The 55829-nt window shown below is 60.7% G+C and carries 57 protein-coding genes and 1 tRNA gene (1 of these 58 only partly in view); 25 read left to right on the top strand and 33 right to left on the bottom strand.

Annotation, left to right across the window (positions count from 1 at the left end; translation table 11 throughout):
• Positions 1 to 726, bottom strand: the 5' portion of a protein-coding gene (gpmA, locus tag BUA36_RS23700) for a 2,3-diphosphoglycerate-dependent phosphoglycerate mutase (protein WP_072788118.1). 21 nt of this gene lie to the left of the window's left edge; only the first 726 of its 747 coding nucleotides appear in the window; its start codon is at positions 724 to 726; its stop codon lies off the left edge, out of view.
• A gap of 100 nt (positions 727 to 826) precedes the next feature.
• Here gpmA and BUA36_RS23695 point away from each other — a divergent pair, with 100 nt between their 5' ends.
• The 5 genes from BUA36_RS23695 to BUA36_RS23675 all read left to right on the top strand — a co-directional run bounded on the left by BUA36_RS23695 (position 827) and on the right by BUA36_RS23675 (position 3724).
• Positions 827 to 1228, top strand: a complete 402-nt coding sequence (locus tag BUA36_RS23695; RefSeq protein ID WP_072788248.1) for a rhodanese-like domain-containing protein — start codon at positions 827 to 829, stop codon at positions 1226 to 1228.
• A 15-nt stretch (positions 1229 to 1243) separates the two neighbouring features.
• Positions 1244 to 1504 carry a glutaredoxin 3 gene (gene grxC, locus BUA36_RS23690; protein WP_072788117.1) on the top strand — a complete coding sequence of 87 codons (261 nt, stop codon included), beginning with the start codon at positions 1244 to 1246 and terminating at the stop codon, positions 1502 to 1504.
• Between the two features lie 172 nt (positions 1505 to 1676).
• Positions 1677 to 2150: a protein-export chaperone SecB gene (secB, locus tag BUA36_RS23685; protein WP_072788116.1), complete on the top strand. Its 474-nt coding sequence runs from the start codon at positions 1677 to 1679 to the stop codon at positions 2148 to 2150.
• A 64-nt stretch (positions 2151 to 2214) separates the two neighbouring features.
• Complete coding sequence (locus tag BUA36_RS23680) at positions 2215 to 2658, top strand: SH3 domain-containing protein (protein WP_072788115.1); 444 nt, start codon at positions 2215 to 2217, stop codon at positions 2656 to 2658.
• Between the two features lie 40 nt (positions 2659 to 2698).
• Complete coding sequence (locus BUA36_RS23675) at positions 2699 to 3724, top strand: NAD(P)H-dependent glycerol-3-phosphate dehydrogenase (protein WP_072788114.1); 1026 nt, start codon at positions 2699 to 2701, stop codon at positions 3722 to 3724.
• A 73-nt stretch (positions 3725 to 3797) separates the two neighbouring features.
• Here BUA36_RS23675 and BUA36_RS23670 read toward each other — a convergent pair whose 3' ends face one another.
• From BUA36_RS23670 to mscL, 3 genes are read right to left on the bottom strand one after another with little or no spacing between them, the layout of a single operon-like run.
• Positions 3798 to 4487 (bottom strand): DUF2461 domain-containing protein, encoded by a 690-nt coding sequence (locus tag BUA36_RS23670; protein ID WP_072788113.1) that lies wholly within the window; start codon positions 4485 to 4487, stop codon positions 3798 to 3800.
• 7 nt (positions 4488 to 4494) lie between these two features.
• Positions 4495 to 5655, bottom strand: coding sequence for a Do family serine endopeptidase (locus BUA36_RS23665; protein WP_072788111.1), 1161 nt, complete (start codon positions 5653 to 5655; stop codon positions 4495 to 4497).
• Positions 5656 to 5694: 39 nt separating this feature from the next.
• On the bottom strand, positions 5695 to 6135 hold the full coding sequence (gene mscL / locus BUA36_RS23660; protein ID WP_072788109.1) for a large conductance mechanosensitive channel protein MscL: 441 nt from the start codon (positions 6133 to 6135) through the stop codon (positions 5695 to 5697).
• Positions 6136 to 6482: 347 nt separating this feature from the next.
• Here mscL and petA point away from each other — a divergent pair, with 347 nt between their 5' ends.
• The 7 genes from petA to BUA36_RS23625 all read left to right on the top strand — a co-directional run bounded on the left by petA (position 6483) and on the right by BUA36_RS23625 (position 11869).
• Positions 6483 to 7091 carry a ubiquinol-cytochrome c reductase iron-sulfur subunit gene (petA, locus tag BUA36_RS23655; RefSeq protein ID WP_072788107.1) on the top strand — a complete coding sequence of 203 codons (609 nt, stop codon included), beginning with the start codon at positions 6483 to 6485 and terminating at the stop codon, positions 7089 to 7091.
• A 1-nt stretch (position 7092) separates the two neighbouring features.
• Positions 7093 to 8505 (top strand): cytochrome b, encoded by a 1413-nt coding sequence (locus BUA36_RS23650; RefSeq protein WP_072788105.1) that lies wholly within the window; start codon positions 7093 to 7095, stop codon positions 8503 to 8505.
• 23 nt (positions 8506 to 8528) lie between these two features.
• Positions 8529 to 9293: a cytochrome c1 gene (locus tag BUA36_RS23645; RefSeq protein WP_072788103.1), complete on the top strand. Its 765-nt coding sequence runs from the start codon at positions 8529 to 8531 to the stop codon at positions 9291 to 9293.
• Between the two features lie 114 nt (positions 9294 to 9407).
• Positions 9408 to 10019 (top strand): glutathione S-transferase N-terminal domain-containing protein, encoded by a 612-nt coding sequence (locus BUA36_RS23640; protein WP_072788101.1) that lies wholly within the window; start codon positions 9408 to 9410, stop codon positions 10017 to 10019.
• An 88-nt stretch (positions 10020 to 10107) separates the two neighbouring features.
• Positions 10108 to 10596 (top strand): ClpXP protease specificity-enhancing factor, encoded by a 489-nt coding sequence (locus BUA36_RS23635; RefSeq protein WP_072788098.1) that lies wholly within the window; start codon positions 10108 to 10110, stop codon positions 10594 to 10596.
• Between the two features lie 26 nt (positions 10597 to 10622).
• Positions 10623 to 10698 (top strand) — tRNA-Thr (locus BUA36_RS23630).
• Between the two features lie 286 nt (positions 10699 to 10984).
• Positions 10985 to 11869: a dienelactone hydrolase family protein gene (locus BUA36_RS23625; protein ID WP_072788096.1), complete on the top strand. Its 885-nt coding sequence runs from the start codon at positions 10985 to 10987 to the stop codon at positions 11867 to 11869.
• A gap of 3 nt (positions 11870 to 11872) precedes the next feature.
• On the opposite strand, the gene BUA36_RS23620 is transcribed toward BUA36_RS23625, so the two are convergent.
• Together BUA36_RS23620 and BUA36_RS23615 are read right to left on the bottom strand one after the other, a co-directional pair.
• Entirely contained in the window at positions 11873 to 12619 is a 747-nt protein-coding gene (locus tag BUA36_RS23620; RefSeq protein WP_084560314.1) for a substrate-binding periplasmic protein, read from the bottom strand.
• Between the two features lie 124 nt (positions 12620 to 12743).
• Positions 12744 to 13580 (bottom strand): alpha/beta fold hydrolase, encoded by an 837-nt coding sequence (locus BUA36_RS23615; protein ID WP_072788093.1) that lies wholly within the window; start codon positions 13578 to 13580, stop codon positions 12744 to 12746.
• Between the two features lie 152 nt (positions 13581 to 13732).
• Between BUA36_RS23615 and BUA36_RS23610 the strand changes: the two genes are divergently transcribed.
• The 3 genes from BUA36_RS23610 (at position 13733) to BUA36_RS23600 (ending at position 15725) form a co-directional block, all read left to right on the top strand.
• On the top strand, positions 13733 to 14635 hold the full coding sequence (locus BUA36_RS23610; RefSeq protein WP_072788091.1) for a LysR family transcriptional regulator: 903 nt from the start codon (positions 13733 to 13735) through the stop codon (positions 14633 to 14635).
• A 113-nt stretch (positions 14636 to 14748) separates the two neighbouring features.
• Positions 14749 to 14931 carry a hypothetical protein gene (locus tag BUA36_RS23605; RefSeq protein WP_072788088.1) on the top strand — a complete coding sequence of 61 codons (183 nt, stop codon included), beginning with the start codon at positions 14749 to 14751 and terminating at the stop codon, positions 14929 to 14931.
• Between the two features lie 23 nt (positions 14932 to 14954).
• The gene (locus tag BUA36_RS23600) at positions 14955 to 15725 is read left to right on the top strand and encodes a head GIN domain-containing protein (RefSeq protein WP_229255793.1); all 771 of its coding nucleotides are present in this window, start codon (positions 14955 to 14957) and stop codon (positions 15723 to 15725) included.
• Positions 15726 to 15816: 91 nt separating this feature from the next.
• Here the strand turns inward: BUA36_RS23600 and BUA36_RS23595 are convergent, their stop codons facing one another.
• The 12 genes from BUA36_RS23595 to BUA36_RS23545 form a co-directional block, all read right to left on the bottom strand.
• Entirely contained in the window at positions 15817 to 16221 is a 405-nt protein-coding gene (locus tag BUA36_RS23595; protein WP_072788083.1) for a LytR C-terminal domain-containing protein, read from the bottom strand.
• A 48-nt stretch (positions 16222 to 16269) separates the two neighbouring features.
• Positions 16270 to 16404, bottom strand: a complete 135-nt coding sequence (locus BUA36_RS31475) for a hypothetical protein (RefSeq protein WP_267875119.1) — start codon at positions 16402 to 16404, stop codon at positions 16270 to 16272.
• A gap of 5 nt (positions 16405 to 16409) precedes the next feature.
• Entirely contained in the window at positions 16410 to 17327 is a 918-nt protein-coding gene (locus BUA36_RS23590) for a type II secretion system F family protein (RefSeq protein WP_072788080.1), read from the bottom strand.
• A gap of 11 nt (positions 17328 to 17338) precedes the next feature.
• Positions 17339 to 18316, bottom strand: coding sequence for a type II secretion system F family protein (locus BUA36_RS23585; protein WP_072788244.1), 978 nt, complete (start codon positions 18314 to 18316; stop codon positions 17339 to 17341).
• A 5-nt stretch (positions 18317 to 18321) separates the two neighbouring features.
• Positions 18322 to 19662 (bottom strand): TadA family conjugal transfer-associated ATPase, encoded by a 1341-nt coding sequence (locus BUA36_RS23580; protein ID WP_072788078.1) that lies wholly within the window; start codon positions 19660 to 19662, stop codon positions 18322 to 18324.
• Between the two features lies 1 nt (position 19663).
• Positions 19664 to 20836 (bottom strand): CpaE/TadZ family protein, encoded by a 1173-nt coding sequence (locus tag BUA36_RS23575; protein WP_072788076.1) that lies wholly within the window; start codon positions 20834 to 20836, stop codon positions 19664 to 19666.
• On the bottom strand, positions 20833 to 21102 hold the full coding sequence (locus BUA36_RS23570) for a hypothetical protein (protein ID WP_072788074.1): 270 nt from the start codon (positions 21100 to 21102) through the stop codon (positions 20833 to 20835). Before BUA36_RS23570 ends, BUA36_RS23575 begins: the two co-directional genes overlap by 4 nt.
• Before the next feature lie 13 nt (positions 21103 to 21115).
• Positions 21116 to 22510, bottom strand: a complete 1395-nt coding sequence (locus BUA36_RS23565) for a type II and III secretion system protein family protein (RefSeq protein WP_072788072.1) — start codon at positions 22508 to 22510, stop codon at positions 21116 to 21118.
• Between the two features lie 6 nt (positions 22511 to 22516).
• Positions 22517 to 23347 carry a Flp pilus assembly protein CpaB gene (gene cpaB, locus BUA36_RS23560; protein ID WP_072788069.1) on the bottom strand — a complete coding sequence of 277 codons (831 nt, stop codon included), beginning with the start codon at positions 23345 to 23347 and terminating at the stop codon, positions 22517 to 22519.
• Positions 23344 to 24666: a DUF8689 domain-containing protein gene (locus BUA36_RS23555; protein WP_072788242.1), complete on the bottom strand. Its 1323-nt coding sequence runs from the start codon at positions 24664 to 24666 to the stop codon at positions 23344 to 23346. The genes cpaB and BUA36_RS23555 overlap by 4 nt, the downstream gene beginning before the upstream one ends.
• Positions 24667 to 24751: 85 nt before the next feature.
• Positions 24752 to 25282, bottom strand: coding sequence for an A24 family peptidase (locus tag BUA36_RS23550; RefSeq protein ID WP_072788067.1), 531 nt, complete (start codon positions 25280 to 25282; stop codon positions 24752 to 24754).
• 57 nt (positions 25283 to 25339) lie between these two features.
• A complete protein-coding gene (locus BUA36_RS23545; RefSeq protein ID WP_072788064.1) occupies positions 25340 to 25519 on the bottom strand; it encodes a Flp family type IVb pilin in 180 nt (59 codons plus the stop codon).
• Positions 25520 to 25783: 264 nt separating this feature from the next.
• Here BUA36_RS23545 and BUA36_RS23540 point away from each other — a divergent pair, with 264 nt between their 5' ends.
• Complete coding sequence (locus tag BUA36_RS23540; protein ID WP_072788061.1) at positions 25784 to 26827, top strand: GGDEF domain-containing protein; 1044 nt, start codon at positions 25784 to 25786, stop codon at positions 26825 to 26827.
• Here BUA36_RS23540 and BUA36_RS23535 read toward each other — a convergent pair.
• Entirely contained in the window at positions 26824 to 28047 is a 1224-nt protein-coding gene (locus BUA36_RS23535) for an HD-GYP domain-containing protein (RefSeq protein ID WP_072788059.1), read from the bottom strand. The genes BUA36_RS23540 and BUA36_RS23535 overlap by 4 nt on opposite strands.
• A gap of 132 nt (positions 28048 to 28179) precedes the next feature.
• On the opposite strand from BUA36_RS23535, the gene BUA36_RS23530 reads away from it, so the two are divergent.
• The 3 genes from BUA36_RS23530 (at position 28180) to icmF (ending at position 36141) form a co-directional block, all read left to right on the top strand.
• Positions 28180 to 29109, top strand: coding sequence for a LysR substrate-binding domain-containing protein (locus BUA36_RS23530; protein WP_072788056.1), 930 nt, complete (start codon positions 28180 to 28182; stop codon positions 29107 to 29109).
• A 164-nt stretch (positions 29110 to 29273) separates the two neighbouring features.
• Complete coding sequence (locus BUA36_RS23525; protein WP_072788053.1) at positions 29274 to 32792, top strand: indolepyruvate ferredoxin oxidoreductase family protein; 3519 nt, start codon at positions 29274 to 29276, stop codon at positions 32790 to 32792.
• 61 nt (positions 32793 to 32853) lie between these two features.
• A complete protein-coding gene (gene icmF / locus BUA36_RS23520; RefSeq protein WP_072788051.1) occupies positions 32854 to 36141 on the top strand; it encodes a fused isobutyryl-CoA mutase/GTPase IcmF in 3288 nt (1095 codons plus the stop codon).
• Positions 36142 to 36175: 34 nt separating this feature from the next.
• On the opposite strand, the gene BUA36_RS23515 is transcribed toward icmF, so the two are convergent.
• Together BUA36_RS23515 and soxR are read right to left on the bottom strand one after the other, a co-directional pair.
• Positions 36176 to 37621: a pectate lyase family protein gene (locus BUA36_RS23515; RefSeq protein WP_229255792.1), complete on the bottom strand. Its 1446-nt coding sequence runs from the start codon at positions 37619 to 37621 to the stop codon at positions 36176 to 36178.
• A gap of 268 nt (positions 37622 to 37889) precedes the next feature.
• Positions 37890 to 38327, bottom strand: coding sequence for a redox-sensitive transcriptional activator SoxR (gene soxR / locus BUA36_RS23510; RefSeq protein ID WP_072788046.1), 438 nt, complete (start codon positions 38325 to 38327; stop codon positions 37890 to 37892).
• Between the two features lie 68 nt (positions 38328 to 38395).
• On the opposite strand from soxR, the gene BUA36_RS23505 reads away from it, so the two are divergent.
• Positions 38396 to 38809, top strand: a complete 414-nt coding sequence (locus tag BUA36_RS23505) for a RidA family protein (RefSeq protein WP_072788043.1) — start codon at positions 38396 to 38398, stop codon at positions 38807 to 38809.
• Here the strand turns inward: BUA36_RS23505 and BUA36_RS23500 are convergent.
• The 6 genes from BUA36_RS23500 to BUA36_RS23475 form a co-directional block, all read right to left on the bottom strand.
• Positions 38803 to 39207 carry a hypothetical protein gene (locus tag BUA36_RS23500; RefSeq protein ID WP_072788041.1) on the bottom strand — a complete coding sequence of 135 codons (405 nt, stop codon included), beginning with the start codon at positions 39205 to 39207 and terminating at the stop codon, positions 38803 to 38805. The genes BUA36_RS23505 and BUA36_RS23500 overlap by 7 nt on opposite strands.
• A gap of 54 nt (positions 39208 to 39261) precedes the next feature.
• Positions 39262 to 40269, bottom strand: a complete 1008-nt coding sequence (locus BUA36_RS23495) for a substrate-binding domain-containing protein (RefSeq protein WP_072788039.1) — start codon at positions 40267 to 40269, stop codon at positions 39262 to 39264.
• Between the two features lie 10 nt (positions 40270 to 40279).
• Positions 40280 to 41548, bottom strand: a complete 1269-nt coding sequence (locus tag BUA36_RS23490) for an MFS transporter (protein WP_072788036.1) — start codon at positions 41546 to 41548, stop codon at positions 40280 to 40282.
• A 44-nt stretch (positions 41549 to 41592) separates the two neighbouring features.
• Positions 41593 to 42234, bottom strand: a complete 642-nt coding sequence (gene pgmB / locus BUA36_RS23485; protein WP_072788034.1) for a beta-phosphoglucomutase — start codon at positions 42232 to 42234, stop codon at positions 41593 to 41595.
• Positions 42231 to 44552: a glycoside hydrolase family 65 protein gene (locus BUA36_RS23480; RefSeq protein WP_072788032.1), complete on the bottom strand. Its 2322-nt coding sequence runs from the start codon at positions 44550 to 44552 to the stop codon at positions 42231 to 42233. Before BUA36_RS23480 ends, pgmB begins: the two co-directional genes overlap by 4 nt.
• An 87-nt stretch (positions 44553 to 44639) precedes the next feature.
• A complete protein-coding gene (locus BUA36_RS23475; RefSeq protein WP_072788029.1) occupies positions 44640 to 45635 on the bottom strand; it encodes a LacI family DNA-binding transcriptional regulator in 996 nt (331 codons plus the stop codon).
• A gap of 209 nt (positions 45636 to 45844) precedes the next feature.
• Between BUA36_RS23475 and BUA36_RS23470 the strand changes: the two genes are divergently transcribed.
• Together BUA36_RS23470 and BUA36_RS23465 are read left to right on the top strand one after the other, a co-directional pair.
• Positions 45845 to 48313, top strand: a complete 2469-nt coding sequence (locus BUA36_RS23470; RefSeq protein WP_072788027.1) for a TonB-dependent receptor — start codon at positions 45845 to 45847, stop codon at positions 48311 to 48313.
• A 128-nt stretch (positions 48314 to 48441) separates the two neighbouring features.
• Positions 48442 to 48780 (top strand): hypothetical protein, encoded by a 339-nt coding sequence (locus tag BUA36_RS23465; RefSeq protein WP_072788025.1) that lies wholly within the window; start codon positions 48442 to 48444, stop codon positions 48778 to 48780.
• Here the strand turns inward: BUA36_RS23465 and BUA36_RS23460 are convergent, their stop codons facing one another.
• Entirely contained in the window at positions 48781 to 49842 is a 1062-nt protein-coding gene (locus tag BUA36_RS23460; protein ID WP_072788023.1) for an MBL fold metallo-hydrolase, read from the bottom strand. It lies immediately after the preceding gene.
• 85 nt (positions 49843 to 49927) lie between these two features.
• Here BUA36_RS23460 and BUA36_RS23455 point away from each other — a divergent pair, with 85 nt between their 5' ends.
• On the top strand, positions 49928 to 50542 hold the full coding sequence (locus tag BUA36_RS23455; RefSeq protein ID WP_072788020.1) for a TetR/AcrR family transcriptional regulator: 615 nt from the start codon (positions 49928 to 49930) through the stop codon (positions 50540 to 50542).
• Here the strand turns inward: BUA36_RS23455 and BUA36_RS23450 are convergent.
• Both BUA36_RS23450 and BUA36_RS23445 read right to left on the bottom strand, forming a co-directional pair.
• Positions 50521 to 51612, bottom strand: coding sequence for a WD40/YVTN/BNR-like repeat-containing protein (locus tag BUA36_RS23450; protein ID WP_072788018.1), 1092 nt, complete (start codon positions 51610 to 51612; stop codon positions 50521 to 50523). The genes BUA36_RS23455 and BUA36_RS23450 overlap by 22 nt on opposite strands.
• 1 nt (position 51613) lies before the next feature.
• Positions 51614 to 51883, bottom strand: coding sequence for a MoaD/ThiS family protein (locus BUA36_RS23445; RefSeq protein WP_072788016.1), 270 nt, complete (start codon positions 51881 to 51883; stop codon positions 51614 to 51616).
• 60 nt (positions 51884 to 51943) lie between these two features.
• On the opposite strand from BUA36_RS23445, the gene BUA36_RS23440 reads away from it, so the two are divergent.
• The gene (locus BUA36_RS23440) at positions 51944 to 52249 is read left to right on the top strand and encodes a hypothetical protein (protein ID WP_072788240.1); all 306 of its coding nucleotides are present in this window, start codon (positions 51944 to 51946) and stop codon (positions 52247 to 52249) included.
• Here the strand turns inward: BUA36_RS23440 and BUA36_RS23435 are convergent, their stop codons facing one another.
• Positions 52250 to 52786, bottom strand: coding sequence for a carboxymuconolactone decarboxylase family protein (locus BUA36_RS23435; protein WP_072788013.1), 537 nt, complete (start codon positions 52784 to 52786; stop codon positions 52250 to 52252).
• Positions 52787 to 52898: 112 nt separating this feature from the next.
• Here BUA36_RS23435 and BUA36_RS23430 point away from each other — a divergent pair, with 112 nt between their 5' ends.
• The gene (locus BUA36_RS23430) at positions 52899 to 53807 is read left to right on the top strand and encodes an AraC family transcriptional regulator (RefSeq protein WP_072788010.1); all 909 of its coding nucleotides are present in this window, start codon (positions 52899 to 52901) and stop codon (positions 53805 to 53807) included.
• Here the strand turns inward: BUA36_RS23430 and BUA36_RS23425 are convergent.
• Both BUA36_RS23425 and BUA36_RS23420 read right to left on the bottom strand, forming a co-directional pair.
• Positions 53752 to 54060 (bottom strand): 2Fe-2S iron-sulfur cluster-binding protein, encoded by a 309-nt coding sequence (locus tag BUA36_RS23425; protein WP_072788007.1) that lies wholly within the window; start codon positions 54058 to 54060, stop codon positions 53752 to 53754. The genes BUA36_RS23430 and BUA36_RS23425 overlap by 56 nt on opposite strands.
• 32 nt (positions 54061 to 54092) lie before the next feature.
• Positions 54093 to 55745 (bottom strand): methyl-accepting chemotaxis protein, encoded by a 1653-nt coding sequence (locus tag BUA36_RS23420; RefSeq protein ID WP_072788005.1) that lies wholly within the window; start codon positions 55743 to 55745, stop codon positions 54093 to 54095.
• Positions 55746 to 55829: the final 84 nt, after the last annotated feature.

Here is a 55829-nt window from a genome sequence, read left to right as displayed (position 1 = left end):
GGCGACAGCTGCCTGCGCAGCGGCGATGGCATCGGCGTCACCGAGGTAGTAGTGACGGATAGGCTTGAGGTTTTCGTCCAGCTCGTAGACCAGCGGGGTGCCGTTAGGAATGTTGAGGCCAACGATGTCGCTGTCGCTGATGCCGTCCAGCATCTTGATCAGCGCGCGCAGGCTGTTGCCGTGGGCCGAAATGATGATTTTCTTGCCCGCCTTGATGGCCGGGGCGATTTCCTCGTCCCACACCGGCACCACGCGCGCTACGGTGTCTTTCAGGCATTCGGTCAGCGGAATCTGCTCTTTGCTCAGGCCGGCGTAGCGCGGATCGTTGAACGAGGCGCGGTCGTCAGTCGCTTCCAGCGCTGGCGGCGGGGTATCGTAGCTGCGGCGCCAGACCAGCACTTGCTCGTCGCCGTACTTGGCCGCGGTTTCGCCCTTGTCCAGGCCTTGCAGGGCGCCGTAGTGACGCTCATTGAGGCGCCAGTCGTTCTTGATTGGCAGATACATCGCATCCATTTCGTCCAGCGCCAGCCACAGGGTCCGTACGGCACGCTTGAGCACCGAGGTGTACGCCAGATCAAAGGTAAAGCCGCCGTCCTTGAGCAGCTTGCCGGCCTGCCTGGCCTCATTGATGCCTTTTTCGGTCAGGTCAACGTCGGTCCAGCCGGTGAAGCGGTTCGACAGGTTCCAGGTGGATTCGCCATGGCGCATGAAAACGATTTTGTACATGTGGACTATCTTTTCAGGAAAAGTTGGAAAACCGGTGCTTTGAATGCTCATACAGCTTCTATTTTATAATGCGCGGATTAAGTTCAACCATTGGATTCCTGTGAAATTCTTCATTGACAATATTTTCCTCATCGCCATCGTGCTGGTTTCGGGCGGCGCCCTGCTGTGGCCAGCGCTGACCCAACGCGGCAAACGCGGCAGCCCGCAAGACGTGACGATGTTGATTAATCGCGGTAAAGCCACCATCTTGGATGTACGCGATGCCAAGGAATTCGCTGAAGGCCACTTGCCGGAAGCCAAGAATATCCCGCTGGCCGACCTCGACAAGCGCATCAGCGAGCTGGAGAAGTTCAAAAGCCGTGCCGTGATCGTGGTCTGCAAGAGCGGCGCACGCGCCTCGGCCGCAGCAGGCAAGCTGGCCAAAGCCGGTTTTGCTGACGTGGTCAACCTGGAAGGTGGCATTGCCGCATGGCAAAAAGCCGGCCTGCCGCTGGCTAAATAACTGGGAGGAAGCATCATGACTGCCGAAGTGATCATGTATACCACCGCAGTGTGCCCCTACTGCATCCGCGCCGAACGCCTGCTGGAATCCAAGGGCGTGACAGCCCTGAAAAAAATCCGCGTCGACCTGGACCCGGAACAACGCATGACAATGATGCAAAAGACCGGCCGCCGCACCGTGCCGCAAATCTATATCGGCGACACCCATGTCGGCGGTTTTGACGATTTGTATGCGCTGGATCAAGCGGGCGGCCTGTCGCCCTTGTTAAATGGCTAATGGTCCTCAAATACAACGAGCGCCGGGTGGAAAGCCTTTAAAACCTTATCGGTTTTGATACAATTGCCCTCGCGTTTGATTTGAGCTGTCTTCTGGCCATACCAAGCAAACATCATCCGGAGTGGCCTTATTTTGATAAAGCCGCTCGTTTTCACTATAACGAAAGCGTTCCATGTCTGAAGAAAATCTGCAACCAGTATTCCAAATCCAACGCGTCTACCTGAAAGACCTGTCGCTGGAGCAACCTAATTCGCCGGCGATCTTCCTGGAACAGGAAGCCCCGACCATCGAAGTAGCCCTGGACGTTGGCGCTGAGCCGCTGGCCGATGGCATCTTCGAATCGACCGTCACCATCACCGTGACCGCCAAAGTCAAAGACAAAGTGGCGTTCCTGGTAGAAGGCAAGCAAGCTGGCATCTTCGAAGCCCGCAACATTCCTGCAGAACAACTGGACCCACTGCTGGGTATCGGCTGCCCGAACATCGTCTACCCATACCTGCGTGCGAACATCGCCGACGTGATCACCCGTGCCGGCTTCCCGCCAGTGCACCTGGCCGAGATCAACTTCGAAGTGTTCTACCAGCAGCGTCAACAAGCGATCGCTGAAGCAGCCGCTGCTGCCCCAGCCGCTGACGCGACCCACTAAGCTGTTGCAGCATACGCCGCCGGGCGCTCGTCCGGCGGTAGTTTTCCCCCTCTCAAGGTAAGCCATGACTTTTCCCCGTTTGATCGCTGCTCTGACCATGACGCTGGCCGCTGCCGGCAGCCAGGCATACGACTTCAAATCGGTAGGCGCAGCACCCGTCATCCTGTACGACGCGCCATCGACCAAAGGGGCCAAACTGTTTGTTGTGCCGCGCGGCGCCCCGCTGGAAGTGGTGGTGGCCTATGGCGAATGGCTCAAAGTCCGTGACGTCAACGGCGAACTGGCCTGGACCGAGGCCAAGGGCCTGAGCGCCAAGCGCACCCTCATCGTCAAGACGCCCAATCTGAAAGTCCGCGCCACGCCGGATGACGCTGCCAATGCTGCATTCACCGCCGACAAAGGCGTGCTGCTGGAACTGGTGGAATCGGTGGCGAGCGGCTGGATCAAGGTACGCCATCGCGACGGCCTGACCGGTTTCGTCAAGAGTTCCGAAATCTGGGGCATATAATTGCCGTAGCGGCGCCTTCCCACGCGCCGAATGAGATCCCATGCAAGAGAAGACTAAACAGGCGGACGCCGTCCGCAAGGTAAGCGTGCTTGGCGCAGGCGCCTGGGGCACCGCCGTAGCCATGGCGCTGGCACAGCGTCACGACGTCCTGCTGTGGGGCCGCAATGCGGCAGCGCTGCAGGAAATGGGTCGCGCGCGCGTGAATGCCGCATATCTGCCCGGCTATGCCTTCCCGGACCGCTTGCAAGTGGCCAGCGACTTTGACGCGGCGCTGACCCACGTGGCCGAGCCCGGCAGCCTGCTGATTGCCGCCAGCCCGGTGGCCGGCTTGCGCCCGCTGCTGCAGCAACTCAAAGGCCGGCCGATTCCCAACGTGGTGTGGCTGTGCAAAGGCTTCGAATACGACACCGGCCTGCTGCCGCACCAGATCGTGCGCGAAGTGCTGGGCGACACGGTGGCGGGCGGCGCCCTGTCCGGTCCCTCGTTTGCGCAGGAAGTGGCCAAAGGCCTGCCGTGTGCGCTGACGATCGCCTCCGACTCCGCCGCGCTGCGCGCCTGCGTGGTCGAGACCGCCCATGGCGGCAACGTGCGCGTCTACTCGAGCGAAGACCTGGTCGGCGTGGAAGTGGGCGGTGCAGTAAAGAATGTGCTGGCAATCGCCACCGGCGCCGCGGACGGCCTGGGCCTGGGCCTGAACGCCCGCGCCGCACTGATTACGCGTGGACTGGCCGAAATCACCCGTCTGGGCGTGGCCTTGGGCGGCCAGACCGAAACCTTCATGGGCCTGACCGGCATGGGCGACCTGATCCTGACCTGCACCGGCGACCTCTCGCGCAACCGCCGCGTCGGCCTGGGGCTGGCGCAAGGCAAGCCGCTGGATCAGATCGTGCAGGAGCTGGGCCACGTCGCCGAAGGCGTACCGTGCGCCAAAGCCGTACGCGAACTGGCCGTGCGCCGTGGCGTCGACATGCCGATCACCAACGCCGTCGCTGGCGTGCTATTCGATGGCGACCAGCCACAAGCGATGGTCACCCGCCTGCTCTCCCGCGATCCCCGCGGTGAGTAAGTTCGGGGTCAGTGCCGACATTCGGACATTTCGCTAGCGAAATGTCCGAATGTCGGCACTGACCCCGAACTTATTATTCCTCTTCCTCGTCGGACTTGGCTTCGCGCATCCAGGTGACCAGCGGGTAGGCGTCTTTCAAGCCGGCTGCCAGTATGGGTACCAGTTTTTCTGGTTGGTTCAGCGGCAGGTCAATCTCGGTCCACACGAAGAAGCTTTTGAGCTTGATGTATTCGATGTGCTCATGCTCGGGGTCGAAGCCTTTCGGCGGACGCTGCAGCTTGCCTTCGTTCTGGATGTCGCCAAACGTGGCCACCAGCTTTTTGTTTTTCAGGACTTTGCGGAAACCGGCCGCGTCGTCGACCATATGCCGGCGCAGCGCTTTCAGGCGGTGCGGCGGCGGCATGTATTCGCCGGCGCCAAACAGCAGCTTGCCATCGCCTTCGATGTGCATGTAGTAGGTCGGCCCGCCGGCCTTGCTTGGGCGGCGCATGTCGTTGGGCGCCACCGCCGCCGAGAAGCGCGTCTTGTACGGCCGCTTGTCATGCGCAAAGCGCACGTCGCGGTTGATGCGGAACATGGCTTTCTTGGGATTGCTGAACTTGACCTGGGGATCAAATTTGCCCAGCTCGGCAATCATCTCGGTCACCACTTGCAGGAATTCTTCGCGCAGGATGTCGTAGCGCGGCTTGTTCATGATGAACCAGGGACGGTTGTTGTTGTCCGCCAGCTCGCGCAGGTATTGGGTCAGGTCTCGCAGATGCATGGTGTCCTTATTTCGCATTGGCCGGGCGCTTGCCGACCGTGATGTCCAGCGTGGTTTCGCGGTTTTTCCGCAGGACCGTCATTTTAGCTTTTCCGCCCGGCGCGAGTTGGGCGATGAGGTTGAGCATGCTGTTGGTGTCGGCCACCGGCTTGTCGTCCACCGACAGCAGGATGTCGCCCGGCTTCATGCCGCCCTTGTCCGCCGGGCCGTTGCGCACCACGCCGGCAATGATGGCGCCGTTCTGGCGCGTCAGGCCAAAGCTGGCGGCCAGCTCGGGCGTAATCTCCTGCGTCTCGACGCCGATCCAGCCACGTACCACATGGCCGGTCTTGATGATGGCTTCCATCACGTTCTTGGCGGTCGATACGGGGATCGCAAAGCCGATGCCGACCGAACCGCCGGTCTGCGAATAAATCGCCGAGTTGATGCCCAGCAGGTTGCCGTTGGCATCCACTAGCGCCCCGCCCGAATTGCCGAAGTTGATGGCGGCATCGGTCTGGATGAAATTCTCGAAATGGTTGATGTGCAGGTTGTTGCGGCCCAGCGCGGAGATGATGCCCATGGTCACTGTCTGGCCCACGCCAAACGGGTTGCCGATGGCCAGCACCACGTCGCCGACCTGCGCCTGCTCGGCCTGCCCCAGCACGATCACCGGCAGCTTGTCCAGGGTGATCTTGATGACGGCGAGGTCGGTCTCCGGATCGGTACCCACCAGCTTGGCAGCAGCCTTGCGGCCATCAGCCAGCACCACCTCGATTTCATCGGCTGCCTCGACCACGTGGTTGTTGGTCAGGATGTAGCCCTGGCCGGACACGATCACGCCCGAACCCAGGCTGGACTCGTCATCCGAGTCCTCGTCGCGGTCGCCGAAGAATTTTTTAAAGAAGGGATCGCGCAGCAGCGGATGCTTGCCGCGCTTGGGTTTCTTGCTGGTGATGATATTGACCACGGCCGGCATGGCGCGCGCCGCCGCCGCGCGGTACGAGCCCACCGCCGACACCGGCGGCTTGGCCGGTCCGGCCTCCAGCATCGCCGCTGGATGGTCGGTGTTGCCCATTTGCTGCACGCGCACGGGCGCCGGCCGCTCGCGGCCAACCGCCATATAAACGAAATACAGTGCCAATACGACGGTCACCGTTTGCGCAAACAATAACCAGAGTCGTCGCATCGCAAGTCCAGCCTGCCGCCCCGGTGGAGCGGCTTGAAGTTATTTGTTTTTCAGGGAATCGCGGATTTCACGCAGCAGCACGATATCTTCCGGGGTCGGCGGCGGTGGCGCAGCGGCAGCGGCCGCCTCGTCCTGCTTGTGACCCAGCGTGCGCGCCTTGTTCATCAAACGCACCATCTGGAAGATCACAAACGCCAGGATGACGAAGTTGAGCAGGATGGTGGCGAAATTGCCGTACGCGAAGACCGCGCCCAGTTTCTTGGCTTCTGCCAGGCTCAGGCTCGCGGCCTGGCCATTCAAGGGAATGTAGTAGTTCGCAAAGTCCAGGCCGCCAAACAGCTTGCCGATCGGCGGCATGATGATGTCGGCCACCAGCGAATCGACAATCTTGCCGAAGGCGCCGCCGATGATCACACCGACCGCCAGATCGACCACATTCCCCTTCATCGCGAATTCTTTGAATTCCTGCATCATTGCCATTTTTTTATCCTCGCTGTGTGGTCAATTGTGAACAAAACTGCGCTTGGATCATACTATTTTTTCAATTGGATTCCAAACACGCTTGCTGTTTACGCATTTGCAAGCCGAATTACGCTATAAATTGACCTACATCAATTTCTGCTCATGGCCCAACCTCATATCATCGCAACGGGGCAGTGTATTAACTGTTTGAAACTTGGGGAAAGAGCAACGTTGGTGTGTAGAGTTGCATCATGCATACTTTATAATGTATGTTTGCTGGATTTCGTGCTGCACCAAGTTTTCAGTTTTCAGTTTTGTACACAGTTCTCAAGATTTTGTTCGCACTTTGACTGATTGGGGTTTGTATGAGTAACGAAAAGCAGGTCGATTCAGGCCGCCGCGGATTGCTGGTCGCCACGGGCGCCGCAGGTGGTGTCGTAGGTCTGTCCACCGCAGGAGCATTAGTCAGTACCTTCCAGCCGTCGGAACGCGCCAAAGCGGCCGGCGCCCCCGTGGAAGTGGATATTTCCACACTCAATCCCGGTGAAATGAAAACCGTGGAATGGCGCGGCAAACCGGTCTGGATCATCAAACGCACGCCGGAAATGGTGGCGTCGCTGAAAAAAACCGACGGCAAAGTTGCTGACGCCGAATCGAAACGCAATCCCGACGAATTTACTCCCGAATACGCCCGCAATGAATGGCGCTCGCGCAAGCCCGAGCTCATGGTGGCGGTCGGCATCTGTACCCACCTGGGCTGCTCGCCCTCGTCCAAGTTCACCCCCGGCCCGCAGCCTTCGCTGCCGGATGACTGGGAAGGTGGCTTCCTCTGCCCTTGCCATGGCTCGACTTTCGACATGGCTGGCCGTGTATTTAAGAACAAACCCGCGCCGGACAACCTGCAGGTACCGCGTTACATGTTTTTGAGCGACACCAAGCTGGTCATCGGTAAAGACGAGAAAGGCGAGGCATAAGATGGGGGCATTCAAGGAGACCAAATTCCCGGCCGACGCACCGGCCGCACAAAAAGCTCTGGGCTGGGTCGACGACCGTTTCCCGCTCACCAAGCTGTGGAATGATCAATGGGGCAAGTACTATGCCCCGAAAAACTTCAATTTCTGGTACATCTTCGGCTCGCTGGCCATGCTGGTGCTGGTGCTGCAGATCGTGACCGGCATTTTCCTGACCATGCACTACAAACCGGATGCCACCCTGGCCTTCGGTTCGGTCGAATACATCATGCGCGAAGTGCCGTGGGGCTGGCTGGTGCGCTATATGCACTCGACCGGCGCCTCGTCGTTCTTCATCATCATCTACCTGCACATGACGCGCGGCCTGCTGTACGGCTCGTACCGCAAGCCACGTGAACTGATCTGGCTGTTCGGCTTTGCCATCTTCCTGTGCCTGATGGCCGAGGCGTTCTTCGGCTACCTGCTGCCGTGGGGCCAGATGTCGTACTGGGGCGCCCAGGTGATCGTCAACCTGTTTGGCGCGATTCCGCTGATCGGCCCGGACCTGTCGCTGTGGATTCGTGGTGACTACGTGGTGTCCGATGCGACGCTGAACCGCTTCTTCGCGTTCCACGTGATCGCGATTCCGCTGGTACTGCTGGGTCTGGTGGCAGCCCACCTGATCGCGCTGCACGAAGTCGGTTCGAGCAACCCGGACGGCATCGAGATCAAGGAAAACCTGGGCGCGGACGGCCATCCGGTCGACGGCATCCCTTCGCACCCTTACTACACGGTGCATGACCTGTTTGGCGTCTCGGTGTTCCTGCTGATCTTCAGCGCGGTGGTGTTCTTCGCGCCGGAAATGGGCGGCTACTTCCTGGAGTACAACAACTTCCTGCCCGGCGACTCGCTGAAAACCCCGCTGCACATTGCGCCAACCTGGTACTTCACCGCGTTCTACTCGGTGCTGCGCGCCACCACGGCCGACTTCATGTGGGTGCTGATGTTCTTCGTGGCCGCCTACGTGGTGTTCATCTGGCTCAAATCGCGCCTGGCCAGCCTGACCAAGACCATTATTGCCGTGGTCGCGCTGGTGGCCATCATCGGCATGCTGCCGCAGGTGCTGGATGCGAAATTCTGGGGCGTGGTGTTCTTCGGTTCGTCGGTGGTGATCCTGGCCTTCCTGCCCTGGCTGGATAAATCGCCGGTCAAGTCGATCCGCTACCGCCCGAGCTGGCACAAATACGTGTATGCCGTGTTCTTCATCTCGTTCCTGACGTTGGGCTACCTGGGTACCCTGCCGCCAACCGAGGGCCGTACCATCGTTTCGCAAGTGTGCACCCTGCTGTACTTTAGCTTCTTCCTGTTCATGCCATGGTGGAGCGCCATGGGCACGTTCAAGAAGGTTCCGGACCGCGTGGTCTACCACGGCCATTGATAAAGTACACAAAAGGACAACACATGAAATTCGCGAAACGCGCACTTGCCGTTCTGGCATTATTGCCCGGCCTGGCACTGGCCAACGAGGGCGGCGTGGCCCTGGACAAGGCTCCGGACCGCTCCAATAACATGGCGGCGCTGCAGCACGGCGCCAAACTGTTCGTAAATTACTGCCTAAACTGTCATAATGCGTCCTCCATGCGCTACAACCGCCTGAAAGACCTGGGCTTGAGCGAGGAGCAGATCAAAGCCAATCTGCTGTTTACCGGTGACAAAGTCGGCGAAATGATGACCACCACCATGAAACCGGCCGATGCGAAAGCATGGTTCGGCGTGGTGCCGCCCGACCTGTCGGTGATCCAGCGCGCGAAAGCGTCTGGCGCCGGCAGTGGCAGCGACTACCTGTACACCTACTTGCGCACCTTCTACAAGGACGACACCCGCCCCACCGGCTGGAACAACCTTGTCGTGAACAATGTGGCAATGCCGCATGTGTTGTGGGAATTGCAAGGTGTACAGAAAGTGAAGATGGAAGAAGTGGCCGATCCGCATGAACATGGCAAAACAATCCATCAGTTTGCTGGATTTGAGCAGGTCACTCCGGGTAAACTAGGCAAATTGGAATTTGACACCGCCGTAGCCGACCTGGTCGGTTATATGGAATGGATGGCGGAGCCTGCAGCGCAGACCCGCAAAAAACTGGGCGCCATGGTTGTGCTGTTTATGACCGTGTTTGCTCTTCTGGCATGGCGCTTGAATGCGTCGTTCTGGAAAGAAGTGAAATAGACGAGAGCGCCGGCTGGCCGGCGCTTGTTTTGCGAAGCCCGCCTTGACGGGCGATCGATCCGGGGTGATCCGTTCGCGGCCCACCCCCTTTTGTTCTTCTAAGGAACGATAAACATGATGGTTCTCTACTCGGGCACTACCTGCCCATTTTCGCAACGCTGCCGCCTGGTCCTGTTTGAAAAAGGCATGGACTTTGAAGTGCGCGATGTCGACCTGTTCAACAAACCAGAAGATATCTCGACCATGAATCCGTATGGTCAGGTGCCGATTCTGGTCGAGCGCGAATTGATCCTGTACGAATCGAACATCATCAACGAGTACATCGACGAGCGCTTCCCGCACCCGCAACTGATGCCGGCTGACCCGCTGATGCGCGCCCGTGCGCGTCTGATGCTGTTCAACTTCGAGAAAGAGCTGTTCGTCCACGTGCACACGCTGGAAAGCGAACGCGCCAAGGGCAACGACAAGAGCCACGACAAGGCCCGCGCAGAAATCCGCGACCGCCTGACCACGCTGGCGCCGCTGTTCCTGAAGAACAAGTACATGCTGGGCGACGAGTTCTCGATGCTGGACGTGGCAGTGGCACCGCTGCTGTGGCGCCTGGACCACTACGGCATCGAACTGTCGAAAACCGCCGCGCCGCTGATGAAGTATGCCGAGCGCATCTTCTCGCGTCCTGCTTACATCGAAGCACTGACGCCGTCGGAAAAGGTCATGCGCCGTTAATCGGTCTGGCTGATTTAGTTGAAGTATTGCGGCGCGTTTGCCGGCCTTCGGGGGCGGCGCGCCGTGTTTTACCGCAGTCTGGAATCCCATGTCTGAAATCTCAACCAAGCCCTACCTGCTGCGCGCCATTTATGAATGGTGCACGGACAGCGGCTACACGCCCTACCTCGCCGTCAAAGTCGACGCCTCCACCACGGTGCCGATGGAATATGTGAAGAAGGGTGAAATCGTGCTCAACATCAGCTTTGGCGCCACCTCGGGGCTGAAGATGGACAACGACAGCATCCGCTTCCACGCCCGCTTCGGCGGCGTCTCGCGCGAAATCTACGTGCCGGTCAACAACGTGATGGCGATTTACGCCAACGAAAACGGCCAGGGCATGGCGTTTGAACCGCAGCTGGGCCAGCCATCGGCACCGCCAGCACCAGCGCCGGTGGAAGACGCGCCAGCGCCGGTCCTGTCGGCAGTGCCGCCACCGTCGGCGCCAGCATCGGCAGAAGCGAAAACCGAAGCGCCAGGCGACGACACCGATCCCCCTAAAAAGGGTGGCCGCCCCACCCTTACGCGTATTAAATAGCGTATAATTCGCACCGTAAAAGTTACGCCGACTTAGCTCATTTGGTAGAGCAGTTGATTTGTAATCATCAGGTGGCCAGTTCGAAACCGGCAGTCGGCACCAAAAGCAGTAGTTAAAAAAGGGCTACAAGCATGCGCTTGTAACCCTTTTTTGTTTTACTCACGCGCAGGCCGTCGCGTGCATATAAAACTGCATATCAATATGAAAAACTATTAGCGTATTCACGCCTCCGTTTGCTTCTACAATCGCTGCAGCCCATTGAAAAATAGATGCGACTGGATGAAGCCTGTACTTGAGATTGCCTGTGTATCCGCCTGATCGCGGCATGTCCCAGGTAGCACATGCAATAAACCACAATGTCCAATATCTCAACCACGGAGGCCGCAACATGACACGCAAGACCGCAGCTGATTTTGACCCGGAAGTGATGAAGCTGTTCGACCAGTACGTGCACGGCCGCATCAGCCGCCGCGACTTTCTGTCCTCGGCCACGCGCTATGCGGTAGGCGGCGTTACCGCTGCCCGCCTGCTCTCCGCACTGAGCCCCAGCTTTGCAGCGCCACTGATCACGCCGGATGACAAACGTGTCAACGCGCGCTATGTGGAACTGCCTTCGCCACAAGGCAATGGCACGGTGCGTGGCTATCTGGTGACGCCGGCTGGCGCCAAGGGCAAGCTGCCGACGGTGCTGGTGGTGCATGAGAACCGCGGTCTCAACCCACACATAGAAGATATCGCGCGCCGTCTGGCGCTGGATGGTTTCCTGGCCTTCGCGCCGGATGCCTTGCACACCCTGGGCGGCTACCCCGGCGACGAGGATCAGGCCCGCACCTTGTTCGGCAAGCTGGATCAGACCAAGACGCGTGCTGACTTCATCGCGGCGGCGCACTGGGTGCGCCAGCAGCCTGAGAGCAATGGCAAGCTGGGCGTGGTTGGCTTCTGCTACGGCGGCGGCATCGCCAACTATCTGGCGACACAACTGCCGGAGCTGCTGGTGGCCGTGCCCTTCTACGGCGCACAGCCGAAAGCGGAAGAGGCCGCGCGCATCAAGGCACAGCTGCTGATACACGATGCCGAAAAAGATGAACGCATCCGCGCCGGCTGGCCGGCTTATGAAAAGGCTTTGCAGGCAGCGGGGGTGAAGTACGAGTACCACGTCTATCCCGGTACCGAACACGGCTTCAACAACGACACCACACCGCGCTACGATGCCGCTGCAGCCAAACTGGCATGGCAGCGCACGGTCGATTTGTTCCGTGCGCGGCTGGCCTAAGGCTTATTCGTATTTGCCAACGCTGCGCTGCCACTCGGGATCGTCCTTCAGCTTACGCAGCACGGGGGCGATCTTGTGATAGATGGCAGCTTGCGCATGCGGTATCAGAAAGCGCCGCTCGGTCGGCTGCGATGGCAGGACGTGGACCTGAAACTGCGCCTGCATCGCATGCTGTTTGAGATACCAGCGGACGATGGATTCCGCCGCCAGTACGCCATCAACGCGATGCAAGCGTAGCTTTTCCAGATTGTGTTCATCGCTGCCTGCATCGTTACGGATCAGTCCCTGCCGGCGTATCCACGCATCCAGATCGGGATAGCTATAGCCGAGCACCATGCCCAGCGTGTGGCCCGCCAATGGACCGGGCACCGTATCGCTGTATGGCTGGTTGACGGGTAGCACAACGACATAGCGGTCCAGCGCAAATGGCGCCGTCCACAGGTATTTTTTCTGCGCCACATCGTCAAACCAGTGCGGCATCATGCCGATGACGATGCCGTCCAAAGTGCCATTCTCAACTTGCAGCTGCAGCCGCTTGCGTGGCAAATAGATCAGCTTGAATTGCAGGTCACCGATTTTCTGTCGGTTCAGATAGTCAACCATATCGGCGTACATGCCGTGACCATCGTTCGATAGCAAGGGTGCCACGCGCGCGCTGGTGTAGACATTCACCACCTCGGCCGACAAACGGCCATGGAACGCGAGAGCACACAACAGTAAGAAAATGGTGACGGCGGACCTGGCTGGCATGCTTAAACCCCGATGGGAGCCGATGAGTATCAGTGTCCAGAATCTCACACTTGTTCACATAATTCAACAGTAGCACCCGCACAGGCCCGCACGCAGAAAGGCCGCCCGCAGGCGGCCTTGGCGATTACGATTTGGCGAAGGCCAGGAAGTCGTTGTTGAACTTCTCTTTGTGCGTGTCGGTCAGGCCGTGGGGTGCACCTGGGTAGACGATCAGCTTTGCTCCTTTCACGATTTTGGCCGAGGCAATGCCGGCGGCCTTGATCGGCACGATCTGGTCATCATCGCCGTGGATGATGAGGGTCGGCTTGTCGAACTTTTTCAGGTCGTCGCGGAAGTCGGTTTCCGAGAAGGCTTTGATCGAATCGTAGGTGTTTTTGAAGCCGCCTTGCATGCCTTGGGCATACCAGGCCTGGATGATGCCCTGCGATGGCTTGGCGCCTGGTCGGTTGTAGTTGTAGAACGGGCCGGACGCAATATCCAGATAAAGCTGACCACGGTCCTTGATCTGGCCCTGGCGGATGCCATCAAACACCTCGAGTGGCAGGCCATCCGGATTATCGGCCGTTTTCAGCATCAGCGGTGGCACAGCGGAAATCAAGCCCAGTTTGGCGATGCGTTTAGTGCCGTGGCGGCCGACGTAACGTGCCACTTCGCCGCCGCCAGTCGAGAAACCGGCCAGGATGATGTTCTTCAGGTCCAGCACCTCAATCAACTGCGCCAGGTCGTCGGCGTAGTGGTCCATATCGTTGCCCTCCCAAGGCTGGCTGGAACGGCCGTGACCACGGCGGTCATGGGTAATCACGCGGAAGCCGTTATTGGCCAGGAAGAAGGCTGCCGATTCCCAGCTGTCCGAGCTCAGCGGCCAGCCGTGGCTCAGAATGACTGGCTGGCCGTCACGTGGTCCCCAGTCCTTGTAGTAAATTTCGACGCCGTCGCGGGTGGTGATGGTGCTTGCGTTCATGATCTTCTTCCTTATAGGCGATGTATAGACATTTGGTGTTGTGCTACAGTCGTTTCGTTCTGCAGCGGCGATGAAGTGCATCTTAGGCCGCGCCAAACGTTTGCGGAACAGACAACACTGCAAGGCCACTTTGCAAAAATGCAGACCCCACCATGGCAATGAGTAACGACTTCGACTGGAACGACATCCCGCTGATTCTCGCGCTGGCCCGCAGCGGCAGCATGAGCGCTACCGGCCGCCAGCTGGGCGTCGACGCCTCCACCATCAGCCGCCGCATTGCCGCCGCCGAGAAAGCGCTCAAGCTGCGCTTGTTCATCCGCGATAACACCGGCTACCAGCTCACCGATGCCGGCCAGGTCTTTGTCGAGCACGGCGAAGCGGTCTATGGGAATGTGCAAAGCATGTTGCAGGCCTCGTCGCAGGAGGCGGATGCGGTACTGGGCGCGGTCAACATCACCTCCATCGATTTCCTGTTCGATTACTGGTTGCTGGAGCACGTCCCTGCCCTGCACGCGCAGCACCCTCACCTGCAACTGACGCTGCAGGCGGAAAATCAAAACCTCTCCTTCACCCGCCGCGAGGCCGACTTCGCCCTGCGCCTGGGCAAACCCAGCGAAGACGCAGCGCTGGTGATGCGCAAGCTGGGCGACCTGGGTTTTGCGGTCTATGGACACGCCAGGTTCGCCGACACGCCGCGCGCCTGCTGGGGTACGCAGCCGTGGATCGCCTATGACGACACGCTAGCCAACACCGCGGAGATGCAATGGCTGGCGGCGATGGAACCGCAGCCGCGCAAAGTCCTGCGCGTGAATAGCCTCAGCACCATGGTGCGCGCCTGCCGCGCCGGCGTGGGCATGGCGCTCCTGCCCTGCATCATGGGCGCGCAGGAAGGCCTGCAGCGCATTGGCGCCAATGTCGAAGTCCAGCGCGATATCTGGCTGCTAAGCCATCGGGACGCCGGCTCAATCGCCCGCTTTAAAACCGTGTCCGTCTGGCTGTCGCAGCTGTATGCCGCCAACGAACAGCTGCTGTGCGGCGCCGCTTCGCACCCTTAAAACGCATTCTGCCCCCCTTTTTTTGCAGTTCGTCACATCCCCATGGATGGACGGGTAGCCCTTGTCTATAGTTCACTCAACGCAACGAACTAACCACCCACAAGGAGCTCAAAATGAACATCGCAAAAAACATGGAAGCCATCTTCGTAGCAGCTATCGTCATCGCCAGCGCTACTTCCTTCGCCACCGCCGCAGTCAGCACGCCAGTGATCGCAGTGAAAGCAGAAGCATCGGCCATGCAGACCGTGACGGTCACCGCAAAACGCCTGACCGCTGCTGAAAAAGCTGCGCTGTAATTCACTCAACGTCGACGGAGCGCATGATGAAAAAATTGATGAAGGCTGCGATGCTGGCAGCGGTACTGGGCAGCGGCGCGCACACCGCGCTGGCTGCCGACGCTACCAGCGAGAGCCGCAGCATTGATGCCCGCGCCGTCAATATCGAACTCGATGGCGTCATCAGCCTGAAGGTGAAGCAAGGTAGCACGGCGACGCTGACCATCTATGGCGAACCGGAAGCACTGAAAAAAGTGGTGGTCGAACAGAGCGGCGACAAACTGCACATCGGCACCCAGAAGATGAACTCTTTTAACTTCGGTAACAAGCGTGAACTGCGCGCCGAACTCACGCTGCCCAATCTGCGCATGCTGACTTCCTCCGGCGTCGGCGCGACTGAAGTAAGCGGCTTTAACGGCGACAATCTGCGTCTGGCACTGGAGGGAGCAGGCTCCGTCAAAGTCGATGCGCAATATCGGAATATGGACGTACGCCTTGGCGGCGTAGGCGGCATGACCGTCAACGGCGGCAACAGCGACAGCGTCGATCTGTCCTTGAGTGGTGCTGGCCACATCGAAATGAGCGGCCAAACCAAACAGTTGAAGGCGAGCCTTGGCGGCGTTGGTAGTCTGGATGCGCAGCAGTTGCGCGCCGACAGCATCGACGTCAACATGAGCGGTCTGGGTAGTGCACAGGTGTACGCCAGGACTAACGCCAATCTGAAATTAACGGGCATGGGTTCGGCCAAGGTATTTGGTAACCCAGCCAATCGTAACGCCAGCGCACGCGGCATGGGCAACGTGAGCTGGCAGTAAGGAACGCTCCGGCCTGCGTGGCCGGGCTATCGTAAACACATGGGTGTGTTTTTACCGTCCCAAAGGAGGCCACTCCTTTCGGACGGTTTTTTTATTTGAGGTAGCGGATGTCGTGACCAAGCACGATACGCATGTCGGCGTACGCGTTGCCCGCCGTGCGTTGATACAGCGGCAGATGCAGGCGCTGCGCCAATACCAGCGCCATCGTCTTCTGCGCATGCTGATACTCGATACGGCTTTGCGGCACATTGAACGGCTTCACATTCGTCAGATGCACTGTCTGCAAACCGTCCACCCTGAGCTGACGGGCCAGGCGTGCTGCCGCGCCAGCGACACCATTGCCATTGCTGATCTCGAGCCTTACCGTGTCGGCGTCGGTGCATACCACCGCCACCAGCGCGGGACCGAGTTGCCGCACTTCGGTGCGCGCGAACTTCAGCGTCTCGTAATCCTGTTGCACATCATGCTGGCGCAACGACGACGCCTGATGATGCATGGCGCGTGCACGTTCAGGCTCGCCTTCAGCCGCAAGCGCTGTGGCCAGCTACTCCCACCTGGACGCGTCGAGCGGATCACGCAAACAGGCTTGTTCCAGCGGCGTGACATGGTCCTGCGGCGGAGTGGCAGCGCAGGCCATCAGAAACAGTCCAGCGCCGGTGACGATTGCGTTCTTCATCATGGCTCCTAGTGATTAAGCTGCATCATCCGGTAAATCTGTATCCCTGCCGGGCCAATCAGCACCAGCATCAGCGTAGGGAAAATGCAGAAGATCAGCGGGAACAACAGCTTGAGCGCGATCTTGGCGGCAGCTTCTTCGGCCAGCACGCTACGCTTGCTGCGCAAGTTATCGGAATGGACGCGCAGCGAATCTCCCATGCTGGTGCCGAAGCGTTCGGACTGGATCAGCATGGCCACCAAGGTATCGACATCTTCCACGCCGCTGCGCAACGCCAGATTGCGCAAGGCGCGCTCCTTGGTGAAGCCGGCCCGCATCTCCATCAGCGCCAATTGCAGTTCCTGCGCCAGTGCCATGCTTTTGATGTGAATTTCACCCGCCACCTTGGTTAGCGCACGCTCGAGGCTCAGGCCCGCTTCCACGCAGACCGTCAGCAGGTCCAGCGCATCGGGGAAAGTCTCAAAAATCTCGCGGCAACGCGCTACGGCCTTGTGTGACAAAACAGCATTGGGCAAGTAGTAGCCAATCGCTGCGATCAGCAGCAGCAAATACAGCGCGCCGGTGACTGAAAACGCGCCGCACATGGCCGCGATAGCAGGAAGGCCAAGCGACAGCAGCGTCTTCGTCGCAAAATACAGCGACGGCGCAGAAGCGCTGCGCCATCCGGCGTTCATGAAGCGCGTCCGCAAAGGTGAACGCTCCCACCCCTCTTCCGGCAAGGACAGGCGTGAAAAAGGCTGCGCTGCCTGCGCCACCTTTTCCACCCAGCCACCGGCCAGCGGCTCTGGCACGGACTCGGTCGGCTCCACCACGTCATTCAACCGGTCGCGCAACGCCACCGGAGAAAGCACCAGCAGTGCCGCCACCGCGATACCAGCTGCCACCACAAACACCACCGCCAGGAATGCAATTTGCGTCGCGCCCATGCCGCTCTCCTTCACACACGTATGCGTATCAGCTTGCGCATCCACAGCACGCCGCAAGCAGCGACGATCAGCGCGTACCAGACCAGCTGCACGCCGAGGGGATCTGTCCACAGAACGCGTACATAGGCCGGATTGGATAACACCATCAGTGCCATCACGCCGGCCGGCAGCAGCCCCAATACCCAGGCAGACATGCGGCCTTCGGCAGACATCACCCTGACCTGCGACAGCAGCTTCAAACGCGCCCGTATCAGGCGGCTGATATTGCTGAACACTTCCGCCAGATTGCCGCCGGACTCGCGCTGTATCAGCACCGCGATCACCAGATAGCGCAAGTCCGTCAGCGGCACACGCAATGCCAGGTTGTGCAAAGCCTCATTCATTGGCACGCCATAGTTGATTTCCTCATAGGCGAATTTGAATTCACCAGCGATAGGATCAGGCATCTCCTCGCCTACCATCTGCATCACATTGGCGAAGGAGTGCCCGGCACGCAGTGCGCGGCCAAGGAAATCTGCGGCTTCCGGCAACTGCTCCTCGAGCTTGCGCAATCGCGCACTGCGTGTCCTCATCAATGCCAGCCAGGGCAGGCTCACGGAAAGGGCCAGCACGCCAGCGGCCGGCGCAAATGGCATTTGCAGTATCTGCACCAGCAAGAGCGCCACGGCGGCGGCCGACACCGAACAGCCAAGAAACTGCGCCACCGACCAGCGCACACCCGCCTGCATCAGCAAGCGGTCCAGCAGCGCCAGCCTGGCGACGCGGCGCAGCAGCTTGTCCAGGGCAGGTTGCCGGCTGTAGGCGCGGCGTTTCAGGATATCCACGCGCTCACCATTACCATCGCCGCTGGCCGACATCAGCCGCAGACGTTTGGCGATACGCCGCGCAGCACTGCCATGCACGCCGGACCACCACAGCCACGCGCCCTCTACCATCAGGATGACCGCCGCAAACAGCAGCACCGCGAACATGGCAAACACGGTATCCATGATGCTCACTCGTAGATTTTGTCGGGATCGAATACCGCATCCGGCACCGGCACGCCAAACATGCGCAGCCGCTCGGCAAAACGCGGCCGGACGCCAGTCGCATAGAAGCGGCCCTGCACCGCGCCATGGGCATCCACACCTTTCTGCTCGAAGCGGAATATCTCATGCATCGCAATCACCTCGCCCTCCATGCCCGTTACCTCCTGCAGGCTGACCAGCTTGCGCGTGCCGTCAGTAAGGCGCGACACCTGCATCACCACCGTCACCGCAGAACAGATCTGCTGGCGCGTTGCGCGCGGCGTCAGGTTCACGCCCGCCATGCCAACCATGTTTTCCAGCCGCGTCAACGCATCGCGTGGTGTGTTCGAGTGTATGGTGGCCAGCGAGCCTTCGTGACCGGTGTTCATCGCCTGCAGCATGTCCAGCGCTTCCGGCCCGCGCACTTCGCCCAGGATGATGCGGTCCGGCCGCATCCGCAGCGCATTCCGCACCAGCGAGCGCTGGTTCACTTCTCCCTTGCCTTCAATATTGGGCGGGCGCGTCTCCAGACGAACCACATGCGGCTGGCGCAGCTGGAGCTCGGCCGCATCCTCAATCGTCACGATGCGTTCGTGCGCGGGCACAAAGCCCGACAATACATTCAGCATGGTGGTCTTGCCGGAGCCGGTGCCGCCGGAAATCAGAATGTTGATCTTGGCCTGGCCCAGCGCCTGCAGCACCTGCACCATCGGTGGCGTCAGGCTGCGGTAGTCCAGCAGATTGGCGATGCTCAGCGGGTTGACGGCAAAACGCCGGATCGACAGGATCGGGCCATCGATCGCCAGCGGCGGGATGATGGCGTTCACACGTGAGCCATCCGGCAAGCGCGCATCCACCATCGGACTGGATTCATCCACACGCCGCCCCACGCGGGAAACGATCTTCTCGATGATCTTCATGAGGTGGGCGTTATCGTTGAAAGCAACCTCCGTCAGTTCCAGCTTGCCCGCGCGCTCGACATAGACTTTGCTGGCCGTATTCACCAGAATGTCCGACACGCCCGGATCGGACAGCAACGGCTCCAGCGGCCCGAAGCCCAGCATCTCGTGCTGGATGTCCAGCACCAGATTGTGCCGCTCGTGCTGATTCAGCACGATGCGCTCTTCCTCGATGATGCGCTGGACCAGCAGCGCCAGCTCGTGCTTGAACTGCTCTGGCGTCAGCCGCTTGAGGCGTTCCAGATCGATGCGATCCAAAATCGTTTGATGCATGGACTTCTTCAGTTCCTGATACGCCGCAGCAGCCAATCCCGGCGAGCCACTGTTACGGCCGTCATCTGCATGCGACAGGCGTTCGCGTAAGCTCATCTCATCCTCCCTCATTGCGGCCAAAGATACGGTCAAACAGGCCTTTGCTTTCCAGTACACGGCGCGCAGCGACCAGGTCCACCAGCTCCGCCAGGCTGCGCGCAACGGCGCTGCTGCGCGACAGCTGCAGCACCGGTATGCCCTGGTTGACCGAGTCCGTCGCCGACAGATAGTCGTTTGGCACGGTGTGCACCACGTCGGCGCCCAGCGCCTGCTCCAGATCCATCAGGCGCAACTTGCCGCCCTTCTCGTAGCGGTTGACGATCAGGCGCGTGCGTTCATTGGGATAGCCCAGTGAACGGAAGATATCCAGCAGCCGCCGGCCATCGCGGATATCCGGCAGCGCCAGTTGCAGCACGGGATAGATGGTGTCCGCCTGATCCAGCGCACGCAGCGAGATGGCATCGATCTGGCGGCCGACATCCAGCACCACAAAGTCATAGTGCTGACGCGCCACGCGCAGAATGTCGTCCATATGCTCAGGCTTCATCGCGACGGTCTGGTGAGGATCGTCCGCCGCCGCCAGCACGCCGAAGTTGGATGCCACGTGCACCAGGCAGGAATCAAGGAAAGCGCCGTCCATGCGGCTGATCTGCGCGCAGATATCGGACAGCGTCATGGCAGGTTTCTGGTCGGAAACATACAGCGTGGCGTCGCCAAACTGGCCGTGCAGGTCGATCAGCAGCACCTTCTTGTCGGCCAGCGCCGCCAGCGCGTAACCAAAGTTGGTCGACAAAAAAGTCGCCCCGCTGCCGCCTTTGCAGGAAATGAAAGCCAGCACCTTGCCTTCGCGTACAGGACTGATGCCGGCGGCGATTTCGATACGGTCCATGGCGTCATGGAAGGCGCGATGTTCCAGCGGCAGCTGCATCACTTCGCGCATGCCGGCGCGCATGGCGCGTATCAGCAAATCCTGTTGCGGGTCGCGGGTCAGCAGCATGAAGGAAGCCGATAGATATTGTTTGCTGAGGCGTTCCACCAGCTCGCCCTCCTCCGCATCGGTATCACTGGCATCCAGGATGACCAGTTCCGGCGGCTCCGGCAGCTGGCGTTCAACCGCATCACGCAAGCCATTGCGCGATGCGACCAGCTGCAACACCGGCATGCGCGCCGAGCCTTGCGCGGCGATCTCCGCGTGCAGCAGGCTGTCCTTGCTGATCATCAGTGCTTTCATTTGGCACCGCCATTCAGGACCGGAGCTTGTGCCGCCGGCTCGCCTGCATTTTTCAGATAGCGCTCATAGGCCGCGCGCGCGCTGCGGCCGTCCACGCCGGCAGCCGGATCGCTGTTGCTGCCTGCTGCGGGATACAGAATCTGCTGCGCCAGCGTGGCGCGCACATCGGCGCCAAAACGGCTATCCCATTGCGGCGTGGTCTGGACTTGGAGTGAAGCGCAGGCGGACAGTGTTACTGCCGCCAGCAGTATCAGGAGATTGCGCATGGTCGGTCCCTGGTTATTTGCGGTCTGGCCCCTGTTCCGGCGGCGGTCCTTCAAGACGGCCACCAAGGAACAGACTGGCGCGGCCTGGCGTCGTCACGCTGTCGGTCGGCAGCTTGTAGCCTGCCGTCAGCGGCCGTACCAGATGCGGAGTCACGACAAACAGCAATTCGGTACGATCCTGCTGGAAGTCGGTGCTGCGGAACAGCGCACCCAGCACCGGCACTTCGCCGAGGATGGGCAAGCCGTTGATGCTGGTAGTCTGGCTGTTTTTAATCAGGCCACCAATGGCGAAGCTTTGGCCATCAAACAATTCCACGGTGGTGGAGGCGCGGCGCGTGGTAATCAGCGGCAGCACGGCGTTGTTGGAAAAGCCTGCCGCCGAGATGCCTATGCCTTCACGTGAAATCTCCGAGACTTCCGGCGCCACGCGCAGGTTGATGCGGCCGCCCGCCAATACCGTGGGCGTAAACCGCAGACCGACGCCGAATTCCTTTTCTTCCAGAGTGACCTTGTTGTTGTCCTGTGCGACGGGGACAAAAATGCGGCCACCGGCAAGAAAACTGCCCTCCTGTCCACTGATCGCCATGACCGTGGGTTCCGCCAGAACACGCACCAGCGCATCCTCTTTATCAGCTGCGATGCTGCTGTGATTTGCTGTGGGACGGCCGATGTTGAGCAGGCTTTTGAGCGTGCCGGTGACAAAATTGGCAGACAAGGTACCGGCCCAGCTGCCGCCGCCAAAGCTGAGCGCCGTATTGGCCTCCAGCTTTTCCAGCAGGGACTTCGAGACTTCGGCGATTTTCACTTCCAGCATCACCTGCTGCGGCGCGCCGATGTTGAGGAAGTTGACGATGCGCGCATTGGACGATGTGACTGAAGATGTGGGCGCCGGGTTCCTGGCATCCAGTGGCTGCGCGGGACGGCGTACAAAAGCGGCTGCCAGCTCCAGCACCCGCGCCGCAGTAGGCGCATCATCCACCGTGCCGCTGATGACCAGCGTATCGCCGGCGGCACTGACCTGGATGTCTTTCTGATCCGGCAGCAGGGCCGCCAACGCCTGCTGCAAAGCGCCTGGATCAATGCCGACCACCACCTCCACCACGTTGCACAAACCACTGCGCCCCTGCACAATCATATTGCTGCTGCCGATATCGACACCCACCACGTACAGCGTATCCGGCGCCACCAGCATGGCTTGCAGCACGGCGGGATTGCCGACACTGCGCGCCTGCACCGCTTCCGGCATACGCATCAGCGTCGACTTCCCGAGCTGTAGCGACATATGCCCAGGCTGCGCAGCCTGACCAGCGCAGCGCAGGCCGGCATTCTCGCCGGCTGGCGTAGCCGCCCATGCCTGGCCGATCAAGGTCAGCGCAGCCCATGGCGCTCTAAGGCGGAAAAGGTTCATGGCGGCTCACAGGCATTCCTGCGTGCGCTGCACGCCGGTGATCACGCCTATGCAGGCGCGCGGCCCAGGCACGGCAGCGGCCACCTGTACACGGGGCTTGGTCGCTGGCGGCGGCGCAGCCGTATCAGCCGCAACACTGATTCCCGCATCGCGCGCGCCCAGCAAGGTCCCCTTGGTGGCGCCCTCCGTCGTTCCAGGCTGCGGGTCTACCTGATTGCGCAGCACCAGCGACAAGGTACCGACACTGCGCGCCAGGTCCAGGTTCTCCGCCTGGCCCGGCGTGACCTCCAGCGTCACCGCATTGACCACGCGCGGCTTGGTCTCATCGCGGCCCACTTCCTGCGCCACGGCCAGTACCAGAATCCGCTCCAGCACGATCTTGGAAATGGCCCGTTCATTGGATTGCGTGTTGACGATGATGTCGACAAAATTCCCCGGCAGCGCAAACCCGGCCACGCCCACCACATCGTTCACGCGCACCGTGATCGCCCGCTTACCTTCGGCAATCAGCGCCGACAGCCCACCCAGCGTACCAGCGGGCGCCAGCTTCGCTTCGCTCAATGGCTCATCACGCAGCACACTGGTTTTCAGCACGCGGCCCACCAGCTTGCCGCCATCGCGCAGCGCGCCGTGCGGCAGGCTCTCCGCCGGCCAGTCGATCTGCTTGAGCATCTCCGGCGCCAGACGCTGACCGAGGTTCACGTCCGCCGCCGCCACGATAATTTTGCTGGATGACCCGGGCGTCTGGCGCAGCAGCCAGCGCGAAGCCAGCGACACTGCGGCCAGGCCAAAAACGATGGCCAATGCCATCATCAGGAGTGCGCGGCGATTTTTCATGATGACGCACCAGCGAACATGCTGATCCAGGCCTGGTCCAGCGCGGCCACCGACAACCGCGCCGGTTCACCCATAAAGCCTGCGAAGTCGGCCACGCGGCCAGCGATCTCGCCGGGATAACAGGCCAGCAGCGCCAGCCCGCTGCCCGCATGCAGTTCATCGAGCAGATACGTCATGCCCGTCTCCTCGTAAGCCACGCCGGCGCTCAGACACTGATGACGGACCAGCGTACGGTAATTCGCCGCAGACAGCGCGCCCACCGGAATCTTGTAGCCCACACGCCGCAGTGCCGTATCGTCCAGCAGCAGCGACGGCGACACGCTGGTGGCAAACACCAGCCGCAAACGGCACGGCACCTGGAAGTGATAACCACCCGCCAGCGACAACGCGCTGCGCTCCATTTCCTGCGCCTGCGCGAAGCGGTTCAGCAATTCGGCAGCCGGTATGCGCTGACCTCCCAGATCGTCGACAATCAACAGTCCGTTGTTGGCCTTCAGCTGCGGCGGTGCGCGGTAGCAGCCGCTGGCAGCATCCGGCTGCAAGTCCAGCATCTCCGCGTCCAGCGATGCATCCAGCACCACCACCGGCCGCTGGCACAACACCCAGCGCGGGTCGCTGCTGCGCCGCTCCGGTGCTTGCCGCACCTGGCGCGGCAAGGGCGCGCGATGCATCGCCGCGTCATACACCTGCACGATATCCTTGCCCACCACCAGTGCATGCGGCACCGCCACCAGTCCTTGCAACAGCGCGCCCAGGCGCCGCGCCAACACCGACTTGCCGCTGCCCGATGGTCCATACAGCAGCATGCTGCGCCCCGCATACATGGCCGCGCCCAGCATGCGCTGAACTGCCGGTGCGAGGAAGTCGTCGGCAAATTCGGCCGCCAGTTCATCTGCGCACAGCGACGGCGCATGGGCGGCCTGGCGGTCCACCACGGCGCGATACGCTTCCAGCGTCACCGGCGCCGGCCCGGCATACGGACAGCGCTCAAGCCACGCATTGGCGCGCTGCTTGCCGGCGCTGGTCAACTGATATTGCACATCGATATCGGACTCGCCACGCCAGGCCACTTCCACCACCTGCTCGGCCACCATAAAGTCGAGCACCTCGCGCAGCACGTTGATCGACAAATGCAGCTTGGTGGTCAGCACGGGCAGATGGCTTTTACCGCCCAGGTACAGCACCTTGGCGATCAATTCCACGATCAGCTGCTGCGGCAGGCCGCAATCGCGCACCGACTTCGGTTGCGGCGGCAGCACCGCTTCCGGTTCGGCGTCCAGCAATTGGGTGTAGGGGGATGGCGGTTCCAGGGCTAGCATTTTTATCTCCGCGAGGAATTGTTTCGTCGTGGAATCAAGTTTAGCCAGCCATGCTTTGTGGATATTGACGCGCAGCAAGCGCGGCTCAATGATGCTGCCAGGCGACCACGCCCAGCGTGCCCAGCGCGATTGCCACGCCGTAAGGAATGCCGCCCACGCTGGCCTTGGGCGCCAGCGGCACCGGCAACAGCGGCACGCCCAGCAGACGCAGCAGGAGCGGTGTGCAGATCAGCCGCAGATTGCGCGCGCTGTCGCGCCAGCGTCCGCTCAACAACAGCATCAGCAAGGCGATCGCGCCGCCCGTCAGATACGACAGTACGGCAATCTGCAGCGCTTGCGACGGGCCGGTAAATCCGCCCACCATGGCCATCAGCTTGACATCGCCAGCCGCCATGCCGCGCAACAGATACAGCGGCAGGAATAAAAAAAAGCCGGCAACCACGCCGGCCAGCCACTGCGACACGGGCGCTCCCGCTTGCCCGCTCAGCAGGTGCAATATCAGCGCCAGCAGCAGGCCGCTCAGGATCAGCACATTGGGTATCTTGCGCATGGCCAGATCCGTCAGCGCCGCTTGCGCAACCAGACAGATCAGAATGACTTCGATGGCGTTCAGCATCACCGTCTCCCAAAAGGGCTTTCCAGCCTCACCGCTGCCGGAAAGCCCGCACAACGTTTATGGCGTCGTGATCTTGTTGGCAATCGCCTGGAAGGCGGTGCTCAGCGCCGGCGTCAGCAGGCCGAAGGCAGCCACCACGGCGGCCACCATGGTTGCCGCGATCAAGCCATACTCGATGGCGGTAATGCCATCCTCGTCACGCGCAAACTCTTTCGCTAATGCAATAAGCGAGTTCATGTCGTACTCCTTTGGTTGGTCCATAAAGTCTCTGGCGCTCCATTAATTGCGCCATTGTGTTTAACTATACGGATCGCAATTTGCCGAGAGTTGACGCCACGCAAGTTTTCCGTACGGAAAATTTTTAGTCTATGATGAACCTGGGTGCATGCGAATGTCGGAAAAAGGTCGCATTCTTCGGTAATAGAAGTTTTTTTTCGCACACAAGAATTGCCTCGATTGCAAAAAGCTATTATCCTGCTTAGCTGTTCTTTGGAAAGGCAAATGGACTCCTTACTGAAACACATGGTGGACATGACCGGTCACCGCGATCACACGATGCTCGACATCTCGGTGATTTCGGCGGTGCAGGAGCTTGCCCGCGCCGATCAGGTCCGTGTGTTGACGCTGGCCACTGTCCGAGGAAAGATCTTCGTGCGTCCGCGCGCCATCATCGCCTCCGGTGAACCGGCACGCATGGTCGATACCTCCGACCAGCACTCCCCAGGCGATTCCATCGACATTTATCCGGCGCTGGCCCAGTGCATCGACCGCCACGAATCCGGCGCCGATGTGGCCAACGAAGCAGGCGAGCACACCTTGTGGCTGCCGATCTGGCTGGGCGACAAGGCCGACACCTGCCTGGAAATCGTCAATCCGACGCCGTACACCAAGGAAACCATCCACGTCATTGGCGGCATCGTCAGCGTCTACCGCAATTTCCAGAATCTGCTGGACTACAGCGAACGCGATTCGCTGACGGGCCTGCTCAACCGCAAGACCTTCGACGACCAGCTGTCCAAGATGCTGGCCGCCAGTACCGAACAGGAATCCGTTACGCTGCCCGGCGAGCAGGAGCGCCGCGTCCATACCGACGAAGAAAAGCAATGGCTGGCCGTGGTCGATGTCGACCACTTCAAGCATGTCAACGACCGCTTCGGCCACCTGTACGGCGACGAGGTGCTGATTTTGATTGCCAACCTGCTTACCTCCTCGTTCCGCGCCCAGGACCGCGTGTTCCGTTTCGGCGGCGAAGAGTTTGTGGTGCTGCTGCGTTCAGCCACGCTGGACAATGCCAAGAAAATCATCGAACGCTTCCGCATGAACGTGGCGGCGCACGACTTCCCGCAAGTGGGCAAGGTGACCGTGAGTGTGGGCTTTGTCAGCATCAGCGCGCTGGAAGCGCCGGTGATCATCCTGGGCCATGCCGACCAGGCGCTGTACTACGCCAAGAGCCATGGCCGCAACCTGGTGTGCCACTACGACGAACTGGTCAGCGGCGGCCTGCTGCAGACCATCGAATCCAACGATACCGCCGAATTCTTCTAGGCTGCGACCGTCAGGAAGCGCATCGGATCGACATTCCATTTCGCCGGCGACTCGTGGCCGACAATCTTGTCGCCGCCACCAAAGCCCAGTCCGCGCGACAGATCGACGGTTTCCGGTTTGATGTAAACGTTCTTCTTGGTGCTGAAAAATACATTGACCTTGGGCGCCAGCAAATTGGTTTCGTGTGGCTCCACCACCACACCCAGGCGCCCCGACTCCAGCAGCACCATGGTGCCCACCGGATAGATGCCCACGCAACGCATGAATTCCTGCGCGTACTGCGGGTTGAAGTGGAATTTGCTCCACTCATAAATCTTGCGCAGCGCCGCCGCCGCCGACATGCCTTTGTGATAGCAGCGATCAGCGGTAATCGCGTCGTACACGTCGACAATGGCCGCCATCTGCGCCAATTCGCTGATTTCGTCGTTGGCCTGCTTGCTTGGATAGCCGCTGCCGTCACGCCGCTCATGGTGATGCAGCGTGATATCCAGCGGAATCGGGCCGATCTCCGGCGATTGCTTCAGGATGTTGTAGCCATCTTCCGGATGCTTCTTGATGATGGCGAATTCCTCATCGGTCAGCGGCCCCGGCTTGTTCAGGATCTTGTCCGGTACCAGCGCCTTGCCCGTGTCGTGCAACAGACCGCCCAGCCCAGCCTGGTGAGTAATGTCCGCCGGAATATTGCGCGAACGGCAGAACGCCACCAGCAGCGTGCACACACTCACCGAATGCAGGAAGGTGTAGTCATCCTTGGTCTTAATCCGCAGCAAACCCACCAGTGCCCCCGGGTTGCGCAAGATCGATTCGGTGATGTTCTGCACCACCGGCTGCACCTGATCCAGCTCAATGGCCTTGCCGAGACGGGCATCCTGCATCACACTGCGCACCAGGGTGGAAGCCTGATGACGGATCTGGACGGCGCGCTGCATTTCCTCGCCGAGCGACACACGGGTCTGCACGGGCGCTTTGGCAACGATTTCGACGATTTCCCGCTCAGTGGCGGCCTGGGCTTCCGCCAGCGTCGGCGCGTCCTCCACATCCAGGCCTTTGGCGCTGTCGATCACCACGTCGTGAATGCCGGCATTGATGATCTTGCGGATTTCGTCGGTGCTGGAGATCAGGAAACGATTGCGCACGAACGGATGGGTCATCCAGTCGCAGCTCAGGTCATGAATATACATGCCCACTTTCAGCTGAGAAGAGTCGACTTTCTTTAACATACGGATACCCATCCAAAAGGTGCTGGAGCGCTAAATTACGCTAGTATAAGTATAACAAACTGTTTCCCACCGGGATTAAATTTACACTTGCAAGTGTTTGTTTGACTAGGGGTACTTTCTTACTTTTTGGATATGGAACTACGCCAGCTTCGTTATTTTGTCGCCATTGTCGACCACGGTTCGCTGTCACGCGCCGCGCTGATTTTGCACGTTGCGCAACCCGCGCTGACCCAGCAATTGCGCCAGCTGGAAGAAGAACTGGGCGTGCAGCTGCTGCACCGTACCGCGCAAGGCGTGCTCAGCACAGACGCCGGCAAGGTCTTCTACGAACATGCCCAGGCCATCCTCAAGCAGGTGGCGGACGCCCGTTCCGCTGTGGCGCAATCGGCGGAGCGGCCCAGCGGCAGCGTCACACTGGGGCTGCCGCACAGCATCTCCGGCGCGCTGGCCCTGCCGCTGCTGACCGCCACCCGTAGCCAGTATCCCGAGATTACCCTGCAACTGACCGAAGAGCTGACCGGCAACCTGAGCGAGCAGCTCAAGTCCGGCCGCGTGAACCTGGCCATCCAGTTTGACGACGGCCAGCTCAACCAGTTTGCCACCACCCCGCTGGCGGAAGAAGAACTCCACTTCATCTGTCGCGCAGATGCTACTTACGCAAAAAGTGAGCAGTCACTCACGCTGCAACAAGCATTGAATACCACTCTTATCCTGCCTGGCCTGCAACACGGCGTACGTCCGCGCATCGAGGCTGTCGCACGCGAAGCCGGGCTCAGCCTGAGCAATGTGATTGAGATCAACTCCATCGCCATCCTCAAATCGGCGCTGCTGGCCGACATGGGCGCCACTATCCTGCCGTCAGCCCCGGTGCTGGACGAACTGCAGCGCGGCGAATTGCGCGCCCAGCGCATCCACAGTCCGTCGATTTCGCGTACCGTGGTACTGTGTGCTTCACGCAACATTCCACTCACCAATGCCGCCGCCGCCATCACCCGCCTGGTGCGTCAGATTAGCGATGGCCTGTGCGCCGAAGGGAAATGGCCTGGGGCAACACCAATATAAGAAATTCTTATACCCCCATCGGCAATCGGTATTTCCGTATACGTCAAGTAGCGCCCATACTGGTAGAAAGCCGCTAACCGCGGCTACCCGGTTTGACCCTGGCTCGCCTACCCGGCGGCACCCAGTGCAAACACGATCCTGATACCAAAAACGGAGACACCGCCATGCCAGACGGCACTAGCCTGCTCACGTCCGTGAGCCTCGACGACAAATACACTTCCACCAAAGGCACCATCTTCCTCTCAGGCATCCAGGCGCTCGTGCGCCTGCCGATGATGCAGCACGTGCGCGACAAGGCCTATGGCCTGAATACGGGCGGCTTCATTTCCGGCTACCGCGGCTCGCCGCTTGGCGGCCTCGATGAAAACCTGTGGAAGGCCAAGCCGCACCTGGAACAGCATCACGTGCAGTTTGTGCCGGGAGTGAACGAGGATCTGGCGGCAACGGCAGTCTGGGGCTCGCAGCAGGTGGATCTGATCGGCGAGAGCAAGTACGACGGCGTGTTCGCTATGTGGTACGGCAAAGGCCCGGGCGTGGACCGCTGCGGCGACGTCTTCAAGCACATGAACCACGCTGGCACCTCCAAACACGGCGGCGTGCTGCTGGTGGCCGGCGATGACCACGGCGCGTATTCGTCCACGCTGCCGCACCAGTCGGACCACATCTTCTCCGCCTGCATGGTGCCTGTGCTTTACCCATGCAATGTGCAGGAATACCTGGACCTCGGCATCCACGGCTGGGCCATGTCGCGTTTCTCCGGTTGCGCCGTGGCGTTCAAGGCGCTGGCGGATACAGTGGAATCGTCGGCCTCGGTGGACGCCGACCCGTTCCGCGTGGATGTGAAGATCCCGCAGAATTTCGTCATGCCGGAAGGCGGCCTGAATGCACGCCTGTCCAGCATCCCGCTGGGCCAGCAGGCGCGCAATCAGGAAGCGCTGATGCAGGACTACAAAATCTACGCAGCACTGGCTTACGCGCGCGAGAACAAGCTGAACCACACCACCATCGATTCCAAGGACGCCAAGCTGGGCATCATCGCCTCCGGCAAATCGTATCTGGACGTGCTGGAAGCGCTGGAAGAACTGGGCATCGACGAAGCCATGGCCGCCAAGGTGGGCCTGCGCCTGTTCAAGGTCGCCATGCCATGGCCGCTGGAACCGGACAGTGTGCGCGAATTCGCCCAAGGCCTGGACGAGATCCTGGTGGTTGAAGAAAAACGCCAGTTCGTTGAATACCAGCTCAAGGAGCAGCTGTATAACTGGCGCGACGATGTACGTCCACGCGTGATCGGCAAATTCGATGACAAGGGCGAATGGGTGGCGCCACGCGGCGAATGGCTGCTGCCACCAAAGGCTGACTTCTCGGTCTCGCAAGTGGCGCGCGTCATCGCGGGCCGCGTCGCGCGCTACATCAGCGACGCCCACATTCAGGACCAGATCAAGGCCCGCCTGACCTTCCTTGACGAGAAGGACGCCGTGCTGAAGAAAGCCATCAGCACCCCGTTCCGTCCAGCGTTCTACTGCTCCGGTTGTCCGCACAATACCTCGACCAAGGTACCGGATGGTTCGTTCGCGCTGGCCGGTATCGGCTGCCACGTGATGGCCACCTCCATCTACCCTGAGTACAACAAGCTGACCACCCACATGGGCGGCGAAGGCGCGCCGTGGATCGGCCAGGCCGCGTTCTCCGAAGTGCCGCACGTGTTCCAGAACCTGGGCGACGGCACCTACTTCCACTCCGGCTACCTGGCGATCCGCGCAGCGGTTGCGGCCAAGGTCAACATCACCTACAAGATCCTGTACAACGACGCCGTCGCCATGACCGGCGGCCAGCCAGTAGACGGCCAGACCTCGGTGCCGATGATCGCGCAGCAGATGGCCGCGGAAGGCGTCAAGCGCATCGCGCTGGTAACGGAAGACCTGTCGCGCTACACCGACCGTTCGGCGCTGCCAGCCATCGTCTCGCTGCACGACCGCAAGGACATGGATGCGGTCCAGCGCGAGCTGCGTGAACTGCCAGGCGCCTCGGTGCTGATCTACGACCAGACCTGCGCTGCCGAAAAACGCCGCCGCCGCAAAAAAGGCGAATTCCCTGACCTGGCCAAACGCATGGTCATCAACGAAGCCGTGTGCGAAGGCTGCGGCGACTGCGGTATCCAGTCCAACTGCGTGTCGATCCTGCCGAAGGAAACGGAATTCGGCCGCAAGCGCACCATCGACCAATCGTCGTGCAACAAGGACTACTCGTGCGTGAAAGGCTTCTGCCCGAGCTTCGTCACGGTAGAAGGCGGCGCGCTGAAGAAAACCAAAACCGGCGCGACGCAAAGCGATGACGGCTGGGATGCACTGCCTACGCCAGCATTGCCGGAATGCGAACAGCCATACAACATCCTGATCAACGGCATTGGCGGCACCGGCGTGATTACCGTCGGCGCGCTGATGGGCATGGCCGCGCACATTGAAGGCAAAGGCGCCTCGGTGCTGGACATGACCGGCATGTCGCAGAAAAACGGCTCGGTCACCTCGCACGTGAAAGTGGCGCGCACGCCAGACCACCTGCGCGCGCAGCGTATCGCCACCGGCGAAGCAGACGTCATCCTCGGCTGCGACATGCTGACCGCCGGTGCTGCGGATGCCGTATCCAAAATGCGTCCGGGCCGCACGCTGGCCATCGTCAACCTGCACGAGCAGCCTCCTGGCACCTTCGCGCAGAACGCCGACTGGCAGTACCCGACCGCAGACGTGCGCGCGCTGATCGAAGAATCGGTCGGCGCCGGTGCAGCGGACTTCATCGACGCCACCAAGCTGGCCACCGCGCTGATGGGCGACTCGATTGCCGCCAACCTGTTCATGCTGGGCTACGCCTGGCAGCGCGGCCGCATCCCGCTCAAAGAAGAATCGCTGCTGCGCGCGATTGAACTGAATGGCGTCGCCGTCGCCTCGAACAAGAAGAGCTTCCTGTGGGGCCGCCGTGCCGCCGTGGACCTGAAGCGCGTCGAGCGCATCGCCACGCCAGCACAAGCCATCATCGTGCAGATGCCGCAAAGCCTGGACACCACCGTCGCCAAGCGCATGGAATTCCTGACCGCTTACCAGAACGCCGCTTACGCCAACACCTATTCGGAACTGGTGGCGCAGGTGCGCGCGAAAGAAACCTCGCTCGGCCTGGGCAACAAGCTGTCGACCGCCGTGGCCAAGTACTACTTCAAGCTGATGGCCTACAAGGACGAATACGAAGTCGCGCGCCTGTACACCGACGGCCGTTTCGTCGAACAGCTGCAATCTCAGTTCGAAGGCAACTTCAGCGTCAAGTTCAATCTGGCGCCACCGATGTTCGCGAAGAAGGACGCCAAGGGCCACCTGGTCAAAGCGGAATTCGGCTCGTGGATGTGGAGCGCGTTCAAACTGCTGGCCAAGCTGAAAGGCCTGCGCGGCGGCGCGCTCGACATTTTCGGCTACACCGAAGAACGCAAAATGGAGCGCGCACTGATCGCAGAATACCGCGAGATGGTGTCGGCAATGATCGCCCAGCTGAACGCAGAAAACCACGCCACCGCAGTCGACCTGGCCTCGCTGCCGGAAAAAGTGCGCGGCTTCGGCCACGTGAAGGAAAAAGCCGTCGCCACCTTCCGTACCGAGAAAGCCCGTCTGCTCAACCTGTTCAGCCAACAACGCGCCGCTTGATGCGAACTTTACGCTTACGTAAACGTCATATAATCGACAAAAAATATTATCAGGGACACCAATGAACGATCTCTCGACTCCCAAAATCGCGGCCGTGGATGAACAGCCGCGCGTAAAGAACAAAGTTCGCTTCGTCACCGCAGCCTCGCTGTTCGACGGCCATGACGCCTCCATCAACATCATGCGCCGCATCCTGCAATCGAACGGCGTGGAAGTGGTCCACCTGGGCCACAACCGCTCGGTCGACGACGTCGTCACCGCTGCACTGGCCGAAGACGTGCAAGGCATCGCCATTTCCAGCTACCAGGGCGGCCACGTCGAATACTTCAAATACATGATCGACCTGCTGCGCCAGCGCGGTGGTGCCCACATCAAAGTATTCGGTGGCGGCGGCGGCGTCATCGTCCCGCAGGAAATCGAAGAACTGCACGCGTACGGCGTCACCAAAATCTTCAGCCCGGAAGATGGCCAGCGCATGGGCCTCGTCGGCATGATCCAGTGGATGGTGCAGCAGTGCGACATCGACCTGTCGCCCTACGCGCCAACCTCCCTCGCGCCGCTGCGCGAAGGCGACATCGCCAGCCGTCACCGCCCACTGGCGCAGCTGATCACCGCACTGGAAAACGATAAAGCCTCGGCCACGCTGCGCGCCGAACTGCTGGCTGCGGCACAAGACCTGCCCGTGCCAACGCTGGGCATCACCGGCACCGGCGGCGCCGGTAAATCCTCGCTGACCGATGAACTGATACGCCGCATCCGCCTCGACCAGGGCGACGCGCTGAACATCGCCATCATCTCCATCGATCCATCGCGCCGCAAATCCGGCGGTGCGCTGCTGGGCGACCGTATCCGCATGAACGCCATCAATCCGTGGGCCGGCCAGGCGCGCGTGTTCATGCGTTCGCTGGCCACGCGTGAAGCGGGGTCCGAGATTTCGCAAGCGCTGCCAGACGTCATCGCCGCCTGCAAGGTGGCAGGCTTCGACCTGGTGATCGTTGAGACCTCCGGTATCGGCCAGGGCGACGCCGCCATCGTGCCGCACGTGGACGTCTCGATGTACGTGATGACGCCGGAATTCGGCGCTGCCTCGCAGCTGGAAAAAATCGACATGCTCGATTTCGCCGACTTCATCGCCATCAACAAGTTTGACCGCAAAGGTGCGCAAGATGCGCTGCGCGACGTCGCCAAGCAATACCAGCGCAACCGCGAACTGTGGAGCAAGCGTCCGGAAGAAATGCCGGTTTACGGCACCCAGGCGTCGCGCTTCAATGACGATGGCGTCACCGCGCTGTACCAGGGCCTGCTGCCACGGCTGGCGCAACTCGGCCTGCGCGCGCAGCAAGGCAAACTGGTGGCCACCGACGTGCGCCACTCCAGCGGCAAAAACGTCATCGTGCCGCCAGCGCGCGCACGCTATCTGGCGGAGATTGCCGACACCGTGCGCGGCTACCACCGTTTCACGCGCAAGCAAGTCACGCTGGCGCGCGAACGCCAGCAGCTCAGCGAAACCAAGCGGATGCTGGCCATCGCCCACAAGTCCGCGGACTTCGACGACCTGATCGCCGAGCGCGATGCCGAAATGGACGGCGGCGCCAAGAAGCTGCTGGCGCAATGGCCCGACATGCAGGCCGCCTACGCTGGCGACGACTACGTGGTCAAAATCCGCGACAAGGAAATCCGCACCCGCCTCGTGCAGCACACGCTGTCCGGCACGCGCATCCGCAAAGTCGCATTGCCGCGCTTTGAAGACCATGGTGAAATCCTGCGCTTCCTGATGCTGGAAAACGTGCCAGGTTCCTTCCCGTTCACCGCAGGCGTATTTGCGTTCAAGCGTGAAGGCGAAGATCCAACCCGTATGTTCGCTGGCGAAGGCGACGCCTTCCGCACCAACCGCCGCTTCAAGCTGGTCTCTACCGGCATGGACGCCAAGCGCCTGTCCACCGCATTTGACTCGGTCACCCTGTACGGCGCCGATCCTGCGCTGCGCCCGGACATCTACGGCAAGGTCGGCAACTCGGGGGTTTCGATCGCCACGCTGGACGACATGAAAGTACTGTACGACGGCTTCAACCTGTGCAGCCCAAGCACCTCGGTATCGATGACCATCAACGGTCCCGCACCAACCATTCTGGCGATGTTCATGAACACCGCCATCGACCAGCAAGTCGACAAATTCGTTGAAGAGAACAAGCGTCAGCCTAGCGCCGATGAAGCCTCCAAGATCAAGGACTGGGTACTGCAGAACGTGCGCGGCACCGTGCAGGCAGACATCCTGAAAGAAGACCAGGGCCAGAATACCTGCATCTTCTCGACCGAGTTCTCGCTGAAAGTGATGGGCGATATCCAGGAATACTTCGTCCACCACCAGGTACGCAACTTCTACTCGGTGTCGATCTCCGGCTACCACATCGCCGAAGCGGGCGCGAACCCGATTTCGCAGCTGGCCTTCACGCTGTCCAACGGCTTCACGTTCGTGGAAGCCTACCTGGCGCGCGGCATGCACATCGACGACTTCGCACCCAACCTGTCGTTCTTCTTCTCGAACGGCATGGACCCTGAGTACACGGTACTGGGCCGCGTGGCACGCCGCATCTGGGCCGTGGCAATGCGCGACAAATACGGCGCCAACGACCGTTCGCAAAAGCTCAAGTACCACGTGCAGACCTCGGGCCGCTCGCTGCACGCGCAGGAGATCGACTTCAACGACATCCGCACCACGCTGCAGGCGCTGATCGCGATCTACGACAACTGCAACTCGCTGCACACCAACGCCTACGACGAAGCCATCACCACGCCAACCGACGAATCAGTCCGCCGCGCGCTGGCGATCCAGCTCATCATCAACCGCGAATGGGGCCTGGCCAAGAACGAGAATCCGAACCAGGGTTCATTCATCATGGACGAACTGACCGATATGGTGGAAGAAGCCGTGATGCAGGAATTCGAACGCATCGCCGAACGTGGCGGCGTACTGGGTGCGATGGAAACCGGCTACCAGCGCGGCAAGATCCAGGAAGAATCCATGCTGTACGAGCACCAGAAGCATGACGGCACGCTGCCCATCATCGGCGTCAACACCTTCCGCAATCCGAAAGGTGCGGAAGCGCCAGCACAGATCGAACTGGCGCGTTCCACCGACGATGAAAAGCAGTCGCAGCTCAAGCGCCTGGAAGAGTTCCACACCCGGAACGCCGCAGCAGCGCCGCAAGCACTGGCCGCCCTGCAGCAAGCTGCTATCGACAACGCCAACGTGTTCGAAAAGCTGATGGACGCCGTCCGCGTCTGCTCCCTCGGCCAGATCACCACCGCGCTGTTCGAAGTCGGCGGCCAGTACCGCCGTAATATGTAGAAAGACAGGCCCGGCGCCACGCCGGGCCTTCTACTTACTTCAGTTTCCCCGCTCCGGCGTTCGCTGGAACGGAAGTCAGTGTTGCCGTCGCGCTTTGCAACGTGTAGCCATAAGGCGGCAGCCATAGATTGGCGGCGCCAGGCTGTGCATAGCCGCACTGGCCATCCACCAGATTCGTACCCGATTTATCACTGACAAATACATGACCAGATGAGCGGAAGCCAATGAAGCTCTTGCCCTTGATCGCTTTTCCGCAGAAGTCATCCAGTTTCAATCCTGCGATGTTGTAGTACTGGTTCTCCAGCAGCATGTTCGAGCGATAGCGTGCGTCAGTGCCACTTTCGAATTTGACGTCGGTGTCCTTGGTCGATGTGCTGCCGGTAATCAGGTTATTGAACAGATGGACTTGTCCAAAACGGTTCAATGGCAATCGTGTCGTCGCACCGTCCCACCAGTTGCCGCTGAAGGTCACATGCAGGCGCCCCTCATCACTCCACGCACGCCCTGAATCACCATTGCCAACCAGCGTAGTCTTATGATGCTTGCCGAAGTAGCTATTGGAGACGGTGACGTAGTCGCTGCCGCGCACCACGTCCAGAGCGCCGTCGTGACGCGTATCATAAGTTCCGGTCGCCAGTGAGTCAGGCGTGTCACCATCGCTGATGGTCAGATGGTCCAGGTAGATGTTCTGCGCGCGCGATACCGTTAAGCCATCTGCGTAAGCATTGTCTGCATCCTCCGGGTTGACGTCCCATGGCGTGTCGATCACCAGGTTGCGCACAATGACGTTGCGGGTCCAGGTTGGATAGTCTTCGCCATCTTTGCCGTCGGCAATCCACTTTTTGAAGTCGGCTTCAGGATCGCCGCCCGTAGTGAGGGGCAGCTCACCGCCAATCAGTAAGGCGGTACCGGTGATGCGTGCAGGCCGGCCCTGAGCGTCATTGATGCCAACCAGCGTGGTATTCGACGGCAGCGCAATTGAACCGCCATACTTCTGATCCGAATAGCTGGTGTATTCGCGGAAGACCGTATTGTTCTGGCTCCAGCGTAAATCGATATGGCCGATCACGCGGATGATCTTGGGATCATTACCTGCTTGATTAATCGCAGCCACCAGCTGCTGCCCGTTGTACACCGTGTAGATGCGGTTCGCGATGGCCGAGCCGCCACCAGTGACCAGCACGGCGCCCTTGCGCGACTGTGCATGCCACCCAGTGGCAGGTGCGGGATTACGCTCAAAAGTCAGGACACCGCCGGTCGGATCGGCCGCGGCAAACTGCCATGCCGGCAGCTTGGGTGCGGCAGCATAGCTGGCAGGATCATGCAAGCCACCGACCAGCACCGGAGGCGAGTAATTGCGCACCCCGTACTGGGCGACTTGCAAAGGCGTACTGGCGCCAACCAGCGTCTTCGCATCAATCGGGGCGGCGTGCGCGGAGGAAGCCAGCAGCATGCCGGCAACGAGTACTGGATATTTCATGGTTGTCTCCATTGTTGAAATTCACTGTGATCTCGCGACGAGCCATACCCACGCGTGTATGCCTTGCTTGTGGCAATAGATGTTGGACTAAGGGTGGGTACGGATCAACATTCAGCATCAAACTGCGATGACTGAAGCAGGCACCTTGCGTACCTGCCGCCGTTGCGAAGAGGGACTGGGAGACCGAGTTCGCGCTGGTCAGACGTCGGCGGCGAAAATAGCGCCGTCAACATGAATAAATATTAATCGTGTCTAAAAAATTATGCAACTATTTGAAGTGTGGCCCCGCACCTTGCTGCGCGAGGCCATCGTCTGCGTTGCGCAAGGGGCAGGCTTTTAGTGACAGGCATCCGCAGCCGATGCAGCCGTCCAGCTGATCGCGCAACTGCGTCAGTGTCTTGATCCGCTCCTCCAACTCTTGCTTCCATGCTGCTGAAAGACGCCGCCAGTCGGTGACGGTCGGCGTTCGTCCCGAGGGCAGTGCGTCAAGCGCACGCGCAATCTCTGCGAGCGGCAGGCCGACGCGCTGCGCGACCTTGATGACGGCCAGGCGGCGTAGCACCGAGCGTGGGTAGCGGCGCTGGTTACCGCCGGTTCGCACGGAATGGATTAATCCCTTGGCTTCGTAGAAGTGCAGTGCGGAGACGGCGACGCCAGCGCGTTCGGCCAGCTCACCCACACCAAGTATCTTTGGAGGAATCGTCATAGAAAATCATTGACCTCAAGTTAAGTTGAGATTTTATAGTGTCCTCACATTCACTGCTGAAGGACACCATGAAATTCATCAACCCCACCGGTCTGTACGACCCGCGTCCCAATGGTTACAGCCATGTCGTCATCGCCGAAGCGCCGGCGCGCATCATCTACATCGCCGGACAAGGTGGTGAAAACGCTGAGGGCGAGCTGTCTGACGATTTCAAAACCCAGGTAGAGCAGGCGCTGAGCAATCTGCAAACCGCACTCACCGCTGCTGGTGCGCACCATACCAGCGTGAGTAAAGTCACGGCCTTGATTGTGGATCATAGCGAAGCACGTCTCGCCATCTTCAGTAGCGCATTGCGCGCCATGTGGGGGGACAACCCTGCGCCAGCGTGCACGCTGATTCCCGTCCCGCGTCTGGCACTGGACGGCATGCTGTTTGAAATTGAAGCCACCGTAGTGCTGCAGGCAGAGGATGAGATTTATTGAGCGTGGCAGTCGGCCACGCGATAGAAGTAATAGTTACCGAAGTTCAGAAACTCGCTCTTGTCATTGAAGCGGTATGTGATCTCGCGCCGTTTCTCGTCAAAACTCAGCAAACCACCAGCGTGCTTGGGCAACTGTTCCCTGAAGACGTCCGAAGGGAACGGTTCACTCCCACCCAGCGTGAGTATCAACGTATCCTTATCCGTTCGGCGCCAGGCCGCAGGACTATAAAACGCAAACCCGCCGCGAAATACCAGGTTGCCGTCGGCTTGCATCAGCATGCACATGGTTGGATATTCGGTTCCCGTATTTTCCAGCACCAAGGGCGGCGCAGAGCGCTGCACATGGGCGCAGCCTCCAATTAGAAACGCAACGGTGACGTAGCCCAGATATGGTTTCATACGATGAACGCGAATTGCGATAACACCATTATCATTAGCTCACCCCAGCGAACGTTAGCTGACTGGTCCGACGGTGGAGCCTTCCAGCAGCACTGGCTGCCACAGCTCATGCAGCTCGCTGGCGGGTTTGCCATCTACCAGCGACATCAGCATGGAGACCATGCGCGCGCCGGCTTTGTGCGGGTCGGGCTGATCGATAGTGGTGACGTTGGTGCCGGCCAGCGTATCAGCCACATTGCCCCAGACGATGAGGGAGATTTCTTTGCCGATCTCGATACCCGCATCCAGCAGCGCACGCACGGCGCCCACGCCGGACAGATGGTTATCGACCACCACTGCGGTCGGACGCGGCGAGCAGGCCAGCAACTGCTGCATGGCCTGATAACCGCTGCGGCGATCCAGCGTATTGTCGATGAGGTAGCGCGGATCGGCGCTCAGGCCCGCCGCCGACATGGCAGCGACAAAGCTGTCCTTGCGCTGACGCGCGAAGTTCAACTCCAGCGGCGCGCCAATCAGCGCGATGCGCTGGTGGCCCAGTCCCAGCAAGCGCTCCATGGCCATGCGGATGCCGGCTTCGTTGTCATAGTCGAACCACGCATACGGCGCATTCAGCTCCGTGCGGCCGTGCGCGACAAACGGGAATTTGGCTTTGCTCAGAAACGCGATGCGCTCGTCATGCACCAGCGTGCGGCTGACCACCAGGCCATCGACGCGGCGGCCGCGCACGATCTGCTGATACGACGGCTGCTCCGCCGCCGGCGACACCGGCGCAATAATCAGATTTTTGCTGACCGCTTCCAGCGCAGCCGACATACCCGCCACCACATCGAGAAACATGGGATCGCCCAGGTCCGACGCCAGCAACGGGTAAATGATGCCGAACACATTGGTACGCCCCAGCGCCAGCGAACGCGCCATCGGATTCGGCTGGTAGCCGACCTCTTTGGCAGCCTTCATTACCCGCTCGCGGGTACGTACATTCACCTCGGGGTAACCGTTTAACGCGCGACTCACCGTGGTTTTGGACATACCCAAGTGATTTGCAAGATGCGCGAGGTTCATAGCTTGATGTTCAATGTTGACTGCTAATTATAGCGTTTGCGTCGAATCCACCGCCACCGTCATCGACCGATTTTTTAAAAAAATACAACATTATCAGCACGATGGAGATGGGCACCAAGGTTAAATAAAACGCGAAGTGGCCGTTGAAGTTACCGAACACGTAGCCCGTGATTAAGGAGCCGGTGGTACCACCCAGCGCTGAAAAAATCACCAGCAAGCCAGTCATGGCGGAGTGCTGATTCTTCGGCAAAGAGCTGAGCATCACTGAATTGATGCCGGGGTAGATGGGCGCCATGAACAGGCCGATCAGCGGGAACAGGAAAGTCGCCAGCGGCGCGCTGGCCCAGGTGATATGCGGATCGGCCACCACATCATGCGTCAGCGGCAGCGCCAGCAGCACCATCGCCGCCATGCCCAGCACGCAGGCATTCATCACGGGATACCAGTGCAGCTTGCGCATCAACACGCCCGCCGACAGGCGCCCCACGGCCAGGCAGGCAGCAAAGATGCTGGTCACTTCCACGCTCATTGCTGCCGGCAGCTTGAGGATTTCGTTATTAAACGTCGGCAGCCAGGTGCCGATGCTCTGCTCAATCAACACATACAGGAAGGCCGTGATGATGAACACGCACACCAGCGGCTTGAAGAACAGTTTGAGCATCTCAGCGAAATCCTGCGCGATGCTGCGCCCCTCCGGCAACGCCGCCTTCGATTCATTGAATGGCGTGGACAGGATCAGCAGGAAGGTCGCCGCGCACAGCACCGCCAGCACCCAGTAGGTGTGCAGCCAGCTTTGCGACAGCGGATCGTGCGAATCGATGAAGTAGCCGAACACCCAATAGGCGCTTAACACGCCCAGCATGAAGAAGCCCTCCAGCAGGTTCATGGTGCTGGCGTGCTGCTTGCGATCCTCGGCGATCAGGCCCAGTGTCGAATACACCGACACCTTCACCAGCGCGAACGACACGCCCACGCAGAAGAACAAGGCCTTGGTCGTTGCGAACGATGGCAGCAGCGGCATGGCCACGCACGCCGCAGTGACGATCGCCAGGCCGATCAGCATGGCCTTCTTGTAGCCGATACGCGGCAGGAACGACGCCACCAGAAAGGACACCACCGCAATCGGCAGGTCTTTAAAGCCTTCCAGTACGCTGGCGGCGGATTTGCTCACGCCATAGTTGCTGATTACCTGCAGGATCACCGTGCCCACGCTGTTGAGCAGGATGGCGAATACAAAGTAGATCAGGAATAACGCAAATAGTATTTTGTTGTTCTTCATGCTGCTGTCTCCGTTTTATTCCCGCGCTCTGCGGCGCGGTAGCGTCAATATGCGCTGAGATTAAACTGCTGCAAGCTGGTGATCACGACATCCGCTTCCGTCAGCACAAAGGGATGTCCTATCCCCAGCGCAAACATCCCCGCCGCCTTGATGGCGGCAACGCCAGCGACGGCATCTTCCACGCCAAGGCAATCGGCTGGCGCAACGCCCAGCTCCTGCGCCGCGCGCAGAAAGATCTCCGGGTCCGGCTTGCTGCGCGCGATGGTGGCCGCATCCACGACGTAATCGAATTTGTCGGTAATCCCCAGGCGGCCCAGCACCGTAAAGGCGTTCTTGCTGACCGACGCCAGCCCGATGCGCAAACCGGCGCGGCGCACTGCATCCAGCGCTTCCACCGCACCAGGCAACAGGTCATTGGACGACATGGTCGAAATCAGTTCCTGATAATGCAGGTTTTTCGTGTCAGCCAGCGCCAGCTTCTCTTCCGGCGTGTAGCTGCGCGGCGCCGACGCCAGGATCAGGTCCAGGGAACCCATGCGGTCGATGCCCTTGAGGTTCTCGTTAAACGCATGATCGAAATGCACACCCTGCGATTCCGCGAGCTGCTTCCACGCCAGGTAGTGATAGTGCGCGGTGTCGGTAATCACACCGTCCAGGTCAAAGATGACTGCCTTGAAGCGGCTCATGCGAAGCTCCTCGATTGCTTGGGTTGCGACAGGGTCAGCGCAATCGCTTCGCCGCCGTGGGTAAAGTTCAGCGCCTCGCCTTGCAGCAGACGATATTCAACACGGCCCGGTTCCACATGCACTTCCATCAGCGCACTGCGGAAATGCACCTTGAACGTGTAGTGCTGCCACTGCTTTGGCAGCGTCGGCGCGAAATGCAGCGCGCCGCCGATCACGCGCATGCCCGCGAAGCCGTATGCCACGCCCATCCACGTACCGGCCATCGCTGCCGTATGCACGCCGTAATGCGTATTGCCGTGCGTGTCGTCCAGGTCGAGACGCGCAGTCTCCATGAAGTAGTCGTACGCCTTGTCCTGATAACCTACTTCCGCGGCGATGATGCTGAAGATGCAGGAGGACAGCGAAGAATCGTGCGTGGTCACCGCTTCGTAGTAGTCAAAGTCGCGGCGTTTGTCTTCCAGCGTGAACTGGTCGCTCAAGAGCAGCAGCGCCAGCACCACGTCCGCCTGTTTGCAGACCTGATGGCGGTAAATCACCATCGGGTGGTAGTTCAGCAACAGCGGATAGTTTTCCTTGGGCGTGTTGGCAAAGTCCCACACTTTTTTAGACAGGAAGCTGTCGTCCTGGGCGTGGATTTGCAGCGCCGTGTCATACGGAAGATTCATCAGCGACGCAGCGCGGCGCCACTCTGCAGGCTCACCCGCATCCAGCGCCATCGCTGCGGCGATGCGTGCGAACTCGGACGGCGCCTGTGCCTGCAGCTGCTCTGCAATGGACGCCGCAAAGTTCAGGTGCATCTGCGCCATCGCGTTGGTGTAGTAGTTGTTGTTGACCAGCGCCGTGTATTCATCCGGGCCTGTCACCTGGTTGATGCAGAAGCGGCCTTCGCGGTCATACGAACCGATGCCGGTCCAGATGCGCGCCGTCTCCATCACAATCTCCGCGCCAGCCTTGACCAGGTATTCCTGATCGTCCGTCGCCTCCATATAGGTCTTGATGGAGTACGCGATGTCGGCGTTGATGTGGTACTGCGCGGTCCCCGCCGGGAAGTAGGCCGAACACTCATCGCCAGCGATGGTGCGCCACGGGTACAGCGCGCCTTTGTCATGCGACATCTGGCGCGCCCGCTCGCGCGCCTTCGGCAAACCGGCGTAGCGGTATTCCAGCAGCTTGCGCGCGATCTCCGGCTTGGAGTACAGGAAGAACGGGAAGATGTAGATTTCCGTGTCCCAGAAATAGTGGCCTTCGTAGCCTTCGCCCGTCACGCCCTTGGCGGAGATGTTGGTGCGGCCATCGCGGCCCACCGATTGCAGCAGGTGGAACTGATTGAAGTGCATGCCTTGCTGGAGCGCGTCGTCGCCGGCGATCTGCACGTCGGCCTGCTGCCAGAAGTCGGCCAGGTACTGCTCCTGCGCCAGACGCAGCTCGTCAAAGCCTGCCGCCTTGGCAGTGGCCAGCGTGTCCTTGCTGCGCCACATCAGCTCCTTGGCATCGTAGTCGCGCGAGGAGAAGTAGCTGCCGTACTTGGTCAACGTGACCGACTGGCCAGCGCTCACCTGCATCTCCCACGCCTGCGTCAGTCGCTGGCCTTGCTGTGCAGTGACCGCAGTTGCCGGCACGCTCAACGCCGTCTCGGTCGCGCTGATTAAAGTGAAACCGCTGTTATGGGTTTTCTGCACCAGCGCCGAGAAGCTGTCCGACTGCTCGCTGTCGATCATGTGCAGCGTCGGGCCGGAAATCGCCGAACCCACGCGCGGATCATCGCCCGCCTCCTGGTTTTTCACGGCGCCATCCAGCGCCGACACCAGCCACAGAGGACCGTCGTAATTCAGCGAAGTCACGTCAAACGCGATCGCGAACAGATGCTTGTTCTCGAAGCTGACCATGCGGCGACTGCGTACGCGCACGCTGCGGCCTTGCGGCGAGGTCCATTCCACAGTGCGCGTCAGCAGGCCAGTGCGGAAGTCCAGTACGCGCTCATATGATTGCACCGTGCCAGTCAGCAGATCAAAGCGCTCATCGCCAAGTCGCAGCTCGATGCCCTTTGCGTTCGGCACATTCAGCATGAACTGGTTGACCTTGGCCAGGCCGTACGCCGCTTCCGGATACTGGATCGGCTCGGACTCGTAGAAGCCGTTCAGATACGTGCCATCCAGCGAGGTGCCGGCCGGGCCGCTGTAGCCCTCCTCGCCCGTGCCGCGCAGGCCGATATAGCCGTTACCCAGCGCGAACAGCGTCTCATCGAGGAAGTGGGATGCGGTGTCAAAGCTGGTCTCGCGGATGCACCAGGCTTCAAGAGGATAGGTGTGTTGTTGCACAGCGAATTCCTTAGAAAAAGCGATTCAAAGCGGTTTGAATTTCAAAAAACACCGGTTTTAGTCTGTTTTTGGTGCTTTTTGGGGAAACTAGGTCTGGCGTACCATCAGCGTGGTCGGCAGCATTTCAGAAGCGACCTGGTGGCCTTCGATCAGGCCCAACATTTTCTTGGCCAACAACACGCCGCCATCGCGCAGGTACTGGTGCACGCTGGTCAGCGGCGGCACAAAGCTGGCGGCGCCAGGCGTATCGTCGTAGCCGATGACGGAGACATTCTCCGGCACCCGCAAATTCTTCTCGGCCAGCGCACGGATCGCGCCCATGGCCAGCAAATCACTGGCGGCAAACACGCCGTCAAAGCTGGCGCCCTTCTTTTTCAACAGCGAGGAAATGCTGTCAAAGCCCGCCTCAAACGTAAACGCCTTGGGGCGGATGATGTGCACCGTGGCCGCGCCGCCCATCGCATCGATAAAACCGGCGCAGCGTTCCTGCACCTCGGCGTGATCGACGTCGCCCAGGAACACCAGCTTGTGCCGGCCCTGCGCAATGAAGCGCTCGGCCGCGCTGATGCCGCCTTTGCGGTTGTCCGATCCGATCACGATGTAATCGGTATCGGCTTCCGGCGCGCCCCATACCACCAGCGGCATGCCGGTCTGTTGCAAGGTCCGCACCGCTTCGCCATGCGAGCCCTGGCCCAGCAGGATCAAGCCGTCGGCGCCCATCACCGGCGCCGTGTTCATCAACTGCTTGGAGGTCAGCACCACGCTGTAACCGGCCGTGGTCAGCTCCTGGGTAATGCCGCCCAACAGCTCCAGCGGATACGGGTCCGACATCGGCCGGCCGCGCACCGGTGTCATTTCCACCACAACCGCCACCGAATAACTGCGGCCCATGCGCAGATTGCGCGCGCTCACATTCAAACGGTAGCCCTGCTCCTCTGCCAGCGCGCGGATCTTCTCGCGCGTTTCCGGCGTCACCAGCGGACTGTCGCGCAAGGCGCGTGAAACCGTGATTTTGGAGACGCCCGCCAGCTTGGCCAGGTCTTCCATCGTCAGGGCTGTCGTTACAGTCTTCTTCGCGCGCATCGTTGTTCAAGAGTAAAAAAGCAGGTTTGCGGACGCATTATGACAGAAAATTTTCATTTGTCGCGAAAAATGACATCGATAACATTTCAATTGACATCGATAACATTTCTTGTTTCAATGGCCAAATCTTCACAAAAGTTCATGAAGATGGGGATGGCGGGGAGCGCCGTCCACGGAGACGATTTATCCTATAAGAAAGTACAGACACGATGAAAAACCCGTTCCTGCCATCGGCCATCGCGGCCGCCGTCCTGACGCTGCTCAACCAGACCGCCGCCCAAGCCCAGACTGCCGAAGCCCCGGCCGCTGAACCGTCCAAAGAAGTTTCCAAAGAAATCCAGCAAGTGGTGGTGACCGGCGTCGCCTCCGCCCGTGGCGTGCGCAAGGTCGATTCGGCCTTCTCGATCACCACTGCCAACGAAGAGCAGCTCAAGCAAGCCGCCCCCAGCAGCACGGCCGACATCATGAAAATCGTGCCGGGCGTGTATGCGGAATCGACCGGCGGCCAGTCCGGCGCGAACATCGAGGTGCGCGGCTTCCCGTCGGGTTCCGACTCGCCTTTCGTGTCGGTGCAGATGATGGGCAACCCGATCTTCCCGCCGCCGACCCTGTCGTTCTTCGAAGGCTCGTCGGCCTTCCGCCTGGATGACACCATCGAGCGCGTGGAAGTGCTGCGCGGCGGCCCGTCCACCATCTGGTCCAACGGCCAGCCGGGCGCCACCATGAACTTCATCCTCAAAGAAGGCACCGACACGCCGGAAGGCACGGTGCGCTTCACCACCGGCACCGGCAGCATGCGCCGCGTGGATATGTACTACGGCGGCAAGATCAGCGATGGCTGGTATGGCTCGGTTGGCGGCTTCTACCGCAAGACCGATGGCGTGCGCGATGCCGGCTTCCCTGCCGACGACGGCCACCAGATCACCGCCACCCTGACCCGCAACCTGGACCAGGGCAAGCTGACCTTGTACGCGCGCAGCACCGACGACAAGAACGCCTTCTACACCGGCGTGCCACTGATTTCCAGCAATGGCGGCCACACCATTAGCGAATTCCCGGGCTTCAATCCGCTGACCGGCACCCTGATGAGCGGCGAAATGCGCAACTTCACCATTGAAGCGGCGCCAGGTAAAACCCTGACCAAGGACCTCGGCGATGGCCGTGGCCTCAAAGCCACTGTATTTGGCGCCAACTTCGATCAAAAGATCGGCGACTGGAGCGTATCCAACAAGTTCAACCGCTTTGATGGCGACCTCAACACCATCGCCATGTTCACCGGTAACAACCCGCTGTCGATGAACGACTACATCAACGCGGCGATCGCCTCGGCTAACAGCAATCCGGCCACCGTGGCAGCGGCCGGCGGCAAGCTGGCGACCGCCGGCACCGCAACCTATGTGCATGGCGGCGCCGTCAACGGCAACCAGCAGGTGGTGCAAGCCGGCCTGTGGGCGGTGGAGAAGCAGCTCAAATCCTTCACCGACGAACTGCGCGTCAGCAAGGAAATCTTCAAGGGCAACACCGTCACGGTGGGCGGCTACTTTGCCGACTACTCCTCGCATGACGTCTGGTACCTCGGTAACAGCCACCTGATGACGGCCGTACCGCAAGCCAGTCTCATCAATGTCACCCTGAACAACGGCGTCATCGTGTCGAAGAACGGCACCGACGGCAACGTGTTCTACGCACCGGTTGCCTCGTATGACGGCCGCAACACCGCCGGTTTCGTGTCGGATGAATGGCAGGTCAACGACAAGATCAAGGTTGACTTCGGCATGCGCCATGAGCAGCAGAAGATCAGCGGCACCATCTCCAACCTGATGTCGGCCGATACCGACAACAACCCGCTGACCGTGTACAACAACGGCACCTCGATGCCGGACGGCTCCAACACCTACCTGAGCCGCACCGACAGCGCCAACTCCTTCACCATCGGCGGCAACTACAAGCTGGCCAAGGATACCTCGGTGTTCGTGCGCGCCAACCGTGGCCATACCTTTGTCTCGTTTGACGACATCCGTGGCGCCGGCACGCAAGCGGCGGCCAATGACCGCAACCTGCTGCCGACGCCTAAGGTCAGCCAGTACGAAATCGGCTTCAAGACGGCATCGCAGCTGTACACCGCGTATATCAACGCCTTCCACACGGAATTTGACGGTATCGCGTTCTCGCAAGTGCTGTCGAATGGCCAGGAACTGCATTCCGTCAGCGGCTCCAAAGGCAATGGCGTCGAGTTTGAAGTGGCCGTGCGCCCGATCGAAAACCTGCAACTGCAGCTGACCGGTGACTATCAGAAGTCGGAATACCGCGACAACCCGGCCACCGCCGGCAAAACCGTGCAGCGCCAGCCGAAGCTGCAATTCCGCTTCACGCCGACCTACCGCATTCCATTTGGCGAAGGCAACGCCGCCAAGCTGTATGCCACCTACACCTCGATCGGCGAGCGCTGGGCCGACCAGGCCAACCAGCAATACCTGCCGTCCTACCGCACCATCGACGCCGGCGTGCTGTTCTCGCTGGGTGACAAGATTGAAGTGCGCCTGGCTGGCACCAACCTCAACAACGAGCTCGGCCTGACCGAAGGCAACTCGCGCCTGACCACCGGCAACACCGGCCCGATCAACGCCCGTCCGCTGTTCGGCCGCACCTGGGAAGCGTCGCTGCTGTACCGCTTCTAAGCCCGTACCGTCCCTCTTCAGGCAAGGCGCAGTTGGCCTTGCCTTTTTTATTTTTATGGCCTAATCTGCAATAGATCGTATGCCACGATCCTGCCTCATCTTGTCCAGAGTTTTGCAACGAGGAAAGAATGGCTTCGCTACTCTCCATCAACGCACTACAAGCATCGGTTGCACTGGCTGAAAGGCAGGTGCAAAAGGATCAGGTGCGCGTCAGCCAGGATGCGGCGAAGCTGGACGCCAGCAAGGACTTGCTGGCCAAGGACAAGCAAAAGCTGGCAGACAACCAGCAGGAAAGTAATCAGGCCACGCAGGCGGCCGACAAGCCGGCGCCCGCCGTCAACCTGAACAGCGCGATTGAAAATCCGCCGCGTTCGGCTCAGCAACTGCCAGCGGATCTGCAAGCGCCCAAGCCGCAGGTCAACACGCTTGGGCAAACCATCGGCAAATATATCAACGTGACCGCGTAATCAGGCGCGGGCGGCCACCATCGCGGCTTCCTGCTGCGCCAGCGGTTCCCACCACTTTTCCTCTGCCACCGGCAAACGGATATCGAGCGCCCGGCCAATTTCCGGCGTGGCGATCGGCAGCCGGCGCTCGGCGGCAAGCTGGGTGATGCGGTCAAACGGATCATGCCAGGCATGCAGCGACAAATCGAAGGTGCCATTGTGAATCGGCAGCAGCACCTTGCCCTGCAAGTCGATATGCGCCTGCAAGGACTCCTCCGGCTGCATATGCACATCCGGCCATTGCGGATCGTAGGCGCCGGTTTCCACCATGGTCAGGTCGAACGGACCGTGGCGGCGGCCGATTTCCTTAAAACCATCGAAATAGCCGCTATCGCCGCTGAAGAATACTCGTACGTCGCGGTCCTCAATCACAAACGATGCCCACAAGGTCTTGTTGCGGTCGCCCAGTCCACGGCCGGAGAAGTGCTGCGCCGGCGTCGCCACCAGTTTCAAGCCAGCGACAAAGGTCGACTGCCACCAGCTCAGCTGCTGCACCTTGCTGGCTGGAACACCCCACGCAATCAGCCGGTCGCCCACACCCAGCGGCGTGATGAAGTGCTGGGTCTTCTTGGCCAGCTTGAGCACCGCCGCGTGGTCAAGATGGTCGTAATGGTCGTGCGACAGAATGACGCCGGTAATTGGCGGCAGCTCTTCAATGCTGATCGGCGGCTGGTGGAAGCGCTGCGGACCAGCCCACTGCACCGGCGACGCGCGCTCGGAAAACACCGGGTCGGTCAGCCAGAATTGGCCATTGAGCTTGAGCAGCACGGTCGAGTGGCCGAGGCGGAACAGGCTGCGATCCGGAGCATCCATTAACTGCTGCTGCGTGATCGCGTGAACGGGAATCGGGAGTGTCGGCACCGTATCCTTGGGCTTGTCGAACGCAAAGCGCAGCATGATGCCCAGGGTTTTCAGGAAACCCATCTGGTGCATCTTGACCGGATTGCGGAAACGGCCGTCGCGGGTGCGCGGCGCGCTAGGTACAGACAGGCCGTCCAGGCTATCAACAGCGGAAAAAGTCATGATGGGCACTCCCGAATGAAAATGTACACTACACAGTGTAGTATCTATTTTTGAAAAAGTAAACTACCCGGTGTAAAATAAAAGCATGAACACGCCCATCAAACTCACCGACCGCAAACGCCAGGCTATTGTCGAAGCCGCCATCGCCGAATTCCGCGCCAGCGGCTTCGAATCCACCAGCATGGACAAGATTGCGGCGACCGCCGGGGTGTCCAAACGCACCGTCTACAACCACTTCCCCAGTAAAGACGAACTGTTCGAGCAAATATTGCATGAGCTGTGGAATAGTACGGCCGCCATGGGACCGGCGCCCTACGACCCGGCCCGGCCGCTGCGCGAGCAATTGATGGAACTGCTGAGCAAAAAGATGGCATTGCTGCAGGATGACTACTTCCTCGACCTGGCGCGCGTCGCCATCGCCGAAGCCATCCACTCGCCGCAACGGGCGCAGGAGATGGTGGCGCGGCTGAGCGTGAAAGAAGAAGCCGTCACCAGCTGGCTGCGCGCCGCCCAGGCCGACGGCAAGTTCAGCAAGGCCGATCCCTTCATCGCCTCGCAAATGCTGCAAGGCCAGCTCAAGACCTTTGCGTTCTGGCCGCAGGTGACCATGGGCCAGCCAGCGCTGGACACGGCCATGCAAAAACAGGTGGTCGAGTCGACCGTCGAGATGTTTCTGGCCTACGCAAACGCCACCGAGTAAATCGGCGGCAAGGTCGTGGAGATGGTCTGCCACTGGCCGCCGCCGTCTTCCGACAGCCAGGCGCCGCCCGTGGTCGATCCCATCAGCAGTATCTGGCCATCGTCGCTGACGGCCAGGCCGTGACGGTACACCAGGTCGTAGCAATGCTCATGCGGCAAGCCGCCGCGCCAGGCGACAAAGCTCTTGCCGCCATCCGTGGTGCGCGTGACCGCCAGCGAAGCATGGGGCGGGATGCGCTTGCTGTCCGCCTCGGCCGGCACAAACCAGGCCGTCTCGCCATCCTGCGGATGCACGGCCGTCACGAAGCCAAAGTTGGATACCGGCGCCGCCGGCCTGATCTCGCTCCAGTTGGCGCCGTTATCGACGCTACGCCAGATACCGTTGTGATGCTGGCACCACAGCTTGTCCGGCTCGGCCGCGCAGCGCACGATGCGGTGCGGGTCCTGGACTTCCTGCACCGCCTGCAGCTCGGGCGGCATATAGCTTGCACTCATGCCCTTGGCGCGCAGCGACCAGCTGGCGCCGCCATCGGTGGTCAGCCAGGCGCCACCGCAGGACACCCCCACCAGCACCGACCGGCTATCGCGCGGATCCACACAGATGCTATGGATACCGGGCACGTCATAGCCGCCGCCCATCCATTTGGCGCGTTCCGGCACATTCCACAAGGCGTCCACCAGCTGCCAGCTGTCGCCGCGGTCTGCCGAGCGGAACAGGGCACCCGGCAGCGTTCCGGCCCAGAGCACGCCCGGCTCATCCGGGCCACCCGCCGCCAGCGACCAGATCTGCCTGACCGTCCAGTCCACGGGATCGGTACTATCGACCGGCTTGACGGGAAACGCGGGCGCGGCCACCTCCACCCAGTCCATACTGCCGGCATCGCGCCGGTGCAGCTTGGCGCCGAAGTGGCCCAGGTTCAGCGCCGCATACAGCGTGCCATCGCGCCGGTCCGGCAGCACCATCGACACCGGATCGCCCAGAAAGTGCTGCTGATCGAGCAGCCACGCCTCATGCGTGCGGTAGACCTCGAACAAACCCTTGCGCGTCGCGATATAGGCGCGATCAGACATATCAGCCTCCTGACAGTGCTTGCAGAATATAGACCTGGGATTGTGGCGCGAGCGCGTCGTCGAGCCGCTTAGGGTCACGGGCGCGCTGGCCGTCGATAAAGATCACCACGTTCTCGCGCAGACAGCCCTGCTCGTCGAGCACGTAGCCGCGCAGCCGCGGATGGTCGGCAAAGCAGGCATCAAGGGCGCTGCGCAGATCGGCCGCGCGGGTCTCCACCTGCGGCACGGGCATGAAGCGTCCTAATTGCTGTGTAAAAATCAGATGCGCCATCTGCCAGATTCTATGCCGATTGCGGCTAAAATGAAATCGCCTCAACCACTGGAGTCGCGCATGTCGATTACCCCGCAAGAGCTGGAACTGTTGATGCAGGAAGTCGAAAAAGAAGACCCCATCGATTTCGCCGACCTGCCGTTTAAAGAGGAAGAATTACGCGGACTGATCGCCAACCATCTGTGCGAGATGGCGGACGCAATGGAAAATTTCAGCGCAGAAGACAAGCATCTGACCCTGCTGGCCGTAGCAGCCAAGCTGGTACTGGAAAACCTGGTGCTGCATGTGCAGCTGCTGCGCCAGCATGAAGTCCCGCTCAACCAGGCTACGGAGGCGCTGCTGAGCCGCCTCCGCAAAAAGGATTGATTACGGTGCAGGCGGGAAGTCCAGCGCCGTCACATTCACGCGGTTGAACAGATTGGTGAACGTGATGGAGGCAACCGCCAGCAGGGCATCGGTGATCTGCGCATCGCTGTAGCCCGCCTGCTTCACCGCCAGCACCACCTCCGCCGGCACATCGCCACTGGTGCGGGCCACCGCGTGCACAAAGCTGGCCAGTGCATCGATCCGCGCATCCCCGGTCGCGCGGCCATGGCGCACGCCCTGGATGGCGTCAGCGCTGAGGCCCGCCTTGCCGCCCATCAGCGTGTGCGCCGCCAGGCAGTAGTCGCACCGCGCATCCTGGCTGACCGCCAGTTTGACCACTTCGATTTCCTGCGCGCTCAAGCTGCTTTTACGCAGCGCGCCGTCCAGGTTCAGCGCAGCTTCCAGCGCCACCGGGCTGTTCGTGCCGACGGCGACATAAGCATTGGGCACTTTGCCAATCGCGCCTTTGATGGCGGTGAACAGCTGCGCTGCATGGCCGGTGGCTTCCGATACGGGTTGGGTGAACAAACGGGACATGATCTGTTTCCTTTCAAGGTAAGTTGGTATGGAAGACAGTCTAGGCCCGTCGCCTGCGATGATGAATGCCGGATCTGCTCTATAATTTGCTCCATCGTCTCATTTGCCCGCCATGGACTCGCTTAGCCACCTGCTCTCCCTTTATCCCGTGCGCACTGCGCTCGACACCCGCTGCCGCTTTGGCGCACCGTGGGTCATGGACCATGACGGCGCGCCGCACGGCATCGCTCCTTACCACCTGATCGTGCGCGGCGAAGCACTGGCCGAGGGCGCCGGCAGCGGCAGCCTGGCACTGCAAACGGGCGACATCATCGTCTTCCCGCACGGCGCTGCACACCGTCTGCATATCGGCGATATCGAACAGGCCACACCGCTGCACAGCACACCGGGCCTGTTGCGCGTCGAGAGCAATGACGGCGCCGGTCCGCAGACCGACATCCTGTGCGGCGAATTCCACTTCGATAGCAACGGCAGCGCCGGACTGCTGGCGGCGCTGCCGCCAGTGCTGGTGGTGCATACCGCCGGCCGGCCCGATGCCCAAAGCCTGCGCCACCTGATGCGTATGCTGCAGGAAGAAACCGAGACGCCACGCGGCGGTTCGGAAGCCATCGTGCGCCAGCTGGCGTCGGCCCTGTTTGCGCTGCTGATCCGCACCTGGCTGGAACAGGCGCTGGCCGTGCCCGGGCTGTTTGGCGTGCTGGCCGAGCGCCGCCTGCAAGCGGCCATCAACGGCATGCTGGCGGCGCCGGAAAAACCCTGGACGCTGGAAGAACTGGCAGAAGCCAGTCATATGTCGCGCGCCACATTTGCGCGCCTGTTCAAGCAGGCGGCCAATGCCACGCCAGCTGACGTGCTGACGCAGCTGCGCATGGCGCGCGCCGCCCGCATGCTGGACGATGGCCGCGCCGCCGGCGAAGTCGGTGAGGCCGTCGGCTACCAGTCGGAAGCCGCCTTCAACCGCGCCTTCAAACGTCAGTACGGCGTGGGGCCGGGAGCTTACCGGCGGCGGGCGATTCAATAGTCAGATCGGTGTCGGCCATCGCCACGCAAGGCAGGATATAGCCCTCGCGCTTTTCGTCGGCGCTGAGTCCGGGCCATTCGATCTTGTAATGCACCGTGCCGCTGCTGGCCAGGCAGATGCAGGTACGGCACGTGCCATTGCGGCAGGAGCTGGGCAAGCGTATGCCGGCGCGTTCAGCCGCCTCCAGCACCGTTGCCGGCGCCTCCGCCTCAAAACACCATCCCTGCCCCGCCAGCGTAACCGTGTGCCCCATGATCCATGCCGCTTGTAGAAAGCGACATGATATCAATGCAGCTGCAGCGGCGCCTTTTGCGTGGCCGGAGAGCGTGGCGATGGTGCGCGCTTGCGCGGTGCGCTGACGCCATGCTGCAGCTTGAACACGGCCATCGCCTGCGACACGCAGCGCGTCTGCTGCGCCAGGTTGCCCGCAGCGGCAGCCGCCTGCTCCACCAGCGCCGCGTTCTGCTGCGTGATGTCGTCGATTTTGATGACCGCCTCATTCACCTGGCCGATGCCGCTGCTTTGCTCGCGCGTGGAATTGGAAATCTCGCCCATCACTTCGGACACCCGGCATACCGATTGAATCACCTCGTTCATCGTCACGCCCGCACTATTGGTCAGTGTGGTGCCCACCTGCACCTTCTGTATCGAAGTATCGATGAGTTCCTTGATCTCTTTGGCGGCGGTGGCGGAGCGCTGCGCCAGTCCGCGCACCTCGGTGGCGACAACGGCAAAGCCGCGACCCTGCTCACCGGCGCGCGCCGCCTCCACCGCCGCATTCAACGCCAGGATGTTGGTCTGGAAGGCGATGCCGTCGATGAGCCCAATGATGTCGAGAATCTTGTTGGACGAGGCGCTGATGTCATCCATGGTGCTCACCACCTGCGACACAATGGTACCGCCCTGCGTCGCCACTTCACGCGCGCGCTCGGCCAGCTGGTTGGCACTGGCCACGCTGGTCGCGCTCTGCTGCACCGTTGCCGTCAACTCCTCCATGCTGGATGCCGTCTGCTGCAGGCTGGAAGCCTGCGACTCCGTGCGGCCCGACAAATCCATATTGCCGTCCGCGATTTCGTCGGTGGCGACCGAGATCTCATCAAAGTTGGCGCGCACATCGCCAATGATGCTGTGCAGGTTGATATTGGTCTGCCGCAGTGCCGCCAGCAACTGGCCTACTTCATCATCACGGTCAATCTTGATCGAAGCAGTCAGGTCGCCGCCGGCCATCATGCGCGCGCAGCGTGTGGCCTGCCGCAACGGCAGCGCGACATGCACATACAGACTGCGGCCAAACGCCAGCATGCCCGCCATCGCGACCAGCGCCGCGCCGCCCAGCCAGTGATGCGCGCCGGCGACAGTGGCGTCTTCCATCGCCAGCAGGGCTACCGTGAGCACAGCCAGCACACCAACCAGCAGTGTGGTGGCGAAGGCAATCTGGGTCGACAAGGAAGTGCGCAGCATCTCCTTCATGCGGGCCAGGATGCCGGTCGCCGCAACCCGTCCATTCACAATCCGAAGATGGCGTGGATTGCCGGCCCTGATTTCGCGGTATGCCGCATCGGCCTCACGCACCTGATCGCGCGAAGGCTTGGTGCGCACGGAGAGATAGCCGACTGGCTTGCCATTTTCAATCACCGGCGTCACGTTGGCCAACACCCAGTAGAAATCGCCGTTCTTGCAACGGTTTTTTACCAGACCGGTCCACGGCATGCCGCTTCTGATGGTGCTCCACAAATCGGCGAAGGCCTCCACCGGCATGTCGGGGTGGCGCACGATATTCTGCGGTGCGCCGATCAGTTCTTCTTCGGTAAAGCCGCTAGCCTCAATGAAGTAGGGATTGGCGTAATTGATATTGCCCTGCAAATCGGTGCTGGAAACGATGGTGCGCCCATCCTCCATCACGTACTCTTTCTGCGTAACCGGTGCATTGACGCGCATAACGGCTCCTTTACTTGATTTTAGGGTAAGTAGGGAGGCGAACCGGGGTCTGGGGGGCGCCGCAGATCAGAATAGAAGCATTTT

It is taken from the genome of Duganella sacchari, assembly GCF_900143065.1.
Taxonomy (GTDB): domain Bacteria; phylum Pseudomonadota; class Gammaproteobacteria; order Burkholderiales; family Burkholderiaceae_D; genus Rugamonas; species Rugamonas sacchari.
This window is presented reverse-complemented; position numbering and strand designations above follow the sequence as displayed.

Coding starts and splice junctions, on each gene's coding strand:
- grxC (WP_072788117.1), top strand. CDS start 1,244: ATGACTGCCGAAGTGATCATGTATACCACCGCAGTGTGCCCCTACTGC.
- secB (WP_072788116.1), top strand. CDS start 1,677: ATGTCTGAAGAAAATCTGCAACCAGTATTCCAAATCCAACGCGTCTAC.
- BUA36_RS23680 (WP_072788115.1), top strand. CDS start 2,215: ATGACTTTTCCCCGTTTGATCGCTGCTCTGACCATGACGCTGGCCGCT.
- BUA36_RS23675 (WP_072788114.1), top strand. CDS start 2,699: ATGCAAGAGAAGACTAAACAGGCGGACGCCGTCCGCAAGGTAAGCGTG.
- BUA36_RS23670 (WP_072788113.1), bottom strand. CDS start 4,487: ATGCATCTGCGAGACCTGACCCAATACCTGCGCGAGCTGGCGGACAAC.
- BUA36_RS23665 (WP_072788111.1), bottom strand. CDS start 5,655: ATGCGACGACTCTGGTTATTGTTTGCGCAAACGGTGACCGTCGTATTG.
- mscL (WP_072788109.1), bottom strand. CDS start 6,135: ATGGCAATGATGCAGGAATTCAAAGAATTCGCGATGAAGGGGAATGTG.
- petA (WP_072788107.1), top strand. CDS start 6,483: ATGAGTAACGAAAAGCAGGTCGATTCAGGCCGCCGCGGATTGCTGGTC.
- BUA36_RS23650 (WP_072788105.1), top strand. CDS start 7,093: ATGGGGGCATTCAAGGAGACCAAATTCCCGGCCGACGCACCGGCCGCA.
- BUA36_RS23645 (WP_072788103.1), top strand. CDS start 8,529: ATGAAATTCGCGAAACGCGCACTTGCCGTTCTGGCATTATTGCCCGGC.
- BUA36_RS23640 (WP_072788101.1), top strand. CDS start 9,408: ATGATGGTTCTCTACTCGGGCACTACCTGCCCATTTTCGCAACGCTGC.
- BUA36_RS23635 (WP_072788098.1), top strand. CDS start 10,108: ATGTCTGAAATCTCAACCAAGCCCTACCTGCTGCGCGCCATTTATGAA.
- BUA36_RS23625 (WP_072788096.1), top strand. CDS start 10,985: ATGACACGCAAGACCGCAGCTGATTTTGACCCGGAAGTGATGAAGCTG.
- BUA36_RS23620 (WP_084560314.1), bottom strand. CDS start 12,619: ATGCCAGCCAGGTCCGCCGTCACCATTTTCTTACTGTTGTGTGCTCTC.
- BUA36_RS23615 (WP_072788093.1), bottom strand. CDS start 13,580: ATGAACGCAAGCACCATCACCACCCGCGACGGCGTCGAAATTTACTAC.
- BUA36_RS23610 (WP_072788091.1), top strand. CDS start 13,733: ATGGCAATGAGTAACGACTTCGACTGGAACGACATCCCGCTGATTCTC.
- BUA36_RS23605 (WP_072788088.1), top strand. CDS start 14,749: ATGAACATCGCAAAAAACATGGAAGCCATCTTCGTAGCAGCTATCGTC.
- BUA36_RS23600 (WP_229255793.1), top strand. CDS start 14,955: ATGATGAAAAAATTGATGAAGGCTGCGATGCTGGCAGCGGTACTGGGC.
- BUA36_RS23595 (WP_072788083.1), bottom strand. CDS start 16,221: ATGCATCATCAGGCGTCGTCGTTGCGCCAGCATGATGTGCAACAGGAT.
- BUA36_RS31475 (WP_267875119.1), bottom strand. CDS start 16,404: ATGATGAAGAACGCAATCGTCACCGGCGCTGGACTGTTTCTGATGGCC.
- BUA36_RS23590 (WP_072788080.1), bottom strand. CDS start 17,327: ATGGGCGCGACGCAAATTGCATTCCTGGCGGTGGTGTTTGTGGTGGCA.
- BUA36_RS23585 (WP_072788244.1), bottom strand. CDS start 18,316: ATGGATACCGTGTTTGCCATGTTCGCGGTGCTGCTGTTTGCGGCGGTC.
- BUA36_RS23580 (WP_072788078.1), bottom strand. CDS start 19,662: ATGAGCTTACGCGAACGCCTGTCGCATGCAGATGACGGCCGTAACAGT.
- BUA36_RS23575 (WP_072788076.1), bottom strand. CDS start 20,836: ATGAAAGCACTGATGATCAGCAAGGACAGCCTGCTGCACGCGGAGATC.
- BUA36_RS23570 (WP_072788074.1), bottom strand. CDS start 21,102: ATGCGCAATCTCCTGATACTGCTGGCGGCAGTAACACTGTCCGCCTGC.
- BUA36_RS23565 (WP_072788072.1), bottom strand. CDS start 22,510: ATGAACCTTTTCCGCCTTAGAGCGCCATGGGCTGCGCTGACCTTGATC.
- cpaB (WP_072788069.1), bottom strand. CDS start 23,347: ATGAAAAATCGCCGCGCACTCCTGATGATGGCATTGGCCATCGTTTTT.
- BUA36_RS23555 (WP_072788242.1), bottom strand. CDS start 24,666: ATGCTAGCCCTGGAACCGCCATCCCCCTACACCCAATTGCTGGACGCC.
- BUA36_RS23550 (WP_072788067.1), bottom strand. CDS start 25,282: ATGCTGAACGCCATCGAAGTCATTCTGATCTGTCTGGTTGCGCAAGCG.
- BUA36_RS23545 (WP_072788064.1), bottom strand. CDS start 25,519: ATGAACTCGCTTATTGCATTAGCGAAAGAGTTTGCGCGTGACGAGGAT.
- BUA36_RS23540 (WP_072788061.1), top strand. CDS start 25,784: ATGGACTCCTTACTGAAACACATGGTGGACATGACCGGTCACCGCGAT.
- BUA36_RS23535 (WP_072788059.1), bottom strand. CDS start 28,047: ATGTTAAAGAAAGTCGACTCTTCTCAGCTGAAAGTGGGCATGTATATT.
- BUA36_RS23530 (WP_072788056.1), top strand. CDS start 28,180: ATGGAACTACGCCAGCTTCGTTATTTTGTCGCCATTGTCGACCACGGT.
- BUA36_RS23525 (WP_072788053.1), top strand. CDS start 29,274: ATGCCAGACGGCACTAGCCTGCTCACGTCCGTGAGCCTCGACGACAAA.
- icmF (WP_072788051.1), top strand. CDS start 32,854: ATGAACGATCTCTCGACTCCCAAAATCGCGGCCGTGGATGAACAGCCG.
- BUA36_RS23515 (WP_229255792.1), bottom strand. CDS start 37,621: ATGAAATATCCAGTACTCGTTGCCGGCATGCTGCTGGCTTCCTCCGCG.
- soxR (WP_072788046.1), bottom strand. CDS start 38,327: ATGACGATTCCTCCAAAGATACTTGGTGTGGGTGAGCTGGCCGAACGC.
- BUA36_RS23505 (WP_072788043.1), top strand. CDS start 38,396: ATGAAATTCATCAACCCCACCGGTCTGTACGACCCGCGTCCCAATGGT.
- BUA36_RS23500 (WP_072788041.1), bottom strand. CDS start 39,207: ATGAAACCATATCTGGGCTACGTCACCGTTGCGTTTCTAATTGGAGGC.
- BUA36_RS23495 (WP_072788039.1), bottom strand. CDS start 40,269: ATGAACCTCGCGCATCTTGCAAATCACTTGGGTATGTCCAAAACCACG.
- BUA36_RS23490 (WP_072788036.1), bottom strand. CDS start 41,548: ATGAAGAACAACAAAATACTATTTGCGTTATTCCTGATCTACTTTGTA.
- pgmB (WP_072788034.1), bottom strand. CDS start 42,234: ATGAGCCGCTTCAAGGCAGTCATCTTTGACCTGGACGGTGTGATTACC.
- BUA36_RS23475 (WP_072788029.1), bottom strand. CDS start 45,635: ATGCGCGCGAAGAAGACTGTAACGACAGCCCTGACGATGGAAGACCTG.
- BUA36_RS23470 (WP_072788027.1), top strand. CDS start 45,845: ATGAAAAACCCGTTCCTGCCATCGGCCATCGCGGCCGCCGTCCTGACG.
- BUA36_RS23465 (WP_072788025.1), top strand. CDS start 48,442: ATGGCTTCGCTACTCTCCATCAACGCACTACAAGCATCGGTTGCACTG.
- BUA36_RS23460 (WP_072788023.1), bottom strand. CDS start 49,842: ATGACTTTTTCCGCTGTTGATAGCCTGGACGGCCTGTCTGTACCTAGC.
- BUA36_RS23455 (WP_072788020.1), top strand. CDS start 49,928: ATGAACACGCCCATCAAACTCACCGACCGCAAACGCCAGGCTATTGTC.
- BUA36_RS23450 (WP_072788018.1), bottom strand. CDS start 51,612: ATGTCTGATCGCGCCTATATCGCGACGCGCAAGGGTTTGTTCGAGGTC.
- BUA36_RS23445 (WP_072788016.1), bottom strand. CDS start 51,883: ATGGCGCATCTGATTTTTACACAGCAATTAGGACGCTTCATGCCCGTG.
- BUA36_RS23440 (WP_072788240.1), top strand. CDS start 51,944: ATGTCGATTACCCCGCAAGAGCTGGAACTGTTGATGCAGGAAGTCGAA.
- BUA36_RS23435 (WP_072788013.1), bottom strand. CDS start 52,786: ATGTCCCGTTTGTTCACCCAACCCGTATCGGAAGCCACCGGCCATGCA.
- BUA36_RS23430 (WP_072788010.1), top strand. CDS start 52,899: ATGGACTCGCTTAGCCACCTGCTCTCCCTTTATCCCGTGCGCACTGCG.
- BUA36_RS23425 (WP_072788007.1), bottom strand. CDS start 54,060: ATGGGGCACACGGTTACGCTGGCGGGGCAGGGATGGTGTTTTGAGGCG.
- BUA36_RS23420 (WP_072788005.1), bottom strand. CDS start 55,745: ATGCGCGTCAATGCACCGGTTACGCAGAAAGAGTACGTGATGGAGGAT.